The following is a 55,837-nucleotide window of genomic DNA, read 5'->3' as shown; positions in this document are numbered from 1 at the left end:
CGGTTCCGACCTCGACGGGGAACGGCTGGCCGTCAGCGTCGGCTCCGGCATCGGTGGTGCCACCACCCTGCTCGCCCAGGACGACATCCTGGAGGCTTCCGGGCCACGGCGGGTCTCCCCGCACACCATCCCGATGCTGATGCCGAACGGTCCGGCCGCCTGGGTCGGGCTGGAGCTGGGCGCGAAGGCCGGTGTGCACTCGGTGGCCAGCGCCTGCGCCACCGGCGCCGAGGCGATCGCTCTCGGCCTGGACATCATCCGCTCCGGTCGGGCGGACGTGGTGGTGGCCGGCGGCACCGAGGCGGTCATCCACCCGCTGCCGATCGCCGGCTTCAGCTCGATGCGGGCCATGTCGACCCGCAACGACGAGCCGGAGCGCGCCTCCCGTCCGTGGGACCGGGGCCGGGACGGCTTCGTCCTCGGCGAGGGCGCCGGCATCGTGGTGCTGGAGCGGGCCGAGCACGCGGCCGCCCGGGGCGCCCGGGTGTACGCGCGTCTCGCCGGTGCCGGCATCACCTCGGACGCGTACGACATCGTGCAGCCGCACGCCGAGGGCGAGGGCGCCGTCCGGGCCATCGCCAAGGCGATCGCGGACGCGGACGTGGCGAAGCGGGACATCGTGCACGTCAACGCGCACGCCACCTCGACCCCGGTCGGGGACATGCTGGAGATCGGCGGGCTGCACAAGGCGCTCGGTGACCACCCGGTGCTGTCCGCGACGAAGTCGATGACCGGTCACCTGCTCGGTGCGGCCGGGGCGCTGGAGTCGATCGCCACCATCCTGGCCATCCGCGACGGTGTCGTCCCTCCGACGATCAACCTGGACGACCCGGAGCCCGGCCTCACCCTGGACGTCGCCGCGCACAAGGCCCGCCACATGGAGATCCCGGCGGCGCTGAACAACGCGTTCGGCTTCGGCGGCCACAACGTGGCGCTGGTCTTCGCCCGCCCCTGAGCCTGCCCGGAACGGGCCACCTCCGATCGGAGGTGGCCCGTTCCGCTCGTTCAGCCCCGGTTGCGGGGGTGCTGCCTGGCGGTGCGCTCGTTGCCGTGCCGGTAGTTGCCGGTCCAGCGGGCCATCACCGACTGCGGGTCGTCGTCGACCTCGGCGAGGAACTCCGCCGCCCGGGCACCACGCAGCGTGCCGGCCGCCCGCCCGTGGTGGGTGATCACCACCGTGCCGTCGGCCCGCCGCACGTATCGGAATCCTCCTGCCGCTCCCATGCCGGGAGACTGTCAGGGCGACCGGGCCGGGGCGAGCCGTTTTCCCACCGGACGACCGGGGCGAAGGTCGCGCCGGTTCAGGTGCCGCAGGTGGTGGCGGGCAGGCCGGACACGGCCACCGGTGATTTGCCGCTCGGCTTGGCCTTGCCGGCCAGCACGGCGGCCAGCGCGGTCATCGACGCCCGGCTGGACGAGTAGGTGGCCAGCAGTGTCGGCGACTTCGCGTCGCTCAGCAGGTACGGGGTGTCCATGGCGACCGTGACCGCCGCGTCGGGCCGCAGGTCGGTGGCGCCGTCGCCGTAACCGACCAGGTGCACGATCGTGCCGCCGCTGGGCTTCACCGGCACCCCGGCGGCGGTCAGCGCGGCGGTGAGGGCGGCCCGGGTTCCGTCCCGACCGCCGGAGGAGGTGACGGTGATCGGCCCGGCCACCGCCTTGCCACAGGCTCCTCGCAGCACGGTGACGGCGGCGGCGGCCAGCGCGTCGGCCGCCGCGCGGTGTTCCGGGGAGTCGAGCGTGGACAGCTGCGCGGCCGGGGTGTCCGCGAGCCGGAACTTCATGGTCAGCACGCGGGTGACCGCCTCGACCAGCCGGGTCCGGGGCAGTGAGCCGCCGCGCAGCGCGGCGAGCAGCCCGTCGTACGCCTGACCCACGTTCGGGGTCATCAGGATGAGGTCGTTACCGGCGTTCAGCGCGCGGACCGCCGCCTCGCCGGGCGCCCAGCGCTTCGCGGGTGGCATGTTCATGCCGTCGGTGATCACCACGCCCTTGAAGCCGAGCTGGCCGCGCAGGACGTCGGTGAGCAGCTTGTGCGAGAACGTCGCCGGGGTCCCCGGGTCGATCGCCTGCGCGTCCAGGTGCCCGGACATCACCGCCATCGCCCCGGCGTCCATGCCCGCGGTGAACGGCGGCCAGGCGCCGTTCCGCAACGCCTCGGCGGACTGGGTGAGCACCGGCAGATCCTGGTGCGAGTCGTCGGCGCTGTGGCCGTGTCCGGGGAAGTGCTTCAGGGTGGCCGCCACCCCGACCGCCTGCAGGCCACGGACGGCGCCGCCCACCTGCGCGGCGGCCTGCTTGGGGTCGGAGCCGTACGACCGGGAGCCGATCACGGTGCTGCGGGTGGCCAGCACGTCGGCCACCGGGGCGAAGTCGACGTTGATTCCCATCGCGGCCAGCTCGGCGCCGGCGGCCCGCCAGGCGGCCTCGGTCAGCTTCGGGTCGCCGGCCGCGCCCGCCGCGAGCGCGCTGGGTAGCAGCGTGACCCCGTCGGTCACGCGGGTGACGACGCCGTATTCCTGGTCGGTGCCGATCAGCAGGGGCGCGGGGCCGGCGGCGAGCCGACCGGCGGCGGCGCGCAGCCCGGTGGTGAGCTCGTGCACCTGCTTCGGGTTGTCGACGTTCGTGGTCTCCTGGTTGCCCTTGGTCGGGTCGTCGGCGCTGAAGCCGACCAGGATCAGGCCACCCAGCCGGTACTTGCTGATCATGTCGGCGGGGGTGTCGACTCCGGCGAGGGCCTGGTTGCCCGCGGCCGAGCCGGCCGAGACCTTCGTCGCCGAGTCGCCGTACGCGTACGGCATGAGCACCTGGCCGACCAGGTCCTCGTCGGACAGCGTGGCGACCAGCGCGGTGGCCCGGGCGGCGGGGTCGCCGGCCGGCGGCGCGGCGGAGGTGCCGGGCGCCGCCGAGGTGCCGGACGGGCTCGGCGTCGGGGCCGGGCGTTCGGCGGAACCGGAGCAGCCGGAGACGAGCAGGGCGGTCAGGGCGGCGACTGCGACGGCGGCGCGCCACGGGCGATTCGACACGCGGCCTATCCCATCAGTTCCCCCTTATCGGGGCAACTTGACCTTTCCGCCCGCAGGCGCCACCGACGACGTGCGTGCAGGTTGCCCGACCGGCACGCGGACGAGTCAGCCGACCCGGGTGAGCAAGGTCACCGGCGCGCCGTCGCCGGCGTATCGGTAGGGCTCCAGGTCGGCGTCCCACGCGGTGCCCAGCGCCTTGTCCAGCGCGTGCGCCAGCGCCTCCGGGGCCCGGGAGGCGGCCATCAGCGTCCGCAGCCGGTCCTCGCCGAGCTGGATGTCCCCGGCCACGCCGACGGTGGCCCGGAACAGGCCACGGGCCGGCACGTACATGAAGCGTTCACCGTCGGCACCGGGACTCGGCTCCTCGGTGACCTCGAAACGGATCATGGGCCACTGCCGTAGGGCAGCAGCCAGCTCGGCGCCCGTTCCCGGACGGCCGGTCCACCCGCACTCGGCCCGGCGTGCGCCGGGGTCGACGGGCTGAGCCGTCCACTGCAGGTTGACCGGCGCGGCTAGGACGCGCGCGATCGCCCACTCGACGTGTGAGCACACGGCGAGCGGGGTCGAGTGGACGTATACGACGCCACGCGTTGGCACGGTGACCTCCCGGAGAGCGAGGTGCGTCTTCCCCTACGACCTCGACCACCCAGGTGGCTCGTGCAACACATGATGACTCCTGTGACGCGTGGTGCGCCAGGGAATCGGAAAAAACGCCGGGCGGAATAGCCGGACGGGTGGCTGCCGTTGCCTCTCAGGACACCGCGACGACCAGCATGATGTCGTGGTCCTGTACAGTTCCACCGGCGGCTTCTGCCGCGTTACACCTACGCGAGCCGAGTCCGTTCGGCCCGCACACAGCCCCCGGACGTCCAGTCCTCCCGTACGTCTTGCAAGGAGTACCTCCGTGGCGAGCAACACCTCTAAGACCGCGCGCGCGTCAGTCCGGGCCGGCCAGGCTGGCCAGGGTGGCGCCCTCAGCGTGCTGGGCGAGTTCAAGTACCTCATCCCGCTCAACGGCGGCAAGCACGCCTACGTGCGGAACCTGACCAACGGCAAGACCGCGCACCTGCGCACCGACTCGGACGCCTTCGTCGAGGAGATCCGCGTGCTGGCCGCCGCCGGCCACGCCGCCAAGATCCGGGCGGAGATCAACACCCTGGCTGCCACCCACCCGGGTGACGGCTGGGAGGCCACCGAGAAGCGCCTCGTCGCGGCCGGTGTCTTCGAGGGCTGAGCCCTCCCCCACCGCATCATCTGAAACCGCCCGCCGGGACTTCCCGGCGGGCGGTTTCGCGCGCGCTCGGACCGGCGGCGCGGGTGGGACGGTCAGCCCGGGTCGAGGAGGGCGACCTCACCGGTGGCGAGATCGTAAAGGCCGCCGGTGACGGCCACCCGACCGGCGGCCACCGGCCCGGCCAGCAGCTCGTCGTCGCGCAGCGTGCGCACCGTCCGCCGGACGTGCCGGCGGACGGCCAGCGGGTGCACCGCCGGGTCGTCGAACCCGACCTCGCTCACCGCCGGGGCGATCTCGTCCACCAGGTACGCCAGCGACCCCCCGGGCCGCTCCCCGGTGCGCAGCGCGTCCACCGTGGCACCCACCGCGCCGCACCGCTCGTGGCCGAGGACCATCACCAGGGGTACGCCGAGCTGCCGGACCACGTACTCGATGGAGCCGCACACCGCCCGGTCGAGCACATGCCCGCCGGTACGGATCACGCAGATCGCGCCGAACGTCTGGTCGAAGATCGCCTCCAGCGGCACCCGCGAGTCGATGCAGCCGAGCACCACCGCGTACGGCTGCTGGTCACCGGAGGCCGCTGCGGCGGCGGCCGTGACGTCGTGCCCGTGGATCGGCCGGCCGCTGACGAACCGCCGGTTGCCGGCGAGCAGGTCGGCCAGCGCGGCACGGGGCGTGCCGCCGGCCTGCCGTTCCTGCCCCGGCGTCCCACCCATGGGTGCTCCCGACGACCCCATGCCGTTCAGCTTGGCCTTCCGCCGCCGATCAGGGGCGGGGTCGGGAATGTTCGCCCTGGCGCGATTGGCGTGCTCTCATGGCGGGTAGCCGGTGTTACCGCCGGGTATCCCGGTGCTCGTGGTGCTGGGCGGCCCTGGGGAGGTGGCGATGCCGGAGCGATTCGAGGTCACCGAGCCGGACGGCGTACGGCTCGAGGTCGCCATGCCGGACGGCGTACGGCTCAACGTCGGGGTGACCGGGCCGCCGGACGCCCAGGTGACAGCCGTCCTGCTGCACGGCTGGACGCTCGACGGGCGCGCCTGGCACCGGCAGGTCGAGGCGCTCGGCGCGGCGTCGCTCGGCGGGGCGGTGCGGGTGGTCACCTACGACGCGCGGGGGCACGGCCGCTCCAGCTGTATGACGCTGCCCACGGCCACCCTGGCCCAGCTCGGCGACGACCTGGCCACGGTGATCGACACCGTGGCGCCGACCGGGCCGGTGGTCCTGGTCGGGCACTCGATGGGCGGCATGACGATCATGGAGTACGCCCACCGCCACCCGGAGCACTTCGCCGCCCGTACCTCCGGGCTGGTCTTCGTCTCGACCACCGCCGAGGGGCACACGCACACCGTCTACGGCCTCTCGCCGCGGATCGCCCGGCTGATCCGGCTGGCCGAGACGACGGGTGCCGGCGTGTTGGCCCGATGCGGTTCGTGGCGGGCACCCCGAGCGTTGTTGAACGCGCTGCGGCCGAGCATTCGATGGATGCTGTTCGGCGACCGCTGCGAACCGTCCGACCTCCGCCTGGTGACCTCGGCGGTGGCGCGCGCCTCGCTGCGCTCGATCGGGGGGTTCCGCGCCTCCATCGGCGCCCAGCACCGCCTGGAAACCCTCGCCGCGCTGGCTCCGCTGCCGGCCGCCGCACTGGTCGGCGACCGGGACCGGCTGACCCCACCGCCGTGCGCGGAGTCGATCGCGGCGACTCTGCCGGCCACCGAGCTGACCATCTGCCCTGGTGCCGGGCACATGCTGATGATGGAACGCCCGGACGAGGTCAACGCCGCGCTCACCGGAGTTTTGCGCCGGGTGCTCGCCGAACCGCCCTCCCGCAGCCTCGACGCGACCCCCGCCTGAGCACGTTCCCGCACCTCGGGCGCGGCGGGCCGGGCCCGGGGCCGTACCCTTCTGCGGTCGGCCTGCGCGGTTCCCGCCGCCTGCCGGCGACAGTCGAAGGAGCGTGCGTTGACCGACCAGACCGGCCTGGAGCAGGAGATCGCCGTCGAGCAACGCCACCTCGACCGGGTGTACGCCCGGTTGGCCGAGCTGCGGCAGTCGGCGGTCCGCGCCGAGCGCGACGGCTACCGGATGGCTCGGGTGGGCACCTTCGGCGCGCTCGTGGAGCGCGACGCGATGGTCTTCCACGCGGCACAGCGACGACACACGCTGGACGCCGAGCACGAGGGGCTGGTCTTCGGGCGGCTGGACCTGCGCGACCGTCAGGTGCTGCACGTCGGGCGGCTCGGGATCCGGGACGAGGACGCCAGCACCCTCGTCGTCGACTGGCGGGCGCCGGCCGCCGCCGCCTTCTACCAGGCCACCCCGGCGCAGCCGCTGAACGTGGTGCGTCGCCGCACGATCCAGTCCCGCGCCGAGCGTGTCACCCGGATCGAGGACGACCTGCTGGACCCGACCGCCGCTCCGGAGGGGATGACGGTCGTCGGTGACGGGGCGTTGCTGGCCACCCTGTCCAAGGCCACCGGCCGGGGCATGCGGGACATCGTGGCGACCATCCAGCGGGAGCAGGACGAGGCGATCCGCTCGCCCGGTAACGGGGTGACGATCGTCGCGGGTGGCCCCGGCACCGGCAAGACGGCGGTGGCCCTGCACCGGGCCGCGTTCCTGCTCTACTCCGACCGCAGCCGGTACGCGGGCGGCGGCATCCTGGTGGTGGGCCCGTCGTCGGTCTTCGTGGAGTACATCGGCTCGGTGTTGCCGTCGCTCGGTGAGGACACCGCGACCCTGCACTCGCTGGGCACCCTCTTCCCGGGGATGACCGCCACCCGCACCGACCCGCCCGAGGTGGCGGCGGTGAAGGGCTCGCTGCGGATGCGTCGGGTGCTGGAGCGGGCGTCCCGCGACGCGGTGCCGGGCGGCCCGGGTGAGCTGCGGCTGCTCTACCGGGGCACGCTGCTGCGGCTGGACCGGACGACGCTGGACCGGATCCGGGACCGCGCGCTGCACCGGGGCGCCCGACGCAACGAGGTGCGCCGGGCCGGCTTCGACGGGGTGTTCGCCGCGCTCTGGGCGCAGGCCCGTGAGGTGGGCGTCACCCGGCTGCCGGAGCAGCGGGCCTTCGAGGCGGAGATCGCCGAGCGGTCGGAGTTCCGGGAGTTCCTGAAGGCGTGGTGGCCGCGTCTGCACCCTCGGCACGTTCTCGGCTGGCTGACCCGGCCGGACCGGCTGCGCCGGTACGCCGGGGGGATCCTCTCCGGCGCGGAGATCCGGCTGCTCACCGCCGCGTACCGGGACCTGGACTCGGCCGGGCTCACCATCGCCGACATCGCGCTGCTGGACGAACTGGACGCGCTGCTCGGGAAGCCGGCACAACCGGCCCGGGCCCGTCGTGACCCGTTCCAGCTCGCCGGGGGCGTACGCGAGCTGAGCACCGCCGCCGACCGACAGCGGGCCGCCCGGGCGGCGGCCCGGGAGCGGCCGGAGGACTACCGGGAGTACGCGCACGTGGTCGTCGACGAGGCGCAGGACGTCTCACCGATGCAGTGGCGGATGATCGGCCGTCGGGGGCGGTTGGCCTCCTGGACCGTGGTGGGTGACCCCGCGCAGACCGCGTGGACCGGCGACCCCGACGAGTTGGACCGGGCCCGGGACCAGGCGCTGGGGCGGCGCAAACGGCACGACTTCACGCTGACCACGAACTACCGCAACTCCTCCGAGATCTTCGCGGTGGCGGCGGCGGAGATCCGTCGGCTGTACCCGGATCTGCCGCTGCCGAGCGCCGTCCGCTCCACCGGGGTCGATCCGGTCGAGTTGGTGGTGCCCGCGACCGGGCTGGAGACCGCGACCGTGAAGGCGGCCGCCGACCTGCTGGCCGAGGTGGAGGGCACGGTCGGCGTGATCACGCCGGTGCCGCGCCGCGACGAGGTCGTCGGCTGGCTCGACGCGCTCGCCGCGCCGAGGTTGCAGGTGGTCACCAGCCTGGAGGCCAAGGGCATGGAGTACGACGGAGTGGTGCTGGTCGCGCCGAGCGAGATCCGGGCGGATCCGGGCGCCGGAGTACGCACCCTGTACGTGGCGCTGTCCCGGGCCACCCAGCGACTCACCACCATCGACCCGACCGGCTGACCTGCCCGGATGAGGCCGATGAGAGCCCGCCGCCCTGACACTTGCACACATTGCGATGTGAACATACATTGGACCGGATCCCGGATCGCGGCGGAAGGTGATTCACGTGGGCGCAGGTCATGACCACCACCACGGGTCCGTCGCCAATGCCGCGCACCAGCACCGGGGGCGACTCTGGGCGGCGTTCGGGCTGCTCGCCACCCTGATGGTGGTCGAGGCGGTGACCGCCCTGCACACCGGCTCACTCGCCCTGCTCTCCGATGCCGGGCACATGTTCACCGACGTGCTCGGCATCGGCATGGCGCTCGCCGCGATCACCGCCACCCGACGGGCCACCGGCGACCCGCAGCGCACCTTCGGGCTCTACCGACTCGAGGTGCTCGCCGCGCTGGCCAACGCCGTCCTGCTCTCCGGCGTCGCGGTCTACGTGGTGATCGAGGCGATCCGCCGCTTCGGCGACCCGCACGAGGTCATCACCGGTCCGATGCTCGTGGTGGCGGTGCTCGGCCTGCTGGCGAACATCGCCGCGTTCGGCCTGCTCCGCGCCGGCGCGCGGGAGAGCATCAACATCCAGGGCGCCTACCTGGAGGTGCTCGGCGACCTGCTCGGCTCGGTCGGCGTGATCGGCGCGGCGGTGCTCATCACCGTCACCGACTGGTGGTGGGCCGATCCGCTGGTCGCCGTCGCCATCGGCGTGTTCATCCTGCCGCGCACCTGGCGGCTGGCCCGCGCGGCCATCCGCATCCTGGTGCAGGCCGCACCGGAACACCTCCAGGTGACCGCCGTGCACGACCGGCTGGCCGCAGTCCCCGGCGTGGTCGAGGTGCACGACCTGCACGTCTGGACGCTCACCTCGGGCATGGACGTCGCCTCCGCCCACCTGACCATGGAGCCCGGCGCGGAGGTCGGCGCGGTGCTCACCGCCGCGCGCACCGCCCTGCACGACGACTTCCGCATCGAGCACGCCACGTTGCAGATCGAGCCGGGCGCGGCATCCGGAGAATGCGGCTCCATCGAGTGGTGAAGGTCGATTCACCGTGATGACGCACGCACCGTCCGTCACATTCGCTGCAGCGGCCCCACCGGTACCGGTAGGCTCTGTCCCGGCCGCCACCAGGCGGCGCCTCCCGGCGCCGGTGGTGGTCGTCGCCTAATCGCCCGCACGGGCGAACCGGGGAACCACGTTCCTGGGGTGCATCCGCGTCAGCGGTAGGGATCTTCCGTCCCGAACCCGTCAGCTAACCCGGTCGGCGGCTGACGGAAGGACTGCGCAGTGGCACCAGCACGACCACCCGCCGCCCGACTGGCGGCCCTGATCGTCGCGATGCTCGCTCTCGGCGTCGCGCTCCCGGCCGGCACCGCCTCGGCCGCTCCCCCGACCGGCCAGCGGGCCGCCGCACCCGACTCCGACGAAGAGGGCGGCACCCCGGCACTCCGCGCCCAACTGGAGGCCGCCAGCAAGGGCTACCTGGACGCGAAACGCGCCCTGGACACCTCCGTGCAGCGGCAGCAGCAGCTCACCACCCAACTGAAGACCATCGAGGTCGAGCTCGACCAGCGCAGCGGCAAGGTCGGCGAGATCGCCGGCGTCGCGTACCGCACCGGACGACTCAGCACGATCTCGGCGCTGCTCAACAGCAACACCCCGGAAGGCTTCATGGACCGGGCCGCCTCCCTGGACGCGGTGGCCGCCAACGAGGACCGGGTGCTGCGCGACCTCCTCACCACCAAGGACCAGGCCAACCGCACCCGCGCCGCCCTGGACGGTGAGATCACCGAACAACGCAAGCAGGTCGCGGTGATGGCCAAGCGCAAGGAGCAGGCCGAGCGGGCCCTGACCGTCGCCACGGCCCCGAAGCCACAGACCACCGCCGACACCGGCTCCAACCGGGGCACCTCCACCAGCAACGCGAAGGCCGCGCCCCGCAACTCCGACGGCTCCTGGCCGAAGGAGTCGTGCAGCGTCGACGACCCCACGCCGGCCAGCGGCTGCATCACCCCGCGCACCCTGCACGCCCTCAACCAGGCCAAGGCAGCCGGCTTCACCAGGTACGTCTCCTGCCACCGCAGCGGGGGCTCCGGCGAACACCCGAAGGGCCGAGCCTGCGACTTCGCCGCGCAGAAGGGCGGCTTCGGCGGGGACGCCACCGGCGGCGACAAGACGTACGGCAACAACCTGGCCGCGTACTTCATCCGCAACGCCGACCGGCTCGCCGTGCTCTACGTGATCTGGTACCGGCAGATCTGGCTGCCCAGCAGCGGGTGGAAGTCGTACAGCGGGGCGGGCGGCGACCCGTCCAGCGACCACACCAACCACGTACACCTGTCCGTCTACTGACCACCCGTGGCCGGTGCCCACCTGCCCGGGGGCACCGGCCACGGCTACGTCGCGGGGCGTACACCCGATGTCGCCGGTCGTCGGACGACCCGGCCGCGGTCGACGGGCAACATCGCGGTATGCCTCGGATCCCACCGGCCGCCCGCAAGGGGCTGCTCACCCTGCACCTGGTCACCTCGCTGGGCTGGCTCGGCACCGACCTGGTGCTGCTCACCCTCGGCATCGCCGTGCAACGGGGCGGCGACCCGGCGGTGCTCTACCCGGTCGGCGCGCTGGTCGGCACGGTCCTGTTCGCGCCACTGAGCATCCTGGTCTGGCTGGTCGGCGTCGCCAGCGCGCTGCTCACACCGTGGGGCCTGCTGCGCTACCGGTGGGTGCTGGTCAAGCTCGTGCTCACCACGGTGATGGTCGGGCTGGTGCTGTTCCTGCTCACCCCGAACCTGCGCCACGCCGGGGCGTTGAGCGCCGCCCTGCCCGCGCGGGACCGCGCCGACCTGGTGATCGCACCAGCAGTGTCGACCAGCCTCATGATCATCGCGACGGTGCTCTCCACCTACAAGCCGTGGGGACGGCAGCGGGCCGCCCGACCAGCCACCGTGAGCAACGCCCGCAGGTCGACGCCCACGGCGCCCTGACCAGGCCACAGCGGTGACCACGCCGCGTGGGTGGCCGTGCCCCGACGCCCCTGCGGTGACCTCGCCGTGACCGCGACCCACGCCTGCGGCCTGCACATCCTCGCCGACGCGCCCACCGGGGAGCCCAGCGGTGACCACACCGCGACCGCGACCACGCGCCTGACCGAACCCACACCCCCGACCGCCGCCACGCCCCCCGACCGCGACCGCACCCCGACCGTGACCACGGGACCATGATCGCGCTACAACCATGATGCAGGGGTCTCCTGGGCACCATCAGGCCACTACATCCATGATCGAGCGTGGCCTTGACGGCTGCGGGCTCGCCGATCCGCTCCGGGCGGTCGCGCCGGGTGTTTCGACCTCAAGATCCCCGCAACATCAGGGATAGTGCTGCCTCCTGCGCCCCGGAGGCAGCAACATCCGGGATGTTGCTCGGATCTTGGCGCGCGGCGCGAGACGCGAGACGCGGCGCGCGGGGCGCGCACGCGCGGGGCGCGCACGCGCGGGGCGCGCAGGCGCGGGGCGCGCACGCGCGGGGCGCGCACGCGCGGGGTCAGGTGGTGGGTGGGGGGTTGCTGGCGCGTTCCAGGGCCGGGCCCAGGCGGGTGGCCAGGGCGAGGTGAGCGGCACGGGCCTGGCGGAACGCGTACCGGAACAGCGGTGTCGGCGCGGTCAGGGTGATCTCGACGTCGACGCGGACCAGGCCGTCCGGCTCGGGGCGTAGCCGGGTGTGGTTGTGGACGGTGGTGGCCGGCCACTGACGGGCCACCATGACGATCTCGTCGTCCTCGTTGCTCAGTACGTCCGCGTGGTAGGTGGTGGTGAAGCGCAGCGGGCCGGCCGCCAGCCGGTCGTTGATCGTGTAGCTGGCCTGCGCGCCGGGGCGGGGCGGCAGTCGGCGGACCCGGACGATCAGTGGGTGCAGCTCACCCTGCCGGGTCAGGTCGCTGAGCAGCGCGGCCGCGTGGGCGACCGAGCATCGGGCCTGAACGGTGTAGCTGAAGGTATCGCTGCTGAGCACACCGTCTCCCGCCGTCGACTGTCGCACGATCGTCCCCTACCGATGTCTGGCTGGCAACGCCCCGCTGGGCGGGCGTCGGAGGATGGGATGCAAGCTACTATTTGTCGCATTAGTGATGAATAACCCAACCGTGCTGAGGGTGGACACCATGAACGGCGACGATCCGGTGAGCGGGCACGTGATGGTCTTCGCGCCAACGCCACAGCTGACGGTGACCGTGGACCAGCCCAACGACCACCCGGAGTTGCACCTGCACCCCGGCGGGCAGGGCGTCTGGCAGGCCCGGATGGTGATGTCGCTCGGCGTCGACGTGGTGCTCTGCGCCGCCCTCGGCGGCGAGATCGGGCAGGTGCTGGAGCCGCTGCTGGTCAGCGAGGGCGTCGACCTCAAGATGGTGGTCCGTGACTCCGGCAGCGGCGGGTACGTGCACGACCGCCGGGGCGGGTCCCGGGAGGAGATCGCGGACGTGCCGGGGCAGCCGTTGAGCCGACACGAACTCGACGAGCTGTACAACCTGGCCCTCGGGGAGGGCTTGGCGGCGGCCGTGAGCATCCTCAGCGGGCCGAACGAGCCGTGGCTCGTCCCCGCCGACCTGTACCGGCGGTTCGCGGCGGACCTCGGCGCCAACGGCGGCCGGGTGGTGGTCGACCTCTCCGGCGATCATCTCTCCGCGGTGCTGGAGAGCGGGGTGTTCTTCCTCAAGGTGAGCCACGAGGAGCTGATCCGCGACGGCCGCGCCCGCACCGACGACAGCGTGGAGTTGACCCGGGCGATGTACGAGCTGCACGCGGCCGGTGCCGAGACGGTGGTGGTGAGCCGGGCCGACCAGCCGGCGCTCGCGCTCATCGACGGGGAGTTGTTCGAGGTCGAGATGCCCCGGCTGGAGGCGGCCGATCCGCGCGGCGCGGGCGACTCGATGACCGCCGGGGTCGCCGCCGTCGTGGCCGGCGGCGGGGACATCCGGACCGCCATCCGGACCGGCGCCGCAGCCGGCGCGTTGAACGTGACCCGGCACGGCCTGGGCACCGGACGGCTGGACTCGATCACCGGACTCGTGGACCGGGTCCGGCTGGTACCGGCGGACAGCCGGCCACAGGAGCGGACCACCCCCGAGGAGCTGGCCGACCGGGTGGTCGACCGATGACCCTGCGGGTCCTGATCACCAACGACGACGGGATAGCAGCACCCGGCATCCAGGCACTCGCCTGGGCGGCCGTGCAGCGGGGCCTGGACGTGGTGGTCGCCGCGCCCTTGGAGGAGGCGAGCGGCACCAGCGCCGCGATGAGCGCGATGGAACGGGACGGGAGGGTCGTCGTGAACGATCATCCGCTACCGGACCTGGCGGGAGTGCCCGCGTACGGAGTCGGCGGCTCCCCCGGGTTCATCACGCTGATCGCCCTGCACGGCGCGTTCGGTCCGCCCCCGTCGGTGGTGCTCTCCGGAATCAACAGGGGCGCCAACGCCGGCCGGGCGGTGCTGCACTCGGGAACGGTGGGGGCCGCGTTCACCGCCGCCACGAACGGGTGTCGCGCCATGGCGGTCTCCCTCGACGTGCTCTCCGCGGGTGAGGCGACGGCGGCGAGCGGCGGTGCCGCGGTGGACGCCGCCGCCCGGGTACGCGACGCCGAACGGCACTGGAGCACCGCCGCACGGGTCGCCCTGGATCTGCTCCCCCGGTTGACCTCAGCGCCGTTGGAGAGCGTGCTGAACGTGAACGCACCGGACCTGCCGCACGGGGAGTTGCGCGGGGTGCGTCGAGGTGCGCTGGCCAGCTTCGGCCAGGTGCAGATGACGGTGGCCGAATCCGGGCACGGCTACGTGCGTACCTCGTTGGAGGAGCCGGGGCAGGCCGCACAGCCCGGCACCGACGTGGCGTTGCTGGCCGCCGGGTACGCGTCGGTGACGGCCATCCGGGCGGTCACCGAAGCGGCCGACGTGGACCTGACCGGGCTGGACGAGCAGACCTGACGCGGGGGCGTCAGGCGCCCGGCAGCACCTCGGGGGTGGCGGCCCCGGCGAAGTAGGGCTCCGGAGCGCCGAACAGGCCGAGCAGACCGGTCACCCAGAGCTGCCGGTGCACGAACCGGCTCGGTTCGGTCACCACCAGCTTGACGTCGCTGACCTCGGCCGTCTGGAAGCCGGCGACCATGGCGCTGATGCCGACGGAGTCGATGAAGGTGACCAGCCTCATGTTGAGCTCGATGCGCAGGGGCCGACCCTTGGCCAGCACCTCCGCGATCGCTTCGCGCACCTCGTACGCTGTGTCGACGTCGATCTCGCCCCGCGGGGCGATCTCCACGACACCACCGGACAGAACCGACTTCACGATCGACAGGCTCACGCGAGCACCTCCACCCGCCCGTCCCCCGGGCGCCTCATCAGTACGCGGGCCGCGACCGAGAGTATTCCTCCAACGGCCTCGGTCGCCACCCCTCGGGATGAGCAATTCGCGGATCCGAGCCAACAAAGCGGCCCATATCCGTACTTTTCAGTATCTGATTACTCAACACTTTTCGTTATCTGCGGCTCGTCGATCAGTCGTGACCGACGCGTCGCCGGACCAGGGTAGCCGTCCGGACCCGGCGCGCCCGACAACCGCCCCACGACGTACGCCCATCCCGCGTGCCACCGGCGTGTCGTCCACGACCCCCGGCCGGATCGGTGCCCGTGGTTGCCGACCCGTCCTAGCATCGGGCCGGGACACCCACCGTGACGGAGAGGACCTTCAATGATCAAGCGACTTGCAGGGCTGGCTGGCGTCGGCGTGCTGCTCGCCCTGGTGCTGGCCTGCGGTTTCGGCGGAGGCGGCGACGATGACGACGATGACGACGACTTCGCCAGGGGCGCTACGGCGGTGGCGGTGCGTTGAGGTACCGCCCGGCCGGGTTTGCGCGCGGGCGACCCTGGGCACTGGCGGGGTAGGCGAACCGTGACGCGCTGAACAGACGCCGAAGTCCGAAGTGGCCGGCGGCTACGGCACCCGAGGAGGTAACCACGATGTTCGGAACCAACCTGCTGGATCGCCGCAGCAAGCCGGAGCGGATCGCGGACCAGGCGTGGGAGCACCTGGTCTCCGCCGTCAGCTCCGCCGGAGACAGTGTGCGGGACACCGCGCGGTCGGCCCGTCGCAACAGCGGTGACCTGGCCGATGGCGCCGGTGACCTGGTCGGCTCCGCCGCCGAGGAGGCACGCCGCCGTGCTTCGCTGGCCTTCGACGCGCTGGCCGGTCGCCAGCCGGCTCTGCCCTGGACCCTGCTGATCGGCGCGGCCCTGGTCGGCGCGGCGGTCGGCTGGGCCGTCGGTTCCGCCGCGCGGGCCGCCGGCAGCCGGGACGACTCCACCGTCGACGACGTGGAGTTCGTCGACGTGGATCGCCCCAACTCACCGGCGGTCTGACCGACGACCTTCCCCCGCACCGCGCATCCCACGGGCCCCGATCGACCCAGGTCGAACGGGGCCCGTACCGCTGGGGTCGGTACGGGGTGGAACCGGTCCGCCGGGTGCCGGACCCCTCAGGCGGCCCGGCGGACCGGTGCTCGGGTGGTGGTGGTGATGGTGGTGGTGGTGGTGGTGGGCACACCCCGGGGGACGGGGTCGACCGAGTGGGAACGTCGTGGCCCGGGGGACGAGCACGACGCCGGGGACGGACGGAGCTGCCCTGACTCCACCACCCGACGCGACGGCTCCCGCGATCGAGGAACGCGATTACCGTAACCGAAATGCGCTCGTAATGGAAGCGCTCCCACGGGTGGGAGACGGTCCGCGCCGACCGTGTCGTCACCCCTTCCGGGCGAGGACGGTTCACCCGAGGCTGCGGCAGGTTCGACGTCGGCGGGCCTCCGGCTGCGAGTCGCCGCCCGGTTCGCCGACGGAGCACGGGAGGAGGACAGATGGCCATCGCGGAGATCAGCCGTACCGACCAGGACATCCAGTCCGCCGTACTCGACGAGCTGACCTGGGAACCACGGGTGCAGCCGCACGAGATCGGCGTGACCGTCGGCGAGGGCGTCGTCACACTGACCGGCCGGGTGGACAGCTACGCGAAGAAGTGGGCCGCCGAACGGGCCGCACACCGGGTCGCCCGGGTTCGGGCGGTCGCCAACGACCTGGCCGTACAACTGGCCGACGGCGCAGAGCGCACCGACCCCGACCTGGCCGCCGCCGCCAGCCACGCACTGGAGTGGGACGCGTTCGTGCCGATCGAGAAGCTCCAGGTCACCGTCTCGGCGGGCTGGGTGACGCTGCACGGCGACGTCGAGTGGGAGTACCAGCGCCGCGCCGCCGAGCGGGCCGTCAGCCGACTGACCGGCGTACGCGGGGTGAGCAACGGCATCGCCGTCCGACCGGCCGCCCCACCGGACGGTCGGAACCTGGCCGACCGGATCGTCGACGCGCTCGCCCGAGCCGGTGCCACCGAAGCCGAACGGATCAGCGTCCGGGTGCACGGTGACACGGCGGTGCTCGCCGGGTTGGTCCACTCGATGCCCGAGCGGGCGGAGGTCGAACAGGTGGCGTGGTCCGCGCCCGGCATCCGTGAGGTGCAGAACCACATCGCCGTCGCCCCGGGTCTGCGGTGAGCGAGCGCCCCGCACGGCGCTGAGCGCCGCCCGGCACGGAACCACCCGGGGTGGGTGAGCCCGTCTCACCCACCCCGGGGGCAGGCTGGGGGCATGAGTGATCCGAACGGGCTGATCCAGCCGGGGCACGCCGCGCCCGGCTTCACCCTGCCGGCCACCCCTGCTGGGGACCCGATGGGGCCTGAGCAGTTCCGCGGCCGACCGGTGGTGCTCGCCTTCTACCCCGCCGACTGGAGCCCGGTCTGCGGTGACCAGATGTCGCTCTACCAGTCCGCCGCCCCCGTCTTCGCGCAGTACCAGGCGGTGGTGCTCGGCCTCTCGGTGGACAGCATCTGGTCGCACCGGGCGTTCGCGGAGAGCCGGGGCATCGAGTTCCCACTGCTGGCCGACTTCGAGCCAAAGGGCGAGGTGGCCCGCGCCTACGGCGCGTACCAGCCGCGGGGTGAGGCCGCCCGCGCGCTCGTGGTGCTCGACCCGACGGGGACCGTGGCCTGGAGCCATCTCTCGCCGCCCGAGGTGAACCCGGGCGCCGACGGCATCTTCGACGCGCTGGACCAACTCGCCGCCGACCGGAAGGTGACGACCGGATGACCACGCCACTGCAGGTCACCGCCCGACTCCGGGACCCGGTGACCACCGAGGACCACATCCGCGGTCCGGCCGACGCGGCCGTCACCGTGGTCGAGTACGGCGACTTCCAGTGCCAGTTCTGCGGTGCGGCGTACCCGAACCTGCACGAGTTGCTGCGGCAGCGGGCCGACACCGTACGGCTGGTCTACCGGTACTTCCCGATCGCCAACGTCCACCCGTACGCCGAACGCGCCGCCGAGACGGCCGAGGCCGCCGGGGTGCGGGGCCGGTTCTGGGAGATGCACGACTGGCTCTACGAGCACCAGGACCAACTCGACCCGGTGCACCTCTCGCTCGGTGTCGAGCAGGTCGGGTTGCCCCCGGACGAGTTGAACGCCGAGGTGGAGAGCCGTGCGCACGCGGACCGGGTGCGCCGGGACTTCGTGGGCGGCATCCGCAGCGGGGTGAACGGCACACCGACCCTGTTCGTCAACGGCGTCCGGCACGACGGCGGCTACGACCTGCCCGACCTGCTGACGGCCGTGGACGCCGCCGGTGACGCCTGACCGCCTCGACCCGATCAGATCAGCCGCAACTCGCGCGCCCGCCGGACCGCTTCACGCCGGCGGGTCGCGTCGAGTTTGCGGTAGATGTTGCGGACGTGGGTCTTCACCGTGTTGACCGAGAGCGACAGTTCGCCGGCGATCTCCACGTTGGACAGGATGCTCTGCAGGTAACGCAGGATCGTCAGCTCCCGCTCGGTGAGCGGCTCGTCGAGGACACCCCCCGAGGCGGCGGCGACCGGCCGGGCCGTGCCCGTGCTGGTCCCCCGCACCAGGTCACTGACCAGCGTGAAGTGCGCCGTACCCGCGTCCAGGTGGGCGGCCAGCAGGTCCCGCACGGGTGGTGCGGCGTGGGTGAAGACCCGCCGGCAGCCCTGCGGGCCGGCCAGATCGAGCACCTCTTCCAGGACCCGACCGGCCCGACGGCCGTCCCCGGCCTGCTCGGCCAGCACGGCGTCCAGCAGGCCCGCGTCCAGGCGTACCGGCAGGGGCCAGGCTGTGGCTGTCGGCGACTGCCAGGCCGGCAGCGCCCGCCCGGCGGCGGCGTCGCCGGCCAGCAACTCCACCTTCGCCACCGCCACCGCGAGCACCGGGTCGTCGGTCGCACCGGCCAGTAGGTCGCGGGCGGCGTCCAGATCGCCCCGCTCGGCGCGCAGTTCGGCCTCGGCGGCCCGCAGGAGGCTGGTCAGTTCGGTGGCGGAGGGACGGTCGGCCAGCACCGCGCCAGCCCGGACGAGGAGCCGCTGGCCGGCCGCCGGGTCACCGGCGTCGCGGTACAACTGCGCCCGGCACAGTGCCGCCACCGCCGCCGCCACCGGTTCGCCGGAGGCGGCGGCGAGCCAGTCCTCGCCGGTGTCGGGCTCGACGCCGCCGACCCACCCGTCGGCGACGCCGAGCGCCGGACCGGCGAGAGCGAGGTTCGCCGCAGCCTCGTCGGGCTGGTCGCGCAGCAGGGCCACCACTGCCAGCGCCAGGTACGCGTAGGCGCAGTCGAGCCGACAGGACCAGCCTCGGCAAGGTGGCATGCCCAGTGCGTCCCGGGCCGCCTGCTCGGCCGCGCGCAGTTCCCCACGCACCGCGAGCAGAAGTGCGGCGCGGCTGGCGCCGACCAACTCGGTACGCGGCCGACCGGACTCCCGCGCTGCCGCCCGGGCCCGGACGAAGCGGGCGACCGGCAACGCGCCCTCGGCCAACTCGACGAGCCCCAGCGCGGTGCCGGTGAACGCCCGCAGGTCCGCGTCGTCGGCCGCACCGCCCCCGCCGGTGGTGGGGGCGGAGTTGGACGGCCCACTCGGCCCTGACTCCGGCACCCGGGTCGGCGTGGCACCCGGCGGGCGGGTTCGCAGCAGACGGGCGGCGGCGGCCCGCACCTCCGCCGGGTCGTCGGCGAGCCGGGCCACGCTCACCTCCAGTGCGGTGACCAACCGCAGGAACCGGTCCCGACGCGGCACGGGAAGGCCCGCCGCGTGTTCGGCCGCCGCGTGGAGGTGGCCGGTGGCGGCCGGCAGGTCGCCCGCGTACGCGCGCTCGGCGGCACAGGCCAGCGCCACCTCCGGGTCGGCGCGGACCACCTCCGCCGGTGGGGCGGCGGGGGCGGGGGCGGGCACCGGTTCACTGTCGTACCGGGTCAGTTCCGGCCAGTGCGCGACGAAGAGGTCGCCGGCCAGGTCCCACCGACCGGCGGCCAGCGCGTGCCGCAGCCCGTCGGCCGGTCGGCCGTCACCCGCGTACCAGTCGGCGGCCCGGGCATGCAGATCGCGCAGGTCGTCGGCGGGCAGCCGGGCCAGGTCGGCGCGGAGCAGGTCGGCCAGCAGAGGCTCGCAGCGGTACCAGGGCGGGCGGGTGTCGTCCCGGTGCAGCAGACCGCCCGCCCCGGCCAGGTCGGCGAGCGCCTGCCCGGCGTCGGCACGGCCGGTCAGCGCCTCGGCCAGGTCGGCGCAGACGGTGTCGACGATTGCGGTACGCCGCAGCAGGTCCTCCTCGGCCGGGTCGAGCGTCGTCAGCACCTCCTCGTGCAGGTAGCCGGCGATCTCCGGTTGGTCACCGCCGAACTGTCCCGCCCAGCGCTCCGGGTCGGGCTGGCCGCGTACCGCCAGGGCCGCGATGCGCAGCGCGGCCGGCCACCCTCCGGTGCGCTCCCGCAGACGGCGCACGGCGGTCGCCGGCAGCACGGCGCCGTGCGCGGTGAGCAGGTCGGCCACCTCGTCGTCGGTGAACGCCAACTCGTCCGGGCCGATCTCGGTCAGTTCCCCGGCGAGGCGGAGCCGGTGCAGCGGCAGCTGCAGCCCGGCCCGCGCGCCGATCACCAGACGCAACCGCTGCTCGGCGTGGCGCAGCAGGAACTCCAACCCGGTCAACGCGGCCGGGTCGGCGATGCGGTGCAGGTCGTCCAGGATCAGCAGCACCGGCCGGTCCGCGGCGGCGAGCGAGGCCGCCAGCGCCTCCAGGTGCTCGGGACGCGGCGGTCGGTCGGGCACCGGGCCGCTCTCCGTCGAGCTGGTCGCCGACCGCAACGCCGCCGCGAGGTACGCCCAGAGCCGGTCACCATCGTCGCCGACCTCCACGGACACCCACGCCGGAACCGGACCGGCCTCGGGCGGGGCCGCGACTTCGCCGGAGTCGGGCACCACCGCACCCGGCTCCACCTCGGCCGGAGCGCCGCCCAGCCGAACCCAGGACGCGAGCAACGTGGTCTTGCCCCAACCGGCGGGAGCGGCGATCCGGGTGACCGGCCCCGCGCTTCCCTCGTCCAACCTGCGCAGCAGTCGGGGTCGGGCCACCACCGGCTCCGGCGGCACGGCCGGAGTCAGTCGGGACGCCAGCAGCGGCGCCGCCCCGACAGACACCTGATCCTGTTCCGGCACCCGGCCCCACCCCCACCGCACGTTCCGCCCCCGGTCGGCGAGCGGTTACCCGGCGGTGGGCGGTTCACCCCTTCCGGGCGAGCACGCTTCACCCGACCGGCACCGACGATCGAGGGACGTGGACAGGGAGGACGGGTGGGACCGATGGGACGGCTGGCGCGGACGGGACCCGCCTTCGGCAGCGGGGCGCTCGCCCGGGCAGCGCGCTCGCTGCGCGTACCCCGGTGGCGGGGTCGGCCGGGCGCGGACGGCGGTGCCGCCACGCGGGCCTGGCCGAGTGCCCCCGCGCGGGGCCGGACCGGCGCGGACGGCGACCCCGTCGCGCCGGCCCGGTGGGAGGTGGTGACTGTCGACCGGCCGCCCGAGCAGGTGCTCCCGGACGGCCGTTGGCCGGAACCGCTGCGCCGCCTGGGCGGGGCGATCGAGGTGCGGGTGCGCCCGGCGCCCGGCGACCGGGGCACGGAGCTGGCCGCCCGCCCGCTGGTCGGCGGACCCGCACCGGCCGGGTTGGCCGCGCACCTGGTCGGCGACGACCCCGCGCTGCTGGTACGACGGACGTTGCGCCAGGTCAAGCAGCGCGTGGAGGCCGGCGAGGTGCTGCGCGCGGACCGGTCCGCGCTGGACCGCCCCGGGGTGCGCGGGTGAGGGCGCTGTGCTGGGTGGCCGCCGACGAGGTGGCGGTACGCGAGGTGCCCGACCCGGAGCTGCGCAACGAGCGGGACGTCATCGTCCGGGTGCGGCGCAGCGCCACCTGCGGCGGTGACCTGCCGCTGCTGGCCGGCCGGGACCCGCTGCTGCGAGCCGGTGACGTGCTCGGGGCCGAGTTCCTGGGCGAGGTGGTCGAGGTCGGGCCCGCGGTGCGCCGGCACCGCACCGGCGACCGGGTCGTCGTCGGCGCGAGCGTCGCCTGCGGTGGCTGCTGGTACTGCCGTCAGGGCCTGCACTCCTGCTGCGACAACGCCAGCGCCGACCTGGCGAGCGCGGACCCCGACCGGAGGCACTCCGACGCGGGGTGCTTCGGCCGACCCCGGGCGGCGGGCGGATTCGCCGGCGGTCACGCCGAGTACGTGCGGGTGCCGTACGCCGACGTGGGGGCGTTCGGGGTGCCGGACGCGGTCGACGACGATCGGGCGGTGTTCGCCGCCGACGCGGCGCCGACCGGGTGGCTCGCGGCCGAGGTGGGTGCGGTCCGCCACGGCGACGTGGTGGCGATCTGGGGCGCCGGTGCGGTGGGCCAGTTGACCGCCCGGGCGGCGGTGCTGCGTGGGGCCGCGCGGGTGCTGGTGGTGGACCGCCACGAGGAGCGGCTGCGGATGGCCGAGCGGCACTGCGGCGCGGAGCCGCTGGACTACCACCGCACCGACGTCGCCGCGGAGCTACGTGACCGCAGCGGTGGACGCGGTCCGGACGTGTGCGTGGTGGCCTCCGGCCCGACGCCCGCCCGATCGTCTGCCGACCGGTTCGGTGGTGGTGGCCACACCGCCGACCGACCGGACGCGCTGCGGGAAGCCGTGTACGCCTGCCGCAAGGGCGGTGTGGTGGTGGTGCTCGGCGCGACCGGCGGCTTCGTCGACGCGTTTCCGCTGGGCACGGTCACCGACCGTCGGCTGACGCTGCGCGGGGTACGTCGGCCGGACCTGCGCGACGTGCCGATGCTGCTGGACCGGATGGCCCGCGACGAGCTGCGGACCGAGCATCTGGCCACCCACCGGCTGCCGCTGGAGCAGGGCCCGCACGGGTACGCGTTGTTCCGGGACCGGACCGACGGTTGCGTGCGGGCCGTGTTCACGCCCTGACGGCCTCGTCGCGATCGGCCATCGGGGGCCACGAATGGCAGACTCCGAGGATGACTGGCGAGCGGACGTACGACGTGGTGCTGTTCGGGGCGACCGGGTTCACCGGAGGGTTGACCGCCGAATATCTGGCCCGGCACGCGCCGGCCGGGCTGCGCTGGGCGCTGGCCGGGCGTGACCGGCAGCGCCTCGCCGCCGTCCGGGCACGGCTCGCGGCGATCGACCCGACGCTGGCCGAGCTGCCGCTCCTGACCGCCGACGTGACCGACGCCGATTCGCTACGCGCGGTGGCCGAGAGCGCCCGCGTCGTGGCCAGCACGGTCGGGCCGTACATCCACCACGGGGAGCCGCTGGTCGCGGCCTGCAGTCGGGCCGGCACCGACTACCTGGACATCACCGGCGAGCCGGAGTTCGTCGACCTGATGTACGTGCGCCACCACGACGAGGCGACCCGCACCGGGGCGCGGCTGGTGCACGCCTGCGGGTTCGACTCGATCCCGCACGACCTGGGGGCCTGGTTCACTGTCAAGCACCTGCCCGCCGACGTGCCGATCACCGTGGACGGTTACGTACGCGCCGGTGGTCGGTTCTCCGCCGGCACGTACCATTCCGCGCTCACTGCGTTCTCCCGCACGGCGCAGGCCGGTCGGGCCGCCCGGGACCGCCGCGCGGTGGAGCCGCGCCCCACCGACCGTCGGGTCCGGGCGGTACCCGGCCGGCTGGCCCGCTCCGCCGAGCTGGGCATCTGGGCGGTCCCGCTGCCGACCATCGACCCGCAGGTGGTCCGCCGTTCGGCCGCGACCCGACCGGAGTACGGCCCGGACTTCCGCTACCGGCACTTCGCTGCGATGAAGCGGCTGCCCACCGTGCTGGCCGGTGCGGCCGGGCTGGGCGCGCTGATCGGGCTGGTGAAGCTGCCACCGACTCGACGGTGGCTGCTCGGTCGGCTCTCCTCCGGGCAGGGGCCGACCGCCGAGCAGCGGGCCGCGTCCTGGTTCCGGGTGCGGTTCGTCGGCACCGGCGGCGGACGTCGGGTGGTCACCGAGGTGGCCGGCGGCGACCCGGGTTACGACGAGACGGCGAAGATGCTCGGCGAGTCGGCGCTCTGCCTGGCGCTCGACGACCTGCCGCCGAGCGCCGGGCAGCTCACCCCGGTCGCCGCGATGGGTGACGCGCTGCTCGACCGGCTCGTCCGGGCCGGGCTCACCTTCCGGGTGCTGGGCCCCTCGGTTTGACCCTCGACCGGGTCGAGGGGGGAGGATGCCCGGCGTGAGCGACCTGCACAGCATCGGTGAGCTGGCCCGGGCCAGTGGTCTGACGGTCAGCGCGCTGCGCTTCTACGACTCGGCGGGGGTGCTGCAACCGGCGCTGGTCGACCCGGTGACCGGCTACCGCTGGTACACCGACGAGCAGGTCGCGCCGGCCCGCCTGGTGGCCGGGCTGCGCCGCATCGGCATGCCGGTTCCGGAGATCGCCGCCGCGGTACGCGCCGAGCCGACGGCGGTGCACCGGCTGCTCGACACGCACCTGCGTCGGCTGGTCGACGGGCTCGCCGACGCCCGCCGTGAGGTGACCCGGCTGCGGGCACTCGTCGACCCGACCCCGCCGACCAGCACCACGCTGCTGCTCTCCCCCGCCGACCTGGCCGCCGCGCTCGACGCGGTGCGCTTCGCCGTCGGCACGGACCCGGAGCTGCCGATGCTCTCCGGCGTGCTGCTCGACGTGGAGTCCGACGGCGTGCGGCTGGTCGCCACCGACCGGTACCGGCTCGCGCTGGCCCGGGCCGGGGCCGACGTCGACGGTCCCCCGGTGCGGGCGTTCGCCCCCGTCGACCTCGTCGACCAGGTCCGGGTGCTGCTCACCGCCGCCGACGCCCGGCCGGTACGGCTGACCGTGGCGGGCGCGGACCTGCGGGTGCTGGTGGCCGGACGGACGCTGACCGGCACCGCCCTGCCGTACGATTTCCCGGACTACCGCCGACTGGTGCGCCAGGCCGTCGGCGAGCGGCCCACCGCCCGTCGCATCCCGGTGGACGTGGCGGCGCTGCGCGCCGCGCTGTCCGACCCGGCGGCGCCCACCGTCGCCCGCGACCACGACGGCACGGCGCGGACGGTCACCGTGCTCGGCGTCGACGACGCCGGTGTCCTGCGGCTGCTCCCCGACAGCGAGCTGACCTCGGACACGCTGCGGGTCGGGGTGGACGGCGGCTACCTGCTGGACGCGTTGAACGCGACCGGCGCGTCGCAACTGGTGCTGGAGTTGGACGGGCCGATCGCCCCGCTGGCCGTACGCCGGACGGACGACGCGGACACCTACTCGGTGCTGATGCCGATCCGGCTGTAGAACCTCCCCGTCCCGGCCCGACGGGGCCGCGACGGTAGCATCTGGTGGTTCACCTGTGACCCCGGACGGAGGCGTACGGAGCAGCATGCTCGACATGGAGTTGATCCGGAAGGATCGCGAGGCGGTGGCGACCGCGCTGGCGAAGCGACTGGATCCCGCCGAGGTCACCCGATCCCTGGACGAGATCCAGCGGCTCGACCAGGAACGACGCGCACTGATCACGGAGATCGACGCCGAGCGGCAACGTCGCAAGGCGGAGGCCCGGGCGTACGCGCAGGCGTTGCGTGCCGGCGAGGAGCCGCAGGTCGTCGCACCGGATGCCGAACGTCGGCAGCTCGCCGACCTGGAGTCCCAGCTCGACGAGGTGCAGGCCCGACTGCGCGACGCGATGAGCGAGCTGCCCAACCTGCCCAGCGACGACGTCGTGGCCGGCGGCAAGGAAGCCAACCAGGTCGTGAAGACCTTCGGCGAGCCGCCGGTGATCGAGAAGGTCCGCGACCACGTGGAGCTGAGCCGGGCGCTGGGCCTGGTCGACTACGAGCGCGGGGTCAAGCTCGGTGGGTCCGGCTTCTGGATCTACACCGGCATCGGCGCCCGGCTGGAGTGGGCGCTGCTCAACTACTTCGTCGACCAGCACATCCGGGCCGGTTACGAGTTCCTGCTCCCGCCGCACCTGCTGCTGGACTCGGCCGGCTTCGCCGCCGGGCAGTTCCCCAAGTTCTACGACGACGTCTACCACCTCGACTCGGCGTCCGCCCCGCGCGGCCAGTTCCTGCTGCCGACGTCGGAGACGGCGATCCTCGGCGCGTACCAGGACGAGATCCTGGAGACGCCGAAGCTGCCGCTGAAGGCGTTCGCGTACACGCCGTGCTACCGGCGGGAGTCGGCCGGCTCGCACTCGGACGAGCGCGGCACCGTGCGGGGCCACCAGTTCAACAAGGTGGAGATCTTCCAGTTCACCCTTCCGGAGCAGGCCGACGCCGCGCTGGAGGAGATGCTCGCCCACGCGGAGAGCCTGGTCGAAGGGCTGGGCCTGCACTACCAGCGCACGCTGCTCTCGGCCGGCGACGCCAGCGCCTCGATGAAGAAGACGCTCGACATCGAGGTGTGGATGCCGAGCACCGGGAAGTACAAGGAGGTGTCGTCGGTCTCCTGGGCCGGTGACTACCAGGCGCGTCGGGCCGCCATCCGCTACCGCGAGCCGGGCGGCAAGCAGACCCGTTTCGTGCACACGCTCAACGGTTCCGCGCTGGCCACCAGCCGGCTCTTCCCGGCCATCCTGGAGCAGTACCAGCAGGCCGACGGCAGCGTCCTGGTCCCGAAGGTCCTCCAGGAGCGCCTGGGCACCGACCGGCTGACGCCCCTGCGCTGAATCAGTCGGCGGCGGGGTTGGTGCGGATCGCACCAGCCCCGCCGCCCTCAGCTCCGCAGCCCGTTCCGGCGGTCGATCATGACGTTATCGCCCGTCACCCCGGCGTGTCGGGGCGCTAACGTCATGATCGACGGAGGCTGGGGGCGGGCGGTGGGGGGCGCGCTTCGCCAGGAGCGCGGTCAGGAGGAGCAGGGCCAGGGCGGCCAGCAGAACCGTTGGGCCGGCCCGATCCACAGTGTCGGCCAGGGCTCGCTGAACCTGGGCGGCCGTTCGGATGACCGGATCGTGCAGGGCGTCGCGGCGGCCGGCGGCCAGCCGTAGCTCGTACCAGCCGTACCACGCGACGTAACCACCGGCCACCAGCAGCATCAGACCGCTGAGCCGGGGCACCAACGCCCCGGCGACGCGCAGCCGCGCCACCAGCCCGTCGCGCAGCAGCGCCACCCCGAGCGCGGCGACCGCGACCACCAGACCCATCCCGAGGGCGTACGCCCCGAACAGCGCCAGCCCACGCCCGGTCGAACCGGCCTGGAGGCTGGTCACCACGATGGCCAGGAACGGGGCGATGGCACAGCCGAGCGACGCCAACGCGTAGGCCGCGCCGAACAGGGCCATCGACGGCCAGGACCGGGTCAGCCGGGGCGCTCGGGCCGACCGGCCGAGGGTGGGCAGTCGCCGTCCGGCGAGCAGCCAGCAACCGGCCAGCACCAGCAGCACACCGAGGGTCACGGTCAGCCACGGCAGGCGGGGCCGCAGCCAGCCGGCCAGCGGCGCGAGCGCCAGGCCGAACGCGCCGAAGACCAGCACGTACCCCACTGTCAGCCCGGCCGCCGCGGTGAGCGCGCGGCCGACCGCGCCGCGAGTGTCCGACGCTCCGGCGACCAACAGCGAGAGGTACGCGGGCAGCAGCGCGAAGCCGCACGGGTTGACCGCGCCGAGCATGCCGGCGGTCAGCGCGAGCAGCAGCGCGGCGGTCACGCCCCGGCCAGGGCGGCGACGCGGGCGCTGAGCGCCTCACCGTCCAGGAAGCCCTGGTGGACCACAGCACCGGTCCGGTCGATGATCACGAAGATGCTCTGCTCGGTCACCTTGAACCGCTTCCAGAGCGCACCCTTGCGGTCGTCGACCTGGGTCGTCCCGGCGAGCTCGAACTCGGTGACGAACTCCTTCATCGCCCGCTGCTCGCCCAGCCCGGCGACGCCGACTATCGGCACGGTGTCCCGGTACTTCGGCGCGATCTCGGCCACCGTCCACGCCTGACTGGCGCAGGTGGCGCACCACGGCGCCCAGAACCACAGCACCACCGGCTTGCCGGCGAGCTGCGCCGCGTCGAACGCCGCACCGGTGAGGGTGGTCCCGGTGAAGCGCAGGACGTCCGGGACCTGCGCCGCGGCGGCCGGCGGTCCGCCGGTCGGGGTGGGCGAGGCGGTCGGCGGGGACGGTGTCGCGGTCGGTGCGGCACCGGTCGAGGCCGGGGCCGATCCGGCGGCGGTGGGTCCGCCCGGCGCGGTGCCGGTGCAGGCGGCGACGCCGAACAGGGCCACCACGAGCGCCCCAGCGGTGGCGCCACGACGTACCGGTCCGGCCGCTGTCCAGCGGCGCAGCTGCCCGGCCGCCGTCCACGTCCTGCTGATCCGCATCCGCTTCTCCGTCTCCGGTCCGGAAGGGACCGTTGCTGGACCTGGGGCCTACCTACTCGGCCTTGGCGAGTCGGAGGGCCAACTCGGGGCAGACCTTGACCGCCTTCAGCGCCCCCTCCCGCAGCCAGGTCGGCACGGGGGTGGCCGGGAAGGCCGGGTATCCGTTCGCGTCCAGCCGGATGAAGTCCGGTACGACGTGCGCGCAGAGCCCGTGCCCGTCGCACCGCGACCAGTCCAGGGTGAGCTTCTGCGGGTTCGCGTCCGGTGCGCCCGGCAGCCCCATCACGCCCTTGACCCGTCGGCCGCAACCGTCGCCGGTGCTGTGCAGCCGCAGGTCCTCGGCGAAGACCTCGATCGCGGAGAGCGCGAACCGGGCGGTGCCGTCCGGGTGACTGCACGCACCCCGGCCCCTCACCTCGCCGGCGGCGGCCCGCACCACGTCCGCCGGTTGGCTACCGGCGACCGCCAGGTCCACCGCGCGGGCCAGATCCGGCAGGCCCATCTTGCACGGTCCGCACTGGCCGGCGGACTCCCCGGCCAGGTAACGCACCACCTGCGCGGCCTCGCCGAGCGGGCAGGTGTCGACACCGACCGGGATGATGATGCCCGCGCCGAGGGTGCCGCCGACCGCGGCCAGACCCCTGCGGGACACCTCTGCCTTCTCCGCCGCCTCCGGGGTGATCCACTTGCCGTGGTAGCCGCCCATCAGGATGCCCTGCACGTCCGGGACCTCGCACAGGTCCAGGACGTCGCGCAGCGGCATGCCTGCGGTGCACTCCACCACGGCCGGTCGACCGGCCGCGCCGGTCACGGTGAGCAGCACCGTGCCCGGCTCGTCGTCGGTGCCGAGCGCCGCGTACTCGTACGGGCCGAGTCGCGCACCGATCGCGAGCTGGGCGTACGTCTCGGCGTTGGACAGCAGGGTGGGCAGGCCGCTGACCCCGGAGTCGCTGGAACGCTTCTTGGTGCCGGGTGGGATGTGCGGCAGCCCGTTGATCCCGTTGACGAGCGCGCCGCCCTCACCGGAGATGAACCGGTGCGGCACGGTGACGATCGTCGTCATCACCGGCATCCGGCGCTCATCGAGGGCCTCCATCAGCGAGTCCTTGCCGACCCCGTCGTCGGCCACCCCGATGACGATCTCGTCGGCGTCCAGCGCGTACGCGGCCAGCGCCGCGCCGTCCAGGATCAGGTGCGGTGCCCGGGTCAGCAGCACCTTGTCCTTCCAGCTGGCCGGCTCACCCTCGGTGGCGTTGACCACCACGACGGCGGCGAGGTCCTGCCGTTCGCAGGACTCCAGCACGGCCCGCATCTTGCGGGCGAACGGGAAACCCGCCCCGCCCTTGCCCTTGAGCTGCATGCCCTCGGCGAGCCGGAGCAGCTGCGCCGGCTCCATCGGGCCGATCGGGCCGTGCACCTCCTCGTGGGCGGCCAGGTCGAGCCGACCGTACTCGGCGAAGCCGGCGGTCAGCCGCGGCTCGCCCACGCAGGCGACCGGTGGCACAGCCGTCCGCATCACTTCGCCTCACCCCGCAGCCCAGCCCAGTACGCCCCGTCCACCGCGTCGGCGCTGGCCTTGCGGCGCTTGGCGGAGCGGCCCTCACCGGCGGCCCGCTTGGCGCGACGTGAGGCCAGGTCGACCAGCGTCGGCGTGTCGTCGACCGGCGGCACCTCGTCCGGCACGTACCGGGCCGGCGGACGCCAGTAGTCCGGCTCCTCCGGCAGGTCGTCCTCCGCGCTGTGCCGGCCGCTGCCGCTGCGCGGCGTCGCCGAGATCGGGCTGCTGGAGATCGGCTCTGCGGAGACCGGGCCGGCGGAGATCGGCTCGGCGGCCTGCCACCGGCGCGGGCTGTCCCACGGCTCCTCGGGCTCGGGCGTCGGCAGCGGCGGGGCCGAGTACCGGCTGTCCTCGTCCTCACGGCGGGACCGGCGGCTGGGTCGCTCGGCGGCCGACTCCTCGGCGCGTCGCCGACCGGCCGAAGCCTCCTCGTCCCGGGTACGCGAGCCACGTCGCCGGGCCACCGGCTGCAACTCCTCCTCGTCGCGTCGGCGGGTGTCGGTCTCCTCGACGCCGCGGCGGGGCGACCGGCGGGTGGTGGGCTCCGCCTCGCCGCGGCGGCTACGGGACGACCGTTCGGTGTCGCGGCGGGCGGCCGGCTCCTCCTCGCGTCGGCGTCGGCTGGGCCGGGTCGGCTCCACGAGGGAGCCGGGCTCGGGCACCACCGGGACGGTGAACCGTTCGGGGTCGCGCCGCGCGGGCGGGGCGGCCCAGGTGGCGGTGGTGGTGTCCGCCCAGGCGGGACGCTTCTCCGCGGCGGAGTTGCTGCGCCGACCCAACCCGGCAAGCAGCGACCGAGCGGCCTTCGCGTCACCGGCCCGACCGGCCATCGCGGCGTTGCGCGCCGCCGCCTGGTGCTGTTCGCGGCTGCGCCGACCGAGGCTGACCGAGAGCCGCACCAGCAGGGCCAGCACCACCAGCAGGATGCAGCCCAGGTAGCTGAACATCACCCAGGGCGCTGCGGCCCGACCGGCGTTGAGGCCGTGCAGCACGGCGAAGGGCCAGGCCAGGTACGCGACGGAGTGCAGGGCGCGCCACAGCCACTTCGGACCGACGTCGGCGAAGCGGGCCCGGATGATTCCGGTCCAGATCACACTGACCATGAGCAGGGCGGCCACCGTGCCGAGCCCGACGTACAGCCCTCGGCCACCGACGAACGGCACCACCGCGTCGGTCGCCGCCGCCCGACCTGTGGCGACCTTGGTGAGGACGTGGAATCCGAGCCCGGCCACGCCCAGCACACCGGTGGCGCGGTGCGCCGACTGCATCAGCACCCGGTGCGGGATGCGCAGCACCAGCCGGTCGGTGGCGAGCAGACCGAGCATCACGGTCAGGCTCAACGCCACCAGGGAGATCACCCCGGCGAAGAACTCGGTGAAGAAGAAGCCGTACGCGTACGCCTTCTGTCCAGCGCCGGTCAGCATGACCGCCGCCCAGAGCGCGGCGAGCGCCGACGCGATCAGCATGCCGACCGCCGGCCTCGAGGGGGTTCGCACCCCCCGACTGCTGGCGCTGGTCCGGACGGTGGCCGCCTTCTTGTCCTGCTGTGCCCGGGCCATCTGCTCCTCGATCGTCTCGCGGCGGCGTACCACCGGCCGACCCCTGCTCCCCCATCCAGTACGGACGGACGGGGCGCGCGGATCACCCACTGCCGAAAATTTCTGGGTCGAGATCGAACCGAGTGGTGCCGTCGTGCGTTGCGCCGCCCACATGGGCCACAGAGCACCCCGTTTTATCGATTTCGTGCGGGAAGGACCTCCACTTAGCAGCACTTTGTCCGATACAGTCGTTTGGTGTCGTTTGACGGAAAGAAGCCGTACCGCCGTCGTGGTGTCTGGGTGACCGCAGCGATCGCCGTCCCCGTGCTGCTGGTGACCGCTCTGCTGATCGACCAGGCCCTCACTCCGAACTCGACGGCCCCCGAACGGGTCGTCACGGCAGCCGACCCGACGCCGGGCAGCGTCGAGCAGAACGCCGAGGAGTCGATCCCCCCGGCCGCACCCGCCCCGGCGGGACTGCCGGTGGTCGACTACGACCCGGCCCCCGGTGGGTTCCCCGCCGACCCGGCCACCATGGACACCACGCCGCTGACCGAGGGCGCGCACCCGACGAAGCGGATCGCCGCGTACGACGCGCCCGGCGGTCGTCCGCGTGCCTTCCTCGAACCGACGATCCGAGGCGTGGAGCTGACCATGCCGATCGCCGACCGGCACGCCGGTTGGACGGCAGTCCTGCTGCCCTCGGCCAATCGGCGGCTCGCCTGGCTGCCGCCGGGCGGGTTCGACACCGTGCCGCTGCGCGACCAGATCGTGGTGGAACGCGCGGTCCACCGCCTCACCTGGTACCGGGCCGGCAAGGCGGTGCGCTCGTGGGAGGTCAGCCTCGGCCAGGCGGGGCAGGAGACCCCACTCGGACGGACCTTCATCCTGGGCCGCACCCCACCGCCGGAGTCGGTCTACGGCGGCGTGGACATCTACGCGCTCGGGTCGGTGCCCGACGACCCGGAGTCGGTGCCGGCCGGGCTGCGGGGCGCGCACATCGGCGTGCACACCTGGCACAATGACGACGAGTTGGGCGAGAACACCACGAACGGCTGCATCCGGCTGACCCGCTCCGGTCAGCGGGAGTTGCTCGCCGAGGTGCGCCCCGGCAGCAGCCTGGTCGTGGTCGACCGGTTGCCCACCCCGCCGCCGACCGCCTGAGCGCCCCGCGGCGAGACCCGCCGTTCAGTCGCCGAGCAGCCAACCGTTCTGCTCGGCGACCCGGATCGCGTCGGCCCGGTTGCGTGCGCCGGTCTTACCGATCGCCGCCGACAGGTGGTTGCGCACCGTCCCCTCGGAGAGGTGCAGCACCCCGGCCAGGTCCGCGACCGTGCCACCGCCCCGGGCCGTACGCAGCACCTCGGTCTCCCGCTCGGTCAACGGGCTGACGCCGGTGGCCAGGGTCTCGGCCGCGAGCGTCGGGTCGACCACCCGCAGACCAGCGTGCACCCGGCGGACCGCGTCGGCGAGCTGTCGGGCCGGGGTGTCCTTGACCACGAAACCGCTCGCGCCGGCCTCCATCGCCCGGCGCAGGTAGCCGGGTCGCCCGAAGGTGGTCACCACCAGCACCCGGCAGGTCGGCAACGCGGCCCGCAACGCGGTGGTGGCCGCGATCCCGTCCAGGCCGGGCATCTCCACGTCCAACAGGGCCACGTCGGGTGTGCTGCGCAGCGCCTCCGGCACCACCTCGTCGCCCCGGCCGACCTCGGCCACCACGGTCAGGTCCGGCTCCAACGAGAGCAGCGCGGCCAACGCGCCCCGGACCAGCGCCTGGTCGTCGGCGAGCAACAGCCGGATCGGCGTCGGACCGCCGCTCACCGGGCCGCCTCCCGGGTGTGCACCCGCAGCAGAAAGCCGTCGCCCGTCGGCCGGCGACCGACGGTCACCGCCGCGTCCAGCCGCCGCGCCCGCTCCCGCAGGCCGACCAGCCCGTGCCCACTCGCGTCGGGAGTGGACGGACCACGCCCGTCGTCACTGATCTCGACCCGATCCGGGTGCACCCGGATCACGCAGCACCGCGCCCCACTGTGCCGGACCACGTTGGTCACCCCTTCCCGTACCGCCCAACCGAACAACCGGTCCCACTCCTCCGGCAGCTCGGGCAGTTCGACCGGCAGGTCCGCCGCGATGCCCGCCGCGGCCAGCGCGGAGCGGGCGCCGGCCAGCTCCGCGCCGAGACTGACCTCGCGGTACGCCCCAGCGGTCTGCCGCACGTCGGCCAGCGCGGCCCGGGCCAGCGCCTCCACCTCGGCGATCTCGACGGCGGCCCGGTCCCGGTCGACCTCAATCAGACGGCCGGCCAACTCGGCCTTGATCGCCACCACGGTCAACGAGTGCCCGAGGATGTCGTGCAGGTCGCGGGCGGCGCGGGCCCGCTCCTCGGCGACCGCGAGCCGGCCGATCTCCTGCTGGGCGGCCCGGAGTTCGCTGTTGCGCTGAGCCAACTGGGAGAACCCGAACATGGCGAACGAGGCGAGCAGCACGGCGAAGACGATGCCCTTCTCCGCCTCCCACCCCGGCACCAGCCAGGACGCCAGCACCGGGGTCACCGCGCAGAGCAGCACGGTGGCCAACGCCTCCCACCGCGGCAACAGGAACACCGCCGCCGCGGCCACGTAGACCACGGTGGCCAGCCAGTCCCCGCCGGTGCCCGGGAGACTGGCCAAGCCCACCGCGAACAGCAGCGCCAACGCGACCCGCGCCCGGCCCGCCGGGATCGGCAGCAGCGACTGACGCCGCCTGCGGGCCCACTGGAACAGCAGCACGTAGCCGACGCTGAACACGACCAGGGCGACCACACCGAGGATCCGTCGCCACGGCTCCGGTTGGCGCAGCGCGGTGGCGAGCGGCACGTTGAGGAAGAACAGCCAGACCGCGGCCAGCAGCCAACCGGTGAACCGCCAGTGGCGGTTCACCGGCCAGAGCTGCCCCGTCGAGAGGTCCATCGGGTCCACGCTATCGGCCCGGCCGGTCAGACCCGCCCGGTGTCCCGGCGGAACAGCCGAGCCGCACCGACGCCGAAGACCAGCGCCCAGACCACGATGTTGGCCACCGCCGCCATGCTCACCCCGTCGCCGGTCAGTGGGGCGCGGGCCAGCACCCCCACGCCGTACACCGGTGTGAACGTCGCGACGTGCTGTAGCACCTCCGGCAGCACCTCGACCGGCACGAACAGCCCGCCGAACATGGCCAGCACGGCCAGGATCGGGCCGATGAACTGCATGACGTTCTCGGCCGGCGCCAGGTAGCCGACGAACAGCCCGAACGCGGCGAAGACCAGCGAACCGATCCAGGCGGCGAGCCCGGACACCAGCCAGACGGACGCCGGAACGCGGACGCCGGCCGCCGCGCCCACCAGGAACTCGACGACGACAGCGAGCAGACCGAGGGCCATCGCCGTGGCCAGCTTGGTGGCCACGTACGCGCTCGGACGCAGCGGGGTGAGCCGCAACTGACGGCTCCAGCCCAGCGCCCGCTCGGTGGCCACCGCGCCACCGGCGCTGGTGGTCGCCACCATGGCCGCGTACACGGCCAGGCTGATCATGACGTACGCCGTCACCGGGCGACCGTTGTCCAGGTGCTGCCCGCCCTGCGGCAGACCGAAGATGAGGAAGAAGACGCCCGGCATGATCAGCGTGAAGGCGAGGGTACGGCGGTTGCGCAGCACCCGGCGCAGCTCGATGCGCAGGACTCCCGGGGAGAACCCGCCCAGGGCGGGCAGCCGACGGTCCGGCTCGGCGGTGCGGTTCGGGGTGGCCGACAGAGTGGTCATCTCAGGCTCCGGTCTGCGCGGTGGTCAGGGCGAGGAAGGCGTCCTCGAGGTTGCGGGAGGTGATCTCCACGTCCCGGGCGGCGGTCCGGGTGAGCAGGTGCCGGGCGACGGCGTCCGAGTCGCCGGTGCGCACCAGCACGCTGTCGCCACGTACCTCCACGGCGTCCACGTCGGGCAGCGCGGCGAGTGCGGCCTGGTCGGCACCGGGCAGGGTGGCCCGCACCGTACGGCCGGCGGCCAGGTTCTTGATCTGCGCGGTGGTGCCGTCGGCGACCACGCGCCCCTGCCGGACCAGCACGATCCGGTCGGCGTACGCGTCCGCCTCGTCCAGGTAGTGGGTGGCGAAGATGACGGTCCGTCCGGCCCGGGCGTCACGGCGCAGCGCCTGCCAGAAGTCCCGGCGACCCTCCACGTCCATGCCGGTGGTCGGTTCGTCGAGCACCATCAGGTCCGGGTCGGGCAGCAGGGCCAGCGCGAAGCGCAGCCGCTGCTGCTGCCCCCCGGAGCAGCGCCCGACCACCCGCCCGGCGATGTCGGCGATGCCGGCCCGCACCAACACCTCGGCCGCCGGACGGGTGTGTCGGTAGAAGTGGGCGGTCATCTCGACCGTCTCGCCCACGGTCAGGTCCTTGAGCAGCCCGCCGGTCTGCAGCACGGCGGCGACCCGACCCTGGGCCACCGCGCTGTCCGGCGTGCCGCCGAGGAGGCGGACGGTCCCCGCGTCCGGGCGGGCCAACCCGAGCAGCATGTCGATCGTGGTGGTCTTGCCCGCGCCGTTCGGGCCGAGGAAGGCCACCACCTCGCCGGGCTGCACCCGCAGGCTCAACCCGTCGACAGCGGTGACCGCGCCGAAGGACTTGGTGAGGCCGTCCAACTCGACAGCCGGATGCGTACTGGTCATGCCGGTAATGCTCCGGTGGCGCGTACCCCGGTGCCTGGAGCGGCCGTCACGTCCCGGCCGTGACATTTGTCAGGGCCGTTCGCGGCGTCCTGCCGGAACAGCCTGGGCAGGCATTGCGGGCGCGGCAGCGGGTAACCGCCGGGCCGGACGCCGCCGAACCGGGAGGACTCGATGGGTGCCACGCCGCAGGGCCAGGTCGACACGGTCGTGCTGATCCACGGTCTCTGGATGACCTCGCGTAGTTGGGAGAGGTGGGCCGAGCGGTACACCGCGCGCGGGATGCACGTCATCACCCCCGCGTGGCCCGGGATGGACCGGTCCGTGGAGCAGTTGCGGGACGATCCCGGCCCGATCGCCGAACAGAGCATGGCCACTATCGTGGCGCACTACGACAAGATCATCCGTGCCCTGCCCCGGCCGCCGATCATCATGGGACACTCGTTCGGCGGCCTGTTCGCCCAGGTCCTCGCCGACCGGGGTCTCGGCGCCGCGGTGGTGGGGGTGCACCCGGCGGCGGTGAAGGGCGTGCTCAAGGTGCCGCTGAGCCAGCTGCGCTCCGGCTTCCCGATCCTGCGCAGCCCCGCCAACCGGGGCAAGGCCGTCCCGTTCACCCCGGACGACTTCGCCTACACGTTCGGCAACGCCATGAGTCGCGAGGACTCCGACCGGGCCTGGCAGCGCTACGCCGTCCCCGGCGCCGGTCGGGTGTTCTTCGAAGGCGCCTTCGCCAACGTCGACCCGCGCTCACCCGCCCGGGTCGACGTCGGCCGCGACGACCGACCTCCGCTGCTGCTGATGGCCGGCGACAACGACCACGTCGTACCGGCGTCGGTGGTCCGCGCCAACGCGGGGCTCTACCAGAAGTCCCGGGCACTGACCGCGTACCAGGAGTTCCCCGGCCGAACCCACTTCACCGTGGGGCAGGACGGCTGGGAGGAGATCGCCGACTACGCGCTCGACTGGCCGCTGCGCGCGGCGGCGCTCCCCCGCGAGGCGACCATCGCCAGCGAAACCCCCCGCCGCTGAACGGGGGGCCCCCGCTGATCAACGGATGCCTCTGACCAAGCGGCATGTCGGCGACCGACGGGGGTATCCCGACGGGATGAGGGCGAGTTTCCGGATCGGTCGGGTCGCGGGAGTGCCGGTCGGCGTCAACTGGAGCGTTCTGGTCATCTTCGCGCTGATCGCGTGGGGGTTGGCCGCCAACCAGTTCCCGCGTTCGTACCCGGACCGCTCGCCCGTGGCGTACACCCTCGCCGGCCTGGCCGCGGCGGTGGTCTTCTTCGTCGGTCTGCTCGCCCACGAGGTGTCGCACGCGGTGGTGGCCAAGCGCAACGGGCTCACCGTCGACGGCATCACGCTGTGGCTGTTCGGCGGGGTGGCCGAGTTGCGGGGCGAGCCGCGCGACCCGGGCGCGGAGCTGCGGATCGCCGGCGTCGGCCCGCTGGTCAGCCTCCTGATCGGCGCGTTCTTCGGTGCCGTGGCCGCGCTGCTCGCGCTGGCCGGGCAGGGTGGTTTGCTGCTCGGGGCGGTGGCGTGGCTGGCCGGCATCAACGTGCTGCTGGCCGTCTTCAACGTGCTGCCCGCCGCGCCCCTGGACGGCGGCCGACTGCTGCGCGCCGCGGTCTGGAAGGCCACCGGTGACCGGACCAGGGCTTCGGTGGTCGCCGCCCGCGCGGGCTGGGTGCTGGGTGTGCTGCTGATCGGCCTCGGGTTGTGGCAGTTCCTGTCCGGGGTCGGTTTCGGTGGCCTGTGGCTGGCCCTGATCGGCTGGTTCCTGATCGGTGCCGCCGGGATGGAGGAGCGGCAGGCCCGCACCGGAAACGCGCTACGCGGCATCCGGGTGGGCGACGTGATGACCCCGCAGCCGCAGACCGTCTCGGCGGAGGTGACCGTCGCCGACTTCGTCGACCACTACCTCTTCGCGTACCGGCATTCGGCGTTGCCGCTGACCGAGGACGGCCGACCGATCGGCCTGGTCACCGTCGACCGGGTACGGGGCGTGCCGGCCGACCGGCGGGCGTCGACCACCCTCGCGGAGGTGGCCTGCCGGGCCGACGACCTGGTGCTCGCCCGACCGGGTGAACAGCTCAACGACCTGCTCCCCCGCCTCAGCGAGTGCGCCGATGGTCGAGCCCTGGTGGTCGGCGACGACGGCCGCCTGACCGGCATCGTCTCCCCCAGCGACATCGCCCGGGCGGTCCAACGCAACACCCTCACCGGCGCCCGCTGACGCTCTCTCATTCTTTGGGGTCAGCGGGGGAAGTAGCGGTTCAGGAGGTCGGTCTGGAACTTGTTCTTCGGGTCCAGGTCGGCCAGGAGCGCGGCGAAGTCGGCGTACCTCGGGTAGCGGGCGGCCAACTCGGCCGGGTCGGTGACGAAGACCTTGCCCCAGTGCGGGCGGGGCGCGAACGGCGCCAGGCGCTCCTCCACGGCGGCCACCACGGGCAGCACGGCGGCGGTGTCGCCGATCCAGGTGAAGTGCACGACGAAGCTGTCCCGCCGGTGGTTCGGGCTGAGCCACAGCTCGTCCGCCGCCACCGTCCGCAGCTCGCACACCAGCAGCACCGGGGCGATCAGGTGCGCCACGTCGTCCAGGGCGGCCAGCACGTCAGCCGCCGCCGTACGCGGCACGTGGTACTCGGACTGCAACTCGTCGCCGCTGCTCGGGGTGAAGCCGAGCTTGAAGTGCGGCAGCCGTTCGTGCCACGGGCCGGGCTCACCGAGTTGGGGTGTGCAGTTCTCCGGTGGCATCCCGAGCACCGGGTGCCGTGGTTGGTCGGCGGCTGTGGTGCCGAGCCAGTCCGCCGGGGGCGGCGGCTGGTCGGCTGCCTGCTTGCGCCACACCTCACGCAGTCGGGGCGTACGCCAGTCGGTGAAGACACTCACGCTGTACGCCGAGCCGAGCGCCTCGTCCAGCGCCGCCCGGTCGAGGTCGAGCCGCACGTACTGGCGCAGATCGAACGTCGGCACCACGTCCAGCGTTACTCGGGTGACCAGGCCGAGCGCGCCGAGCCCCACCACCATGCCGGCGAACCGGTCGGTGTCGCGGTCGACCCGCAGCAGGTCGCCGTCGGCGGTGACCAGCTCCAGACCGGCGACCGCGCCGGCCAGGTTGCCGTGGGCCTGACCGGAGCCGTGGGTGGCGGTGGCCACAGCCCCGGCGACCGAGATGTGCGGCAGCGAGGCGAGGTTCGCCAACGCGAACCCCTGGGTCTGCAAATGTCCGGCGAGGTCGCCGTAGCGCATCGCGCCGCTCACGGTGACCTGCCCGCGCTCGTGGTCCACCTCGACGGCCGGGGGCAGCCCGGAGAGGCTGACCAGGTCGCCGTCGGTGTCGCCGAAACGGTTGAAGGAGTGCCCACTGCCCACCGCGCGGAGCCGGGTGCTGCCCGCGACCAGCCGGCGCAGTTCGTCGGTGGAGGTCGGTCGGTGGAACGCCCGGGCGGCGTACCGCACGTTGCCGGCCCAGTTGCGGCGCGGCACCTCGGGAGCTGCGGCCTGCGGTCCCTGCTCGGTCATGTAGCGGTCTCCCGATCGGTGGACTGGTTCTCGGCCAACGCGGCGACGAGGGCGTCCAGAACCGTATCCGTCTGGAACGTGCTGTAACCACGTTGGGCGATCGGCAGACCGGCGGCGGTGGCGCGTTCGATCTCCCCCCGGGCCGCCTGCCGGGCCGACGCGTCCCCGGACATCAGGGCGTCCTGCCCGCGTCGGATCAACCGGTCGACCCGGCCCATCTGGTAGCCGCGCAGCCCGACCGTGAGATCCGGGGTGGCGAAGGCGTCACGACGCAGCGCGAGCAGGTCGACGAAACGGTCCCCGGCATGGCGGGCGAGAGCGGCGGACACCTGCTCGGGCTGCTCGCGCACCTGGTCGAGGACGAGCAGCTCGATCGCCGGACGGCCGTCGACCGGGTGCCGGGCGGTGACCAGCTCACGCGGCACACCCTGCACAGGAACCAGCAACAGTCGCGGCGGTGTCGCGTAGCCGTCGCGACGGGGCGGCTCGTCGAGGACCAGCGTGTCGACCTCGTCCCACCGGATCTCCCGGCGCAGGCCGGGTCGCCGAATGCTGAGCCCCTCCGCGTGGATCCCGAACCGGAACGGCCGCAGCGCGCTGACCAGCGCGACCGCGCCCAGCCCGATCGCCCCCACGGCGATGACCGTCCGGAGCAGCTGGCCGTCGCTGGGATAGACCAACAGAAGCACACCACCGAGTACGCACACCAGGGCGAGCGCACGGGCCCCCCGATTCCGGCGCAGTTCCACGCTCGGACCCCCCGTTCATGACCGTGGCGTCGGTCCCGACATCTTCCGCCAGACCGGGCACCAGGGACACCGGTCGATCGGGCACGGTTGTTCTCGTCGTCGTCGGGGAACCCTACGCCCATGAGCAGCTACCGCGATCCGGCCGCACGAGGTGACGTCTTCCCCTCCGAGGAGGAGCTGGACCCGACCGGCACCGGCGTCGAGCAGGCCAGTGCGCCACCGGCGGGCGGGGTGTCGAGCCACCCGTCGCCCACGCCCGGCCCCCGACCCACACCGGCACCCGCGCCGGCCCCGACGCCGGTGCCGGTGCCCGGGCCACCGCCACGTTCGCCGGGCGCCCAGTCGATCGTGACCCGACACCTGGACGGCTCGGTGGAGGTGGTCACCGACCTCGACGGTGACGGCGTCGCCGACGTCGTCCAGATCGACGTGGACGGCGACGGGATCCCGGACATCACCTATGTGGACAGCGATCGGGACGGTCGCCTGGACACCGTGCTGGGCGACGCGAACGGGGTCGGTACGGGCGCCCACCGCGCCTGACCGGGTCAGAGCTTCGCCATCACCTCACCGGCGACCAACTCCAGGTGGTCCAGGTCGCCGAGGTCGAGCACCTGGAGGTAGATGCGCTCGCTGCCGATCTCCGCGTACCGGCCGATGGTGTCCAGGACCTCACCGGGGGTTCCGGCCAGGCCGTTGGCCCGCAGCTCGTCGGGCTCACGGCCGATCGCGGCGGCCCGACGGGCCACCTCGGCGTCGTCACGCCCGCAGCAGAGCACCAGGGCGTTGGACCAGACCAACTCGTTCGGTTGCCGGCCGATCTCGGCGCAGGCCGCGCGGACCCGGTCGAACTGCGCGGCACTGTCCGGCACCGAGGCGAACGGCAGGTTGAACTCGTCGGCGTAGCGGGCGGCCAACCGAGGGGTGCGCTTCGGGCCCATCCCGCCGAGCAGGATCGGTGGGCGTGGCTGCTGCACGGGCTTCGGCAACGCGGGCGAGCCGCTCACCGGGTAGTACCGGCCGGAGTGGTCGAACCGTTCGCCGACCGGCGTGGACCAGAGACCGGTGATGACCGCGAGCTGCTCCTCCAGCCTGTCGAACCGCTCGGCCAACGGCGGGAACGGGATGCCGTACGCGGTGTGCTCCTCGGCGAACCAGCCGGTGCCGATGCCCAGCTCCACCCGACCGCCGCTCATCTGGTCGACCTGCGCCACGGTGACCGCCAGCGGGCCGGGTAGCCGGAAGGTCGCGGCGGTCATCAACGTGCCGAGCCGGATCCGGCTGGTGTCCCGGGCCAGCCCGGCCAGCGTGGTCCACGCGTCGGTCGGGCCGGGGTCGCCGGTCCCCTCGCCCATCCTGAGGTAGTGGTCGGACCGGAAGAACGCGCCGTAGCCGGCGTCCTCGGCGCAGCGGGCGACGGCGAGCAACTGGTCGTAGTCGGCGCCCTGCTGGGGTTCGGTGAAGATCCGCAGTTCCATGATCCGAGCATAGGGAGCGAACGGTGGTGCCCACGTCGGGACGGGACCCCCGCCCATATGCTTTGACGAACATATGACTGAAGAGGCATATTAGGGGGCGTGTCCACCGACGCCTTCACCATCCTCGCCGAGCCCACCCGGCGCCGGATCCTCGATCAGCTTCGCGACGCCGAACGCAGCGTCGGCGAGCTGGTCGACGGCCTGGGGGTCAGCCAGCCGGCCGTCTCCAAACACCTGCGGGTGCTTCGTGACGCCGGCTTCGTCACCTGCCGGACGGCCGCCCGACAGCGGATCTACCGCCTCGATCCGGGCCCGCTGCGGGCCGTCGACGGCTGGCTGGACCCGTACCGCCGACTGTGGGCCCGACACCTGGACGCCCTGGAACAGCACCTCGACAGTCAGGAGCAGTGAATGGACCGCGATACGTTCCGCCCGAGCCCACCCGCCGAGGTACGCACCGAGCCGACCGGCGACGCCGTGACCCTGGTCTTCGTCCGCGACCTGCGGCATCCGCCGACCACCGTCTGGGCGGCACTGACCGACCCGAGCCGGCTCGCGCAGTGGGCGCCGTTCCTCGCCGACCGCGATCTCGGCCACACCGGCGCCGCCGTGCTCACCCTCGTCGACGGCGAGGCCACCCAGGAGGACCCGACGACGGTACGCCGGGCCGAGCCGCCACACCTGCTGGAGTACACCTGGGGCGACGACCTGCTGCGCTGGGAACTGAGCCCGTTGGGCGACGGCACCCGGCTCACCCTGCGACACACCGTCGCCGACCAGGGCATGCTGCCGATGGTCACGGCCGGTTGGCACCTCTGCCTCGACGTCGCCGACCGGCTGCTCGACGGCGACCCGATCGGCCCGATCCGTGGCGCGGAGGCCAAGGACTTCGGGTGGTCCGAGCTGCGCGACGCGTACGCCGAACGGCTCGGTGAGGGCTGACGGTGTCGCCCCGGCGGCCCCGGGCACCCGGAGCCGCCGGGACCGGTCAGACGTACGGTCGCTTGGCGTACGCCTCGCGCAGCGCGGCCAACCCGGTCGCCTTCGGGGTCAGCGTGCCCCACCCCGAGTTGAAGTAGTTGGTGCGCACGATCCGTGGCCCCCGCTCGGCGTTGAGCTGGGCGATCGCCGCCGGCACGGTGGCGATCCAGGCGGCCTGGTCGGGGATCTCGGCCACCCGCACCCCCCACTCCGCGATGATCACGGGCCGGGACAGCGCCACCGGGCCGAGATCGGCCACCGCCCAGTCCTTGGTACGGCGGAACCGGGCCAGCGCGGTGTGGCTGGCGTCGGTGCCGTACGCGTTCCACTGCAGGAAGTCGAGGCGGGCCATCAGCGACTCGGGGTGGGTGCGCTGGAAGCAGGCCCGGTCGAAGCCGCCCAGCCCGACCGAGAACGTGGTGTTGGCGGGCAGGGACCGTGCCTTGAACCAGGTGATGATGTAGTTGACCGCCTGCACCGCCCGGGCGTCCGACTCGGCCCAGGTGTACGCCTTGCCGTCCTCGGTGGTGCCGAACTCGTGGTCGGTGTCCAACTCCGAGGCGAGCTGGATGTTCACCCCGAAGCCGAGCGTCCGGTACTGCGACAGGGCACGGGCGAACAACCCGTCGCACTGGCCCTTGAGCACCTGTCCGTAGCCGTACGCTCTCGGGAAGGTCGTGCCGGGTCGCTGCTGGATGGTCATCGACGGCGCCGGAACGGTGTAGCTGACGCCGTCCACAGTGAAGCTCTGCGGCCCCTGGTTGGGCGCGCCGTAGTGCTTCAACTCCAGGACCATGTTCATCTGCACACCGGCCTTGCCCAGGTTGACCAGCCAGGGCCGGTTGTAGCCGGGGAAGGTGAAGCCGTCGGCGAAGCTGCGGTACTGGGTGAGCGACCGGAAGTTGCCGCCGGTCATGTCAGCGGTGGGGTCCGCGCCCCCGGACAGGTAGTAGCCCCCGAGTACGGGTTGTTGTGGGACCAGGCTGTAGTCGACGCCGGCCGTCGCGGTGTTCCCGCCGGCGTCGCGGACCTGGACGGTGACCCGGGGCATCACGCCACCGCCCGGTAGACGGCCACCGAGCCGTTGTCGGACACTCGGGTCCAGGTACGCCCCGAGTTGTCGGTCACGGTCACGGTGAGCGGGTCGATGACGGCGGTGACCTTGACCGGCGCGCTGCTGTTGCCCTGCGCGTCGGTGACCACGATGGTGACGGTCAGTGGCTTGGTGTCGGCGTCCGAGTAGGTGACGGTCAGCAGCATCTGGTCGCCCGGCGCGAAGACGGTGGCGTTCAGGGCTGCGGTAACGGTGGGAGCGGCCATGTCGGGCCCTTTCTGGCTCGGTCGTCCGGGCCGGCGCGCGGTCGAGCGACACCGGACCGGCGAGGGTCCACAGTGCGAAAGGCCGGCGGGGCACGGGGACGGCAGGCACGACCGGTGGGAGGCGTCGCCTGACTACCGGCGGGTGCTGACGTCCTTGTCCCGGTGGGCGGAGGCACCGCTGCGGGCGCCCGCAGGGGTGTCAGTGGCAGCCACGGCCTGTCGTACGCGCGAACGGCACGGCAACTGTGCCGTGACCGCCGCGGCGTCGCGGCCGGGCTGGGTGAGGGCGGCACCGGTGCGGACGATGCTGTCCCCAACGGGCCGGAGGATCGGGATGTGGCCCGCCACCCGTCCACCTCCACCTACCCCAAGGGTGCTCCACCAGGGGCTTTACCGTCTTGTCCGGTTTGTGACAAGGCCACTGACGGGACTATTCGGCACCCGGTGACGGTCTGCGCGCTGTCCCGATCGACGACCCGGTACTGCGGGATCCCCGCCGACGCGTACTCGCGGACCTTGGTCACCGAGTCCATCGCCTCGGAGCCGGGCGAGACGATCTCCACGACGAGCGCGACGTCGGCGACCGCCGCCCAGACACTGCGGACCGGCGGCTTACGCCACACGCTGAGGTCGGAAATGCGGCCGCCGTCACCGTCCGGGCCGGAGATGCGGACGCCGGCGGCCTGGAGCACCTGCTCGGCGGGCCATCCGGCCATGATCACCAGGCGAAGAGGCGACTGGCGATCATGGCGTGTTCCGAATCGGGCGGAGGCATGACCGACAGAACCCCCTCGGGGCTGCTCTCGTAGCGGTGACCATTCGAATCGGCAGCGTTCATCGCCGCCACGTCGTCGAGCGTCACGACAGCGGGCATGTGCATGCCGACAGCCTCCGCGCCCATAGACCTCATCCTAGGCGACCTCCGGCCCTGATCAGCGCACCCGATGGGCGCGGGGCGGGTGTCGGCCGACGCAACACCCGGTGCATCAGCGACGTCGGAGTGCCGCGTCGAGCAGGGCCGGCGGAGCGTCGAACTTCTCGTGTGCGGCGAGGTCGACGCCGGGCGCCACGATCGCGTCGATCGCGTCGAGCACGTCGGCGGAGAGCACGGTGTCGGCGGCGGCGAGCTGGGAGCGCAGGTGCTCGATGGTGCGCGGGCCGATGATCGCGCTGGTCACGGCGGGGTGCGCGGTGACGAATCCGAGGGCGAGCTGGATCATGGTGAGCCCGGCCTCGTCGGCGACCGTGGCCAACCGCTCGACGGCGTCGAGCCGGGCCTGGTTCGCGGGGATGGTCAGGTCGAAGCGCTGGGGCAGGATCGCCGAGCGACTGGTGGTGATCTCCCGGCCGGCGCGGATCGCGCCCGAGAGCCAGCCCGAGGCGAGAGGGCTCCAGGCGAGCACGCCGAGCCCGTACTGCTCGGTCACGGGCAGGACGTGGGCCTCGATGCCGCGTTGCAGGATCGAGTAGCTGGGCTGCTCCGTGACGTACCGGCTCAGGTGGTGCTCCCGCGCGGCCCACTCGGCCTGCACGAGCCGATACGCGGGGAAGGTCGACGCCCCGAAGTAGCGGATCTTCCCGGCCCGTTGCAGATCGGTCAGCGCCGACAGGGTCTCCTCGTCGCTGGTGGTCGGGTCCCACCGGTGGACCTGGTAGAGATCGACGTGGTCGACCCCGAGGCGGCGCAGGCTGTCGTCCAGCTCGGTGATCAGCCAGCGGCGCGAGCCGCCGCGGTGGTTGCGCTCGTCGCCCATCGGCATACCGGCCTTCGTGGCCAGCACGATGTCGTCGCGACGACCGGCGATGGCCCTGCCCACCATCTCCTCCGACTCGCCCTGGCTGTACATGTCGGCGGTGTCGATCAGGTTGATTCCGGCATCGAGGGCGGCGTCGACGATCGCCGTCGCGTCCTCCTGGGTGGTACGTCCCAGCTTGCCGAAGTTCATCGCGCCCAGCGAAAGGGTGCTGACCTGGACGCCGGTGCGACCCAAGGTGCGGTACTGCATGTCTTTCCTCCATCGGGTGAGCGATCAAGTGGAACGATGTTCCGCTAACCACCATACGGAACGCTGTTCCGGTTGCCAACCGGTGTGACGGAGGTAGCAGCACGGCGGCGGAGACCTCGGCGCACGCCCGCCACAGGACCCACCGTGTCAATGTAACGTTGACGCGTGTCATCGGAGCTGGCCCGCCTGGCGGACGTCCGGATCACCCGTGCGCGGCTGGACGAGGAGGAGTTGGACCTCATCGACCGGGCGCGCCACGGGGGCGCGACGTGGGCGCAGATCGCCACCGCCCTGGGCCTCGGCAGTCGGCAGGCCGCCGAGCAGCGTCGCCAGCGCCTGGTGACCGCGCGGCGGTCCCGACGGCAGCGGCACGACCTCGACGTCTCGCCGCAGATCGTGGCGCTGCGTGACGCCGTGGCCGACCTCGGGCGGTGGATCGCCGCAGACCGACGCTGGGACACCCGGTTCTGTCGAGCGGCGCTCGTCCGGCGCACCGCGGAGGTCGCCCTGGACGCCACTCCCGGCTCGCTGTACGCGTTGGCTGTACACCTCACCACGGATCTCGCCGAGGCGGGCGCCTCGCTGCCACCACCCGTTCGCACCGCCGCAACGAAGATCGACACAGCCCTGTCAACAGAAGCTTGACGTCGCCAAATGGCATTGCCCCTGCCCGGCTCAAGAATCAGGATGTGAGTCGTCTCGACTCAATCCTGGAGGCCCGATGCGGCGCAACGCCGGACTGTTCGTGGGGATCTCGCTGCTGTCCGGCTTCGGCAGCAGCGCCATGTCCCTGGTGGCCGGCGTCTGGATCCTCGACCTGACCGGCTCGACGAGCCTCGCGGCCCTCGCCGGGCTCTGCGTGTACGCCCCGGTGCTGGCCGGCCCGTGGCTGGGCGGCCTGCTCGACCGGGTGCCCCGGCGGCCCCTGGTCATCGCCGTCAACCTGCTGCTGGCGGCCGCGCTGCTGGCGCTCCTCACCGTACGGGGGCCGGACCAGACCTGGCTGATCTTCGCCGTCTCGTGCGCGTACGGCATCAGCTACGTGCTGATCGACGCGGGTGAGACGGCGCTGCTGCCGTCCGCGCTGTCGCCGACGGAACTCGGCGGCGTCAACGGGTGGCGGTCCAGCGCGCAGGAGGGCATGAAGCTCGTCGCTCCCCTGGTCGGCGCCGGCCTCTACGCCTGGCGCGGCGGTCACGCCGTCGTCGTCCTCAGCGCGGTCATGCCCGTCCTGGTCGCCCTCCTGTACGCGGTGCTCCGCCTGCGCCGGACACCTCCCGACCGGCCCGCGCGCCACGGTGGCGGTCCGCGTACCGGACTGGTGGCCCTGTTCGGAGAGCGCGCGACGCGTCTGCCGGTCGTGCTCGCGGCCGTGTCGATCGCCATGTCCGGCTTCACGACCGCGGCGGTCTACGCGATGGTCGTCACGGAACTGCGCCTTCCATCGACGTTCCTGGGAGTGCTGGCCAGCGCGCAGGGAGCCGGTTCCATCGTCGGTGGGCTGTTCGTCGGCCGGATCATCAGCCGGCTCGGTCCCGTCGCCGTCGGCGTCGCCGGGACGGCGCTGTTCGCCGTCGGTTGTCTGGCCCGCTGCCTGCCGTGGTGGCCGGCCACCCTCGCGGGTGCGGCGGTCGCCGGAGTGGGCCTGCCGTGGACGCTGGTCGCGGCGGTGACCGCCGTGCAGACGCACACGCCACCGGCTCTGCTGGGCCGGGTCTCCGCGACGGCGAACACCGCGATGTTCGGGCCCCTCGTCGCCGCGATCCCCCTCGGCTCGGCGGCCGTGCACCTCGGTGCCCGCCCGCCGCTGGTCGCCGCAACGGTGATCTGTCTGACGGCGGCAACCGCGACGAAGCCGGCGTCGGTGCTGAGGGACCGGCGCTCGGCGTCGCTGGATACTGTCTAGCCATGCCGCTGAGTCCGGACCAGGTCGAGCTGTTCGAGCGCTCCCGGGCTCGCCTGGAGGCGATCGCCTATCGACTGCTGGGCTCGGCGAGCGACGCCGAGGACGCCGTGCAGGACACGTTCCTGCGCTGGCAGGCCGCCGACCGGGGGCACGTCGAGACGCCCGAGGCGTGGCTGACGAAGGTGCTCACCAACGTGTGCCTCAACCAGCTCACCTCGGCGCGGGCCAGGCGGGAGACGTACGTGGGCAGCTGGCTGCCCGAACCGGTCCTCGCCGGCGACCGGATGCTCGGCCCGCTCGACACCGCCGAGCAGCGCGAGTCGGTCTCGATGGCGGTGCTCACCCTGCTGGAGCGGCTCTCCCCCAACGAGCGCGCGGTGTACGTGCTGCGCGAGGCCTTCGGCTACGCGCACGCCGAGATCGCCGAGATCCTCGGCCGCACCGAGTCGAACTGCCAGCAGACCTACCGACGGGCCAAACAGCACGTCGCCGCGGAGCGGGCCCGCGCGGAGGTCGACCGCGCCACCGCCCAGAAGATCATCGCGGAGTTCCTCACGGCGGCCAACAACGGCGAGATCCACCGGCTGGTCGAGCTGCTGACCGACGACGTGCGGAGCACCGCCGACGGCGGCGGCAAGATCCCGGCCCGCGCCTCGATCACCGGCGCGATGGCGGTGGCGAAGTTCCTGCGCGGCCTGTTCAAACCCGCAGACGTGAAGCGGGACCTGGTCGGAGGCAGCCCCGCCGTGCACGTCGCCGCCGCGAACGGCGCTCCGGCCGTGGTGGTGGTGATCGACGACCGGGTGATCGGCGTGATGTCCCTGGACGTGACGCCCGACGGCGTCGCGGCCATCCACAACCAGGTCAACCCCGACAAGCTGGCCCGCGCGAGTCGTCAGTGGTCCGCGACCGCACACGGGGAGGCCCTCTTCCGCGTCTGGTGACCCAGCTCATAGCCGACTCCTGTCAGGAAACGCGTCGCTGCCCGGTTCAGGAAGCGACCATCGCCGAGACAGGAGCGCCACCATGAGACACCGCATCGTCGTCCTCGGAGCCGGCTACACCGGAGCCATCGCCGCGGGACGCCTCGCCAGGCGACTGCACCCCGACGACACCGAGATCACGGTCGTCAACGCCGACGCCGACTTCGTCGAGCGGGTACGCATGCACCAGCTCGCCACCGGACAGGACCTCGACCACCGCCCGCTCCGCGACGTGTACGCCGGCACCGGCGTCACGCTCCGACAGGCGCGGGTCACCGCCGTCGACGTCGACAGCCGGACCGTCGCGCTGGCCGACGAGCACGGCACCGGCGAGATCGCGTACGACACGCTCGTCTACGCACTGGGCAGCACCGCCGCCGACCACGGCGTCCCCGGCGTCGCGGAGCACGCGTACGACATCGCGGGCAGGCCTGCGGCGTTGCGGTTGCGTGACCGCCTCGCCCACCTCGCGGCCGGCGGGACCGTGCTCGTCGTCGGCGGAGGCCTCACCGGCCTCGAAGCGGTCACCGAGATCGCCGAGGCCCGGCCGGACCTCGACGTCGCGCTCGCGACCCGGGGCGGTCTCGGCGACTGGCTCAACGACAGGGCCCGGCGGCACCTGCGCGGCGTCTGCGACCGGCTCGGCATCACCGTGCACGAGCACGCCGACATCGCCCGGGTCGACGCGACCGGCGTGGTCACCGGCGACGGCCGGGTGATCCCGGCCGAGGTGACGGTGTGGACGACCGGCTTCGCCGTCCACCCGATCGCCGCCGCCACGACCCTGACGGTCGCGGCGACCGGGCAGATCGTCGTCGACGACACGATGCGGTCGGTCTCGCACCCCGACGTGTACGCGGTCGGCGACGCCGGTCTCGCCGCCGGACCGGGCGGCAAGCCGCTGCGGATGGCCTGCGCCTCGGGAATCCCGATGGCGTGGCAGGCCGCCGACGCCATCGCCGCCCGGCTGACCGGCCGGTCGACGTTCCCGAAGGCACCGCTGCGGTACTTCAACCAGTGCATCAGCCTCGGCCGCCGCGACGGCATCATCCAGTACGTGACCGCCGACGACCGGGCCAAGCCGTCCCTCCTCACGGGGAAGCTGGCGGCCCGCTACAAGGAGCTCGCCTGCAAGGGCGGGGCCTGGAGCATCTCCCACCCGATGCCGTACCCGGTGCGCCGCCACCGCATCACCGCGAACCGGTCGGAGAGCGTCACCGCCAGGTCGTGACCCGCCGTCCGGTCGGGTGGGGCGGGCCGGGGTCCCCCCGAGACACCGGCCCGCCCGGACGGTGCCGGTGCCGTCAGCCCCGGCCGGCCGCCTCGCTGAGCATCACGTCGAGCTCGGGGTCCGCCATGATCTCGCGGACCTCCTGTGGGCACCGGCACGCGGCTGCCATCTTGGCAGCCCACTCCAGGGCCTCCTCACGGGTGGCCACGTCGACGACGGTCAGACCGCCGATGACCTCCTTGGTCTCCGGGAAGAGGCCGTCGGTGACCGTCCCGTCGGTGGCCACGATGCTCGCCTGCTGCCGTTCGAGGCCACCGCCGTACACCCACACGCCGGCGTTCATGGCCTCCTGGGTCACCGAGTGCGCCGCCTTGCCCACGTCGGGGAAGTCCTCGGCGGGGATGTGGTCCATCGCGCCGTCGTTGAACGAGATCAGATACCGCGCCATCGCATGACTCCCTTGTCCCGGCGACCACCCTCCGGCCGCCTTCCGTCTGAGCTACGAACGGCTCGTCGCGGATTCGACGGTGTGCGGGAAGAATTCTTACCCGGATCTGCCTTTCCCGGGTGGCGCCGACCCGACACCGTCCGGACCCGGCACGGCGGGGCCCGGACGGTTCAGCGGGGCTGATGCTAGAACCCGCCCCACTGGCGGGCGGAGCACTTCCAGGTCTTCCCGTCGTCCTGCGAGATGCAGACCGCGAGGAACTTCCCGAGGAAGGGAAGGGTGAAGGTGAAGATGTGGGCCTTCGTCTTCGCGTACGGCACGCCGGACTTATCGGCGATGTCGGCCAACGCCCACCCCGGGTCCGGCGCGTCCAGCGTCGCCACCCGGCGCAGCGACGGGATGTCCCCGCCGTCGAGGAGGGTCTGGATCTCGTCCGCCGAGGGCTCACCGTCACCGGTCAGGGTCTCCACGGTGGACGGGCCGTCGACCGGCACGCCGTTGATCTTCTCGAAGGCCGCCTTCGTGCCACCCACTGTGGTCTCGCCGAGCAGGTCGAGGGTGAAGGTCCGTTCGCCTCCTCGGCTCGCCAGGAGACATTCCCAGACGGACTTGCCGCTGGCGACGCACATGGTCAGGCACCAGTCCCGACCGCCGGGCACCGACGAGGCGAAGATCAGCGACGTCGCCGTCCCGCTGCCGCCGGTGCCGTCGAACGTGCCGTCGGCGAGGTCGGCCATCGTCGTGCCGAGGACGTCCCGGCCGCCCGGCATCGTGCCGACGACCTTGACGCCGTCGACCTCCCCACCGGCGACGAGCGCTTCGAGTTGATCGCCGGTGAGGGTCCGGCCGCCGGTGTCGACGGCCAGCACCCTGTCCAGGTCGCCGACGGGTCGGCCGGTCAGGTCCTCGATCTGCCGAAGCATCGTCGCCGGAGCACCGGGGTGGTCGGTGACAGTCGTCCGGGCCTCGTCCTCGGCCGCGTGCGACGGTGCGTACGAAGCGGTCAGTCCGACGATCAGGACGGTCGCGACGATGGTGGTACGCCTGGTGATGGTCCGCAGAGTCGTCATCGGTCCTCATTCCACTGTCTCGGTGGTCGCTGTCGGCCGGGCTACCAGCGACACGTGACCAGGTCGCCGAAGGTGTTCGGGGAGCCCCACTCGCAGTGGTCGTCGATCCACTCGCCGATGTCACTGATCGTGTCGACGATCCAGGCGAACACCGACTTGATGGCGCCCCAGAGGCTGAAGTAGACGACCGTCGTCTCCGGTGTGCCGCCGACCTCGTCGACCACGTCCTTCGTCGACATGGCGGGATCCGGCTTGTCGAGGGTGCCCAGCACCCGTACACCGGTGTCGTCCTTGCCGGCCAACAACGCCGCGACCTGCTCCGGGGTCCGTTCCTTGCCGTCGTCGACGGCCACGACCGCGCGGTCGATCAGCGCCTCCCGGCTGCCGCTGACGGCTCGGACGATGCCGGCGATCTCGCCCAGCGTGAGGTCGTTGCCGAGTGCGGGACCGGTGATCCGTCGGACCGACACGGCACCGGACGGGTCGATCTGGATCTCGGCGGCCGTGATCATGTCGTCCGGCCCGAACGGGTCCCAGGCGAACGTCCACCGCCCGCCCAGGCAGCGGAACGCGCCGTGCGCCCGGCCTTCGGGTTCGGTCTCGGTGCGGTCGACCCCACCGCGTTCGTCGACGTACTGGACCACACAGTCGGTGCCCTTGTGCGGCGGCCTTCCGGTCTGGGCCACGGCAGCGGAGGACATGGCCAGCACCGTCCCGCTGACCACCCCGATCACCGCGAGGCGGTGTGCCAAGCGACTCATCGAACACTCCATTCCTGAGGAGGAAACTGGTGTCCGAAGAGTGCCGGGCCGCGCTGAAACGGCCCGGAAAGCCCGCTGAAAGCGGGAGCGTCAGTGGAGTCGGGCGGCGTCGAGCTGGTCGAGTTCGACGCGGATCGCCTCGGCGTCGGCGTCGCCGAGGTCGTCGAGGATGGTCAGGGCCCGAAGCCACGCCGCGCGGGCGGCGTCGACGTCGGAGAGCGCCCGGTGGCTGCGGCCGAGATTGGCGTACGTGCCGGCCTCGGCGTACCGGTCCCGGACCTGCGCGAAGAGGTCGAGGGCCTGCTCGTAGCAGGCGATCGCCCGCCGGTCGTCCCCGAGCTGGTGATGGGCGTGGCCGAGGCTGTCCCAGGTGTCGGCCTGCCCCTGGACGTCGTCCACCTCCCGCAACATCCCCAGCGCCGCGCCGCACGACTCCAGGGCACGCTGGTAGTTGCCGAGCAGCGCCTCCTGCCAACCGACCGCGTTGAGGGTGTACCCCTGCCCGGCCCGGTTCTCGATGCCCCGGAACAGGGCCAGCGCCCGCCGGGAGTGGCTGAGCGCCTGCTGGTACCGCCCCTGGCGCTCGGCCAGCTGACCGAGATTCAGGCAGGTGTGTGCCCGCCCGGCGTCGTCGCCGATGGCGGTGAACAGGTCGAACGCGCGCCGCAGGTGGTCGTCGGCCTCGTCGTGGCGGCGGAGCCGGGAGCAGGCGAGACCGAGGCTGCGGTGCGCGTGGCCCTGCCCGGCCTGGTCCCCGATGCGGGACGCGGCGGCGAGGGCGATCCGCTGGGTGCCGAGCCAGTCCTGCCAGTGCCCCTGCCGGTGCAGGAAGCCGGCCATGGCCCAGGCGAGCCGCCAGGCGTGCCCCTCGAACCCGGACCGCGCGGCGAGCGGAACGGCGGCGAGCAGGACCGGGAGTTCGGCGGTGAACCACGCCGTGGCAGCCGCCTTGCTCCGCGGACGTTCCGCCGTCACGCCCGCCCTCGACGGGGCGAGGCTGATCTCGCTGAAGTGGGGGTGCAGCACGAGGTCGGCGGCGTGAGCGGTGTGCAGGCAGTGGTCGAGCAGCCGGTGGACGGCGGCCTCCCGTTCGGCCGGTGGTTCGGCCTCGTCGGCGAGGCCGGCGGCGTACGCGCGCAGCAGGTCGTGGAACGCGTACCGCCCGTAGGTGTGCTCGGTGAAGAGATTCGCGCGGGTCAGCTCGGTGAGCACCGGACCACTCGCCTGCGGGGTGATGCCGGCCAGGCTGGCCACCGCCGGAGCGGAGACGTCCGGCCCTGGATGCAGGCTCAACAGCCGGAACAGCCGGGCCGCCGGTGGGCTGAGCGTCCGGCACGACCAGGAGAAGACGGCCCGGACATCGGTGGCCTCGTCTCCCCCGTGGAAGGCGTCCAGGTCGCTCAGCTCGCCGGCGACGGCGTCCAGGTCGCTCAGCTCGCCGGCGACGGCCGCCAACGAGAAGTGCCGGTTGGTGGCGGCCCTGGCCGCGACGACGGCCAGCGCGATGGGCAGCCCGGCGCACCGGTCGGCGATCTCGTCGGCCGCGCCGGGCTCGGCGGCGACCTGGCGCTTCCCGAGTCGACGGACCAGCAGGTCGCGGGCCTCACCGGGGCTCAGCAGGCCGAGGGGCACCGGTTGGGCGCTCTCGGTGACGACGAGCGGGACGAGTTGGTCGCGGCTGGTGACGATCGCGAGGCAGTCGGGTGAGCCGGGCAGCAGCGGCCGGACCTGTTCCGCGTCGCGGGCGTTGTCCAGCACGACCAGCAGACGCCGGCCCGCCACCATCGTGCGGTACAGGCTGACCATCGCGTCCGGGTCGCTCGGCATCCGGGCCGCCGGAACACCGAGCGCCTCCAGGAATCCGTGCAGGGCCCGCGCCGGTTCGGTCGGTGCGGCTCCCGGGTCGAAGCCGCGCAGGTTCACGTAGAGCTGCCCGTCCGGAAAACGCTCGGCGGCCCGGTGCGCCCAGTGCACGGCGAGCGCGGTCTTGCCCACGCCCGCCGTTCCGGAGATCACGACGGCGCCGCCCCGGTCGACGAGCGCGTCGAGGGCGGCCAGCTCTGCGTCGCGCCCGGTGAACGTCGGCACGGAAGGAGGCAGTTGGGCCGCCACCGGCTCCTGCGCCGCCACCGCCGGGGCGGGAGCGGCGATCGCGGCGTCCTGACGCAGGATGGCGCACTCCAGGTCCCGCAGCCGCAGGCTCGGGTCGATGCCGAGGTTCTCCCGCAGCGCGTCGCGCAGTCGCCGGTACGTGGCGACCGCCTCGCCCTGGCGGCCGTCGCGGTAGAGGGCGAGCATCAGCTGCGCGTGCAGGTGCTCGTCGAACGGGTGCTCCCGGACGAGCCGCTCCAACCCGGGGACGAGCCGGGCGTGCTCACCGACGGACAGCCGGGCCTCGGCGAGCGCTCGTTCGGCCTCCAACCGCAGGCGTACGAGGTGTTCGGCCTGCTCCTCGAGCCACGGTGACCCGGTTACGTCGGCCAGCGGCGGGCCGCGCCAGAGCGCCACCGCATCCGTCAGATGCCGCACCTGCTCGTTGCGGTCCGTCGTCCGGCGGGCCAGGTCGAGGAGACGCTCGGCGGCCTGGACGTCGGTGGACCCCGGCCCGGTGTCGAGAACGTAACCGGGCTGGCGTGCCACTATCGATCCAGGCTCGCCGAGCACCCCGCGCAGGTAGGAGACGTGGCGCTGCAACGTGTTCGCCGCGGTGGCCGGCAGGTCGTCACCCCAGACCACGTCGAGGAGGCGGTCGACGCTCACCACCCGGCCCGGCTGCAGCGCCAACGTGGCGAGCACCGCCCTGCGGCGTAGGCCGTTGACCGCCTGCGGACCGTCGGCGACGACCACCTCCACCGGCCCGAGCAGCCGGACCCGTACGCCCGTGCCAGCCATCGAGATCACCGGATCAGGCTAGTTCCGGAGCCCGGGCCGCTCGATCTGTTCGTCGCGCACTGGACACGATCGACGGCTGACCTGCTCCGTCAACCGGTGTACTTGCCGTTGCGGGTGTCCCCCCAGGTCCCGTCGTAGTGCACCTTGCGGTAACGGTGCACCGAACCCTTCTTGACCGCCTGCCAGTGGGCGTACGCCACCTCGTAGTCGTGGTGCTTGTAGTACTCACCGAACGACTTGTAGTAGATCCGGTGCCGGGCGTACCCGCCGCAGTTGGCGAGGTAGCTGTAGGAGTACATCTTCATCCCGCCGAAGTCGGACGCGTAGTACGTCCTGGCCGGGTGCCACACCGTCGACGGATTCGGGTATCCCGGCAGCTCGGCCCAGTTGTACGAGTTCCAGTACAGGTCCCAGCAGGTCATCGTCGCCGCTGTGGACATACCGCTCGACGTCGGCACGGCGAGGTCGTCGGCGACGACCGGGGACGCCACGATGCTCCGGTACGCCAGCTCCGGTGGGGTCGGCGCACCGGCCGGCGGCTCCGACAGCAGCACCCGCGGCACCGCCACGGACCGCGGCGTGAGGGTCAGGTACGTCTGCAACATGCTCTGCGTGTCGTCGTACGCCAGGGGCGCGTTGCGGCCCATCTCCCCGTCCTG

General features: G+C 73.1%; 59 protein-coding genes and 1 riboswitch (2 of these 60 cut by a window edge). Of the genes, 30 read left to right on the top strand and 29 right to left on the bottom strand.

What is annotated here, in order from left to right; genetic code table 11:
* Positions 1-955: the 3' portion of a beta-ketoacyl-ACP synthase II gene (gene fabF, locus O7617_RS19960; protein WP_282257334.1), read on the top strand. Its footprint begins 272 nt before the window's first position; 955 of the gene's 1,227 nt are visible here — the last part of the coding sequence; its start codon lies off the left edge, out of view; it ends in the stop codon at positions 953-955.
* Positions 956-1,005: 50 nt separating this feature from the next.
* Here the strand turns inward: fabF and O7617_RS19955 are convergent, their stop codons facing one another.
* The 3 genes from O7617_RS19955 to O7617_RS19945 form a co-directional block, all read right to left on the bottom strand.
* On the bottom strand, positions 1,006-1,197 hold the full coding sequence (locus O7617_RS19955) for a hypothetical protein (RefSeq protein WP_282257333.1): 192 nt from the start codon (positions 1,195-1,197) through the stop codon (positions 1,006-1,008).
* A 104-nt stretch (positions 1,198-1,301) separates the two neighbouring features.
* On the bottom strand, positions 1,302-3,035 hold the full coding sequence (locus O7617_RS19950) for a glycoside hydrolase family 3 N-terminal domain-containing protein (protein WP_282264803.1): 1,734 nt from the start codon (positions 3,033-3,035) through the stop codon (positions 1,302-1,304).
* A gap of 96 nt (positions 3,036-3,131) precedes the next feature.
* Entirely contained in the window at positions 3,132-3,623 is a 492-nt protein-coding gene (locus tag O7617_RS19945) for a DUF3145 domain-containing protein (protein WP_030330284.1), read from the bottom strand.
* Between the two features lie 307 nt (positions 3,624-3,930).
* On the opposite strand from O7617_RS19945, the gene O7617_RS19940 reads away from it, so the two are divergent.
* Positions 3,931-4,260: a hypothetical protein gene (locus tag O7617_RS19940; protein WP_282257332.1), complete on the top strand. Its 330-nt coding sequence runs from the start codon at positions 3,931-3,933 to the stop codon at positions 4,258-4,260.
* A gap of 92 nt (positions 4,261-4,352) precedes the next feature.
* Here the strand turns inward: O7617_RS19940 and O7617_RS19935 are convergent, their stop codons facing one another.
* Positions 4,353-4,979: a carbonic anhydrase gene (locus O7617_RS19935; RefSeq protein WP_282257329.1), complete on the bottom strand. Its 627-nt coding sequence runs from the start codon at positions 4,977-4,979 to the stop codon at positions 4,353-4,355.
* 169 nt (positions 4,980-5,148) lie between these two features.
* Here O7617_RS19935 and O7617_RS19930 point away from each other — a divergent pair, with 169 nt between their 5' ends.
* The 6 genes from O7617_RS19930 (at position 5,149) to O7617_RS19905 (ending at position 11,550) form a co-directional block, all read left to right on the top strand.
* On the top strand, positions 5,149-6,114 hold the full coding sequence (locus O7617_RS19930; RefSeq protein WP_282257327.1) for an alpha/beta hydrolase: 966 nt from the start codon (positions 5,149-5,151) through the stop codon (positions 6,112-6,114).
* Between the two features lie 108 nt (positions 6,115-6,222).
* A complete protein-coding gene (locus O7617_RS19925) occupies positions 6,223-8,340 on the top strand; it encodes an AAA family ATPase (protein ID WP_282257326.1) in 2,118 nt (705 codons plus the stop codon).
* A 106-nt stretch (positions 8,341-8,446) separates the two neighbouring features.
* Positions 8,447-9,364, top strand: a complete 918-nt coding sequence (locus O7617_RS19920) for a cation diffusion facilitator family transporter (protein WP_282257324.1) — start codon at positions 8,447-8,449, stop codon at positions 9,362-9,364.
* Between the two features lie 113 nt (positions 9,365-9,477).
* Positions 9,478-9,609, top strand: a riboswitch (cyclic di-AMP (ydaO/yuaA leader).
* Between the two features lie 55 nt (positions 9,610-9,664).
* Positions 9,665-10,678 carry a hypothetical protein gene (locus tag O7617_RS19915; RefSeq protein ID WP_282264802.1) on the top strand — a complete coding sequence of 338 codons (1,014 nt, stop codon included), beginning with the start codon at positions 9,665-9,667 and terminating at the stop codon, positions 10,676-10,678.
* A 119-nt stretch (positions 10,679-10,797) separates the two neighbouring features.
* Positions 10,798-11,313 (top strand): hypothetical protein, encoded by a 516-nt coding sequence (locus O7617_RS19910; protein ID WP_282257322.1) that lies wholly within the window; start codon positions 10,798-10,800, stop codon positions 11,311-11,313.
* A gap of 66 nt (positions 11,314-11,379) precedes the next feature.
* On the top strand, positions 11,380-11,550 hold the full coding sequence (locus tag O7617_RS19905; protein WP_282257321.1) for a hypothetical protein: 171 nt from the start codon (positions 11,380-11,382) through the stop codon (positions 11,548-11,550).
* A 319-nt stretch (positions 11,551-11,869) separates the two neighbouring features.
* Here O7617_RS19905 and O7617_RS19900 read toward each other — a convergent pair whose 3' ends face one another.
* Positions 11,870-12,337 (bottom strand): SRPBCC family protein, encoded by a 468-nt coding sequence (locus O7617_RS19900; RefSeq protein WP_282257319.1) that lies wholly within the window; start codon positions 12,335-12,337, stop codon positions 11,870-11,872.
* Between the two features lie 148 nt (positions 12,338-12,485).
* Between O7617_RS19900 and O7617_RS19895 the strand changes: the two genes are divergently transcribed.
* A complete protein-coding gene (locus O7617_RS19895) occupies positions 12,486-13,481 on the top strand; it encodes a PfkB family carbohydrate kinase (protein ID WP_282257317.1) in 996 nt (331 codons plus the stop codon).
* Positions 13,478-14,305, top strand: coding sequence for a 5'/3'-nucleotidase SurE (locus tag O7617_RS19890; RefSeq protein ID WP_282257314.1), 828 nt, complete (start codon positions 13,478-13,480; stop codon positions 14,303-14,305). The genes O7617_RS19895 and O7617_RS19890 overlap by 4 nt, the downstream gene beginning before the upstream one ends.
* 10 nt (positions 14,306-14,315) lie before the next feature.
* On the opposite strand, the gene O7617_RS19885 is transcribed toward O7617_RS19890, so the two are convergent.
* On the bottom strand, positions 14,316-14,678 hold the full coding sequence (locus tag O7617_RS19885; RefSeq protein WP_030330302.1) for an STAS domain-containing protein: 363 nt from the start codon (positions 14,676-14,678) through the stop codon (positions 14,316-14,318).
* Positions 14,679-15,065: 387 nt separating this feature from the next.
* Here O7617_RS19885 and O7617_RS19880 point away from each other — a divergent pair, with 387 nt between their 5' ends.
* From O7617_RS19880 to O7617_RS19860, 5 genes are all read left to right on the top strand, one after another.
* On the top strand, positions 15,066-15,206 hold the full coding sequence (locus O7617_RS19880) for a hypothetical protein (RefSeq protein ID WP_282257313.1): 141 nt from the start codon (positions 15,066-15,068) through the stop codon (positions 15,204-15,206).
* A 128-nt stretch (positions 15,207-15,334) separates the two neighbouring features.
* On the top strand, positions 15,335-15,733 hold the full coding sequence (locus O7617_RS19875) for a hypothetical protein (RefSeq protein WP_282257311.1): 399 nt from the start codon (positions 15,335-15,337) through the stop codon (positions 15,731-15,733).
* A gap of 494 nt (positions 15,734-16,227) precedes the next feature.
* On the top strand, positions 16,228-16,914 hold the full coding sequence (locus tag O7617_RS19870; protein ID WP_282257309.1) for a BON domain-containing protein: 687 nt from the start codon (positions 16,228-16,230) through the stop codon (positions 16,912-16,914).
* A gap of 93 nt (positions 16,915-17,007) precedes the next feature.
* Complete coding sequence (locus tag O7617_RS19865) at positions 17,008-17,505, top strand: redoxin domain-containing protein (RefSeq protein WP_282257307.1); 498 nt, start codon at positions 17,008-17,010, stop codon at positions 17,503-17,505.
* Positions 17,502-18,050, top strand: a complete 549-nt coding sequence (locus O7617_RS19860; RefSeq protein ID WP_282257306.1) for a DsbA family protein — start codon at positions 17,502-17,504, stop codon at positions 18,048-18,050. The genes O7617_RS19865 and O7617_RS19860 overlap by 4 nt, the downstream gene beginning before the upstream one ends.
* A gap of 14 nt (positions 18,051-18,064) precedes the next feature.
* Here O7617_RS19860 and O7617_RS19855 read toward each other — a convergent pair whose 3' ends face one another.
* Positions 18,065-20,911 carry a LuxR C-terminal-related transcriptional regulator gene (locus O7617_RS19855; RefSeq protein ID WP_282257305.1) on the bottom strand — a complete coding sequence of 949 codons (2,847 nt, stop codon included), beginning with the start codon at positions 20,909-20,911 and terminating at the stop codon, positions 18,065-18,067.
* Positions 20,912-21,046: 135 nt separating this feature from the next.
* Here O7617_RS19855 and O7617_RS19850 point away from each other — a divergent pair, with 135 nt between their 5' ends.
* The 5 genes from O7617_RS19850 (at position 21,047) to serS (ending at position 26,419) form a co-directional block, all read left to right on the top strand.
* The gene (locus tag O7617_RS19850) at positions 21,047-21,556 is read left to right on the top strand and encodes a hypothetical protein (protein ID WP_282257303.1); all 510 of its coding nucleotides are present in this window, start codon (positions 21,047-21,049) and stop codon (positions 21,554-21,556) included.
* Positions 21,553-22,707, top strand: coding sequence for an alcohol dehydrogenase catalytic domain-containing protein (locus O7617_RS19845; RefSeq protein ID WP_282257301.1), 1,155 nt, complete (start codon positions 21,553-21,555; stop codon positions 22,705-22,707). Before O7617_RS19850 ends, O7617_RS19845 begins: the two co-directional genes overlap by 4 nt.
* 50 nt (positions 22,708-22,757) lie before the next feature.
* On the top strand, positions 22,758-23,939 hold the full coding sequence (locus O7617_RS19840) for a saccharopine dehydrogenase NADP-binding domain-containing protein (protein WP_282257300.1): 1,182 nt from the start codon (positions 22,758-22,760) through the stop codon (positions 23,937-23,939).
* 43 nt (positions 23,940-23,982) lie between these two features.
* Positions 23,983-25,047 (top strand): MerR family transcriptional regulator, encoded by a 1,065-nt coding sequence (locus tag O7617_RS19835; RefSeq protein ID WP_282264801.1) that lies wholly within the window; start codon positions 23,983-23,985, stop codon positions 25,045-25,047.
* 85 nt (positions 25,048-25,132) lie between these two features.
* Entirely contained in the window at positions 25,133-26,419 is a 1,287-nt protein-coding gene (gene serS, locus O7617_RS19830) for a serine--tRNA ligase (protein WP_282264800.1), read from the top strand.
* Between the two features lie 84 nt (positions 26,420-26,503).
* Here serS and O7617_RS19825 read toward each other — a convergent pair whose 3' ends face one another.
* The 4 genes from O7617_RS19825 to O7617_RS19810 are packed head-to-tail and all read right to left on the bottom strand — an operon-like array spanning position 26,504 to position 31,209.
* Positions 26,504-27,397, bottom strand: coding sequence for a cytochrome c biogenesis CcdA family protein (locus O7617_RS19825; RefSeq protein WP_282257299.1), 894 nt, complete (start codon positions 27,395-27,397; stop codon positions 26,504-26,506).
* On the bottom strand, positions 27,394-28,059 hold the full coding sequence (locus O7617_RS19820; RefSeq protein ID WP_282257298.1) for a redoxin family protein: 666 nt from the start codon (positions 28,057-28,059) through the stop codon (positions 27,394-27,396). Before O7617_RS19820 ends, O7617_RS19825 begins: the two co-directional genes overlap by 4 nt.
* Positions 28,060-28,111: 52 nt before the next feature.
* The gene (locus O7617_RS19815) at positions 28,112-29,575 is read right to left on the bottom strand and encodes an NADH-quinone oxidoreductase subunit NuoF family protein (RefSeq protein WP_282257297.1); all 1,464 of its coding nucleotides are present in this window, start codon (positions 29,573-29,575) and stop codon (positions 28,112-28,114) included.
* The gene (locus O7617_RS19810; protein ID WP_282257296.1) at positions 29,575-31,209 is read right to left on the bottom strand and encodes a ferric reductase-like transmembrane domain-containing protein; all 1,635 of its coding nucleotides are present in this window, start codon (positions 31,207-31,209) and stop codon (positions 29,575-29,577) included. Before O7617_RS19810 ends, O7617_RS19815 begins: the two co-directional genes overlap by 1 nt.
* A gap of 201 nt (positions 31,210-31,410) precedes the next feature.
* On the opposite strand from O7617_RS19810, the gene O7617_RS19805 reads away from it, so the two are divergent.
* Complete coding sequence (locus tag O7617_RS19805; RefSeq protein ID WP_282257295.1) at positions 31,411-32,319, top strand: L,D-transpeptidase; 909 nt, start codon at positions 31,411-31,413, stop codon at positions 32,317-32,319.
* Between the two features lie 24 nt (positions 32,320-32,343).
* On the opposite strand, the gene O7617_RS19800 is transcribed toward O7617_RS19805, so the two are convergent.
* The 4 genes from O7617_RS19800 to O7617_RS19785 are packed head-to-tail and all read right to left on the bottom strand — an operon-like array spanning position 32,344 to position 35,831.
* Entirely contained in the window at positions 32,344-32,976 is a 633-nt protein-coding gene (locus O7617_RS19800; RefSeq protein WP_282257293.1) for a response regulator transcription factor, read from the bottom strand.
* Positions 32,973-34,103: a histidine kinase gene (locus O7617_RS19795; protein WP_282257292.1), complete on the bottom strand. Its 1,131-nt coding sequence runs from the start codon at positions 34,101-34,103 to the stop codon at positions 32,973-32,975. Before O7617_RS19795 ends, O7617_RS19800 begins: the two co-directional genes overlap by 4 nt.
* Before the next feature lie 26 nt (positions 34,104-34,129).
* A complete protein-coding gene (locus O7617_RS19790) occupies positions 34,130-34,930 on the bottom strand; it encodes an ABC transporter permease (protein WP_282257291.1) in 801 nt (266 codons plus the stop codon).
* 1 nt (position 34,931) lies between these two features.
* On the bottom strand, positions 34,932-35,831 hold the full coding sequence (locus tag O7617_RS19785; RefSeq protein ID WP_282257290.1) for an ABC transporter ATP-binding protein: 900 nt from the start codon (positions 35,829-35,831) through the stop codon (positions 34,932-34,934).
* 171 nt (positions 35,832-36,002) lie between these two features.
* Between O7617_RS19785 and O7617_RS19780 the strand changes: the two genes are divergently transcribed.
* Positions 36,003-36,857: an alpha/beta fold hydrolase gene (locus O7617_RS19780; RefSeq protein ID WP_282257289.1), complete on the top strand. Its 855-nt coding sequence runs from the start codon at positions 36,003-36,005 to the stop codon at positions 36,855-36,857.
* Between the two features lie 76 nt (positions 36,858-36,933).
* Positions 36,934-38,064 (top strand): site-2 protease family protein, encoded by a 1,131-nt coding sequence (locus tag O7617_RS19775; protein WP_282257288.1) that lies wholly within the window; start codon positions 36,934-36,936, stop codon positions 38,062-38,064.
* 20 nt (positions 38,065-38,084) lie between these two features.
* Here O7617_RS19775 and O7617_RS19770 read toward each other — a convergent pair whose 3' ends face one another.
* Complete coding sequence (locus O7617_RS19770; protein WP_282257287.1) at positions 38,085-39,353, bottom strand: FAD-binding protein; 1,269 nt, start codon at positions 39,351-39,353, stop codon at positions 38,085-38,087.
* Complete coding sequence (locus tag O7617_RS19765) at positions 39,350-40,102, bottom strand: hypothetical protein (protein WP_282257286.1); 753 nt, start codon at positions 40,100-40,102, stop codon at positions 39,350-39,352. Before O7617_RS19765 ends, O7617_RS19770 begins: the two co-directional genes overlap by 4 nt.
* Before the next feature lie 120 nt (positions 40,103-40,222).
* Here O7617_RS19765 and O7617_RS19760 point away from each other — a divergent pair, with 120 nt between their 5' ends.
* Positions 40,223-40,645 carry a hypothetical protein gene (locus O7617_RS19760; RefSeq protein WP_282257285.1) on the top strand — a complete coding sequence of 141 codons (423 nt, stop codon included), beginning with the start codon at positions 40,223-40,225 and terminating at the stop codon, positions 40,643-40,645.
* Between the two features lie 5 nt (positions 40,646-40,650).
* On the opposite strand, the gene O7617_RS19755 is transcribed toward O7617_RS19760, so the two are convergent.
* Positions 40,651-41,580 (bottom strand): LLM class F420-dependent oxidoreductase, encoded by a 930-nt coding sequence (locus O7617_RS19755; RefSeq protein ID WP_282257284.1) that lies wholly within the window; start codon positions 41,578-41,580, stop codon positions 40,651-40,653.
* Positions 41,581-41,679: 99 nt separating this feature from the next.
* On the opposite strand from O7617_RS19755, the gene O7617_RS19750 reads away from it, so the two are divergent.
* Positions 41,680-41,991 carry a metalloregulator ArsR/SmtB family transcription factor gene (locus O7617_RS19750; RefSeq protein WP_282257283.1) on the top strand — a complete coding sequence of 104 codons (312 nt, stop codon included), beginning with the start codon at positions 41,680-41,682 and terminating at the stop codon, positions 41,989-41,991.
* Positions 41,992-42,522, top strand: a complete 531-nt coding sequence (locus tag O7617_RS19745) for an SRPBCC family protein (protein ID WP_282257282.1) — start codon at positions 41,992-41,994, stop codon at positions 42,520-42,522.
* A gap of 46 nt (positions 42,523-42,568) precedes the next feature.
* On the opposite strand, the gene O7617_RS19740 is transcribed toward O7617_RS19745, so the two are convergent.
* From O7617_RS19740 to O7617_RS19715, 6 genes are all read right to left on the bottom strand, one after another.
* Positions 42,569-43,612 (bottom strand): hypothetical protein, encoded by a 1,044-nt coding sequence (locus O7617_RS19740; protein WP_282257281.1) that lies wholly within the window; start codon positions 43,610-43,612, stop codon positions 42,569-42,571.
* Positions 43,612-43,881, bottom strand: coding sequence for a hypothetical protein (locus O7617_RS19735; protein ID WP_282257280.1), 270 nt, complete (start codon positions 43,879-43,881; stop codon positions 43,612-43,614). Before O7617_RS19735 ends, O7617_RS19740 begins: the two co-directional genes overlap by 1 nt.
* 132 nt (positions 43,882-44,013) lie before the next feature.
* A complete protein-coding gene (locus O7617_RS19730) occupies positions 44,014-44,229 on the bottom strand; it encodes a hypothetical protein (RefSeq protein ID WP_282257278.1) in 216 nt (71 codons plus the stop codon).
* Between the two features lie 14 nt (positions 44,230-44,243).
* Positions 44,244-44,597, bottom strand: a complete 354-nt coding sequence (locus tag O7617_RS19725) for a Uma2 family endonuclease (RefSeq protein WP_282257276.1) — start codon at positions 44,595-44,597, stop codon at positions 44,244-44,246.
* Positions 44,598-44,599: 2 nt separating this feature from the next.
* Positions 44,600-44,782, bottom strand: coding sequence for a hypothetical protein (locus O7617_RS19720; protein WP_282257274.1), 183 nt, complete (start codon positions 44,780-44,782; stop codon positions 44,600-44,602).
* Between the two features lie 85 nt (positions 44,783-44,867).
* Positions 44,868-45,887 (bottom strand): aldo/keto reductase, encoded by a 1,020-nt coding sequence (locus O7617_RS19715; RefSeq protein ID WP_282257272.1) that lies wholly within the window; start codon positions 45,885-45,887, stop codon positions 44,868-44,870.
* A 165-nt stretch (positions 45,888-46,052) separates the two neighbouring features.
* Between O7617_RS19715 and O7617_RS19710 the strand changes: the two genes are divergently transcribed.
* From O7617_RS19710 to O7617_RS19695, 4 genes are all read left to right on the top strand, one after another.
* Entirely contained in the window at positions 46,053-46,532 is a 480-nt protein-coding gene (locus O7617_RS19710; RefSeq protein WP_282257270.1) for a hypothetical protein, read from the top strand.
* A gap of 76 nt (positions 46,533-46,608) precedes the next feature.
* Positions 46,609-47,793, top strand: a complete 1,185-nt coding sequence (locus tag O7617_RS19705) for an MFS transporter (RefSeq protein ID WP_282257268.1) — start codon at positions 46,609-46,611, stop codon at positions 47,791-47,793.
* A 2-nt stretch (positions 47,794-47,795) separates the two neighbouring features.
* Positions 47,796-48,737, top strand: coding sequence for an RNA polymerase sigma-70 factor (locus tag O7617_RS19700; protein WP_282257266.1), 942 nt, complete (start codon positions 47,796-47,798; stop codon positions 48,735-48,737).
* A gap of 82 nt (positions 48,738-48,819) precedes the next feature.
* Positions 48,820-50,007, top strand: coding sequence for an FAD-dependent oxidoreductase (locus tag O7617_RS19695; protein ID WP_282257263.1), 1,188 nt, complete (start codon positions 48,820-48,822; stop codon positions 50,005-50,007).
* A gap of 73 nt (positions 50,008-50,080) precedes the next feature.
* Here the strand turns inward: O7617_RS19695 and O7617_RS19690 are convergent, their stop codons facing one another.
* From O7617_RS19690 to O7617_RS19670, 5 genes are all read right to left on the bottom strand, one after another.
* Positions 50,081-50,455, bottom strand: a complete 375-nt coding sequence (locus O7617_RS19690; RefSeq protein ID WP_282257262.1) for a YciI family protein — start codon at positions 50,453-50,455, stop codon at positions 50,081-50,083.
* A 185-nt stretch (positions 50,456-50,640) separates the two neighbouring features.
* Positions 50,641-51,525 carry a hypothetical protein gene (locus O7617_RS19685; RefSeq protein WP_282257260.1) on the bottom strand — a complete coding sequence of 295 codons (885 nt, stop codon included), beginning with the start codon at positions 51,523-51,525 and terminating at the stop codon, positions 50,641-50,643.
* 41 nt (positions 51,526-51,566) lie between these two features.
* Positions 51,567-52,286 carry a hypothetical protein gene (locus O7617_RS19680; RefSeq protein WP_282257258.1) on the bottom strand — a complete coding sequence of 240 codons (720 nt, stop codon included), beginning with the start codon at positions 52,284-52,286 and terminating at the stop codon, positions 51,567-51,569.
* Positions 52,287-52,376: 90 nt separating this feature from the next.
* Positions 52,377-55,178 carry a BTAD domain-containing putative transcriptional regulator gene (locus tag O7617_RS19675; RefSeq protein ID WP_282264799.1) on the bottom strand — a complete coding sequence of 934 codons (2,802 nt, stop codon included), beginning with the start codon at positions 55,176-55,178 and terminating at the stop codon, positions 52,377-52,379.
* Between the two features lie 89 nt (positions 55,179-55,267).
* Positions 55,268-55,837, bottom strand: partial view of a hypothetical protein gene (locus tag O7617_RS19670; RefSeq protein ID WP_282257256.1) — the 3' portion only. 228 nt of this gene lie beyond the right edge of the window; the window shows 570 of its 798 coding nt (coding positions 229-798); the start codon falls outside the window, past its right edge; it ends in the stop codon at positions 55,268-55,270.

It is taken from the genome of Micromonospora sp. WMMD1155 (genome assembly GCF_029581275.1).
Taxonomy (GTDB): Bacteria; Actinomycetota; Actinomycetes; order Mycobacteriales; family Micromonosporaceae; genus Micromonospora.
This window is presented reverse-complemented; position numbering and strand designations above follow the sequence as displayed.

Bases quoted from the DNA above. Each gene is read 5' to 3' on its own strand.
- O7617_RS19935 (WP_282257329.1), bottom strand. From the start codon at position 4,979: ATGGGTGGGACGCCGGGGCAGGAACGGCAGGCCGGCGGCACGCCCCGT.
- O7617_RS19930 (WP_282257327.1), top strand. From the start codon at position 5,149: ATGCCGGAGCGATTCGAGGTCACCGAGCCGGACGGCGTACGGCTCGAG.
- O7617_RS19915 (WP_282264802.1), top strand. From the start codon at position 9,665: ATGCTCGCTCTCGGCGTCGCGCTCCCGGCCGGCACCGCCTCGGCCGCT.
- O7617_RS19910 (WP_282257322.1), top strand. From the start codon at position 10,798: ATGCCTCGGATCCCACCGGCCGCCCGCAAGGGGCTGCTCACCCTGCAC.
- O7617_RS19895 (WP_282257317.1), top strand. From the start codon at position 12,486: ATGAACGGCGACGATCCGGTGAGCGGGCACGTGATGGTCTTCGCGCCA.
- O7617_RS19890 (WP_282257314.1), top strand. From the start codon at position 13,478: ATGACCCTGCGGGTCCTGATCACCAACGACGACGGGATAGCAGCACCC.
- O7617_RS19880 (WP_282257313.1), top strand. From the start codon at position 15,066: ATGATCAAGCGACTTGCAGGGCTGGCTGGCGTCGGCGTGCTGCTCGCC.
- O7617_RS19875 (WP_282257311.1), top strand. From the start codon at position 15,335: ATGTTCGGAACCAACCTGCTGGATCGCCGCAGCAAGCCGGAGCGGATC.
- O7617_RS19870 (WP_282257309.1), top strand. From the start codon at position 16,228: ATGGCCATCGCGGAGATCAGCCGTACCGACCAGGACATCCAGTCCGCC.
- O7617_RS19865 (WP_282257307.1), top strand. From the start codon at position 17,008: ATGAGTGATCCGAACGGGCTGATCCAGCCGGGGCACGCCGCGCCCGGC.
- O7617_RS19860 (WP_282257306.1), top strand. From the start codon at position 17,502: ATGACCACGCCACTGCAGGTCACCGCCCGACTCCGGGACCCGGTGACC.
- O7617_RS19840 (WP_282257300.1), top strand. From the start codon at position 22,758: ATGACTGGCGAGCGGACGTACGACGTGGTGCTGTTCGGGGCGACCGGG.
- serS (WP_282264800.1), top strand. From the start codon at position 25,133: ATGCTCGACATGGAGTTGATCCGGAAGGATCGCGAGGCGGTGGCGACC.
- O7617_RS19820 (WP_282257298.1), bottom strand. From the start codon at position 28,059: ATGCGGATCAGCAGGACGTGGACGGCGGCCGGGCAGCTGCGCCGCTGG.
- O7617_RS19815 (WP_282257297.1), bottom strand. From the start codon at position 29,575: ATGCGGACGGCTGTGCCACCGGTCGCCTGCGTGGGCGAGCCGCGGCTG.
- O7617_RS19795 (WP_282257292.1), bottom strand. From the start codon at position 34,103: ATGGACCTCTCGACGGGGCAGCTCTGGCCGGTGAACCGCCACTGGCGG.
- O7617_RS19790 (WP_282257291.1), bottom strand. From the start codon at position 34,930: ATGACCACTCTGTCGGCCACCCCGAACCGCACCGCCGAGCCGGACCGT.
- O7617_RS19785 (WP_282257290.1), bottom strand. From the start codon at position 35,831: ATGACCAGTACGCATCCGGCTGTCGAGTTGGACGGCCTCACCAAGTCC.
- O7617_RS19780 (WP_282257289.1), top strand. From the start codon at position 36,003: ATGGGTGCCACGCCGCAGGGCCAGGTCGACACGGTCGTGCTGATCCAC.
- O7617_RS19775 (WP_282257288.1), top strand. From the start codon at position 36,934: ATGAGGGCGAGTTTCCGGATCGGTCGGGTCGCGGGAGTGCCGGTCGGC.
- O7617_RS19770 (WP_282257287.1), bottom strand. From the start codon at position 39,353: ATGACCGAGCAGGGACCGCAGGCCGCAGCTCCCGAGGTGCCGCGCCGC.
- O7617_RS19760 (WP_282257285.1), top strand. From the start codon at position 40,223: ATGAGCAGCTACCGCGATCCGGCCGCACGAGGTGACGTCTTCCCCTCC.
- O7617_RS19755 (WP_282257284.1), bottom strand. From the start codon at position 41,580: ATGGAACTGCGGATCTTCACCGAACCCCAGCAGGGCGCCGACTACGAC.
- O7617_RS19745 (WP_282257282.1), top strand. From the start codon at position 41,992: ATGGACCGCGATACGTTCCGCCCGAGCCCACCCGCCGAGGTACGCACC.
- O7617_RS19740 (WP_282257281.1), bottom strand. From the start codon at position 43,612: ATGCCCCGGGTCACCGTCCAGGTCCGCGACGCCGGCGGGAACACCGCG.
- O7617_RS19735 (WP_282257280.1), bottom strand. From the start codon at position 43,881: ATGGCCGCTCCCACCGTTACCGCAGCCCTGAACGCCACCGTCTTCGCG.
- O7617_RS19725 (WP_282257276.1), bottom strand. From the start codon at position 44,597: ATGGCCGGATGGCCCGCCGAGCAGGTGCTCCAGGCCGCCGGCGTCCGC.
- O7617_RS19720 (WP_282257274.1), bottom strand. From the start codon at position 44,782: ATGGGCGCGGAGGCTGTCGGCATGCACATGCCCGCTGTCGTGACGCTC.
- O7617_RS19715 (WP_282257272.1), bottom strand. From the start codon at position 45,887: ATGCAGTACCGCACCTTGGGTCGCACCGGCGTCCAGGTCAGCACCCTT.
- O7617_RS19705 (WP_282257268.1), top strand. From the start codon at position 46,609: ATGCGGCGCAACGCCGGACTGTTCGTGGGGATCTCGCTGCTGTCCGGC.
- O7617_RS19700 (WP_282257266.1), top strand. From the start codon at position 47,796: ATGCCGCTGAGTCCGGACCAGGTCGAGCTGTTCGAGCGCTCCCGGGCT.
- O7617_RS19695 (WP_282257263.1), top strand. From the start codon at position 48,820: ATGAGACACCGCATCGTCGTCCTCGGAGCCGGCTACACCGGAGCCATC.
- O7617_RS19690 (WP_282257262.1), bottom strand. From the start codon at position 50,455: ATGGCGCGGTATCTGATCTCGTTCAACGACGGCGCGATGGACCACATC.
- O7617_RS19685 (WP_282257260.1), bottom strand. From the start codon at position 51,525: ATGACGACTCTGCGGACCATCACCAGGCGTACCACCATCGTCGCGACC.
- O7617_RS19680 (WP_282257258.1), bottom strand. From the start codon at position 52,286: ATGAGTCGCTTGGCACACCGCCTCGCGGTGATCGGGGTGGTCAGCGGG.
- O7617_RS19675 (WP_282264799.1), bottom strand. From the start codon at position 55,178: ATGGCTGGCACGGGCGTACGGGTCCGGCTGCTCGGGCCGGTGGAGGTG.